This is a genomic window from Pseudomonas muyukensis, assembly GCF_019139535.1.
In the GTDB taxonomy this organism is placed as follows: Bacteria; Pseudomonadota; Gammaproteobacteria; order Pseudomonadales; family Pseudomonadaceae; genus Aquipseudomonas; species Aquipseudomonas muyukensis.
Window position 1 is genome coordinate 1,375,001 of record NZ_CP077073.1, and the last position, 56,336, is coordinate 1,431,336.

Consider the following 56,336-nt stretch of genomic DNA (forward strand, 5'->3'; position numbering starts at 1 on the left):
TAGGGGAGGCGTAGCGAAAGCGAGTCTTAATAGGGCGCTTTAGTCGCTGGGTATAGACCCGAAACCGGGCGATCTATCCATGGGCAGGTTGAAGGTTAGGTAACACTGACTGGAGGACCGAACCGACTACCGTTGAAAAGTTAGCGGATGACCTGTGGATCGGAGTGAAAGGCTAATCAAGCTCGGAGATAGCTGGTTCTCCTCGAAAGCTATTTAGGTAGCGCCTCATGTATCACTGTAGGGGGTAGAGCACTGTTTCGGCTAGGGGGTCATCCCGACTTACCAAACCGATGCAAACTCCGAATACCTACAAGTGCCGAGCATGGGAGACACACGGCGGGTGCTAACGTCCGTCGTGAAAAGGGAAACAACCCAGACCGTCAGCTAAGGTCCCAAAGTCATGGTTAAGTGGGAAACGATGTGGGAAGGCTTAGACAGCTAGGAGGTTGGCTTAGAAGCAGCCATCCTTTAAAGAAAGCGTAATAGCTCACTAGTCGAGTCGGCCTGCGCGGAAGATGTAACGGGGCTCAAACCATGCACCGAAGCTACGGGTGTCATCTTTGATGACGCGGTAGAGGAGCGTTCTGTAAGCCTGTGAAGGTGAGTTGAGAAGCTTGCTGGAGGTATCAGAAGTGCGAATGCTGACATGAGTAACGACAATGCGAGTGAAAAACTCGCACGCCGAAAGACCAAGGTTTCCTGCGCAACGTTAATCGACGCAGGGTTAGTCGGTCCCTAAGGCGAGGCTGAAAAGCGTAGTCGATGGAAAACAGGTTAATATTCCTGTACTTCCAGTTATTGCGATGGAGGGACGGAGAAGGCTAGGCCAGCTTGGCGTTGGTTGTCCAAGTTTAAGGTGGTAGGCTGAGATCTTAGGCAAATCCGGGATCTTAAGGCCGAGAGCTGATGACGAGTGCTCATTAGAGCGCGAAGTGGTTGATGCCATGCTTCCAAGAAAAGCTCCTAAGCTTCAGATAACTGGGAACCGTACCCCAAACCGACACAGGTGGTTAGGTAGAGAATACCAAGGCGCTTGAGAGAACTCGGGTGAAGGAACTAGGCAAAATGGCACCGTAACTTCGGGAGAAGGTGCGCCGGTGAGGGTGAAGCACTTGCTGCGTAAGCCCACGCCGGTCGAAGATACCAGGCCGCTGCGACTGTTTATTAAAAACACAGCACTCTGCAAACACGAAAGTGGACGTATAGGGTGTGACGCCTGCCCGGTGCCGGAAGGTTAATTGATGGGGTTAGCGCAAGCGAAGCTCTTGATCGAAGCCCCGGTAAACGGCGGCCGTAACTATAACGGTCCTAAGGTAGCGAAATTCCTTGTCGGGTAAGTTCCGACCTGCACGAATGGCGTAACGATGGCGGCGCTGTCTCCACCCGAGACTCAGTGAAATTGAAATCGCTGTGAAGATGCAGTGTATCCGCGGCTAGACGGAAAGACCCCGTGAACCTTTACTATAGCTTTGCACTGGACTTTGAGCTTGCTTGTGTAGGATAGGTGGGAGGCTTTGAAGTGGGGACGCCAGTTCTCATGGAGCCATCCTTGAAATACCACCCTGGCAACCTTGAGGTTCTAACTCAGGTCCGTTATCCGGATCGAGGACAGTGTATGGTGGGTAGTTTGACTGGGGCGGTCTCCTCCCAAAGAGTAACGGAGGAGTACGAAGGTGCGCTCAGACCGGTCGGAAATCGGTCGTAGAGTATAAAGGCAAAAGCGCGCTTGACTGCGAGACAAACACGTCGAGCAGGTACGAAAGTAGGTCTTAGTGATCCGGTGGTTCTGTATGGAAGGGCCATCGCTCAACGGATAAAAGGTACTCCGGGGATAACAGGCTGATACCGCCCAAGAGTTCATATCGACGGCGGTGTTTGGCACCTCGATGTCGGCTCATCACATCCTGGGGCTGAAGCCGGTCCCAAGGGTATGGCTGTTCGCCATTTAAAGTGGTACGCGAGCTGGGTTTAGAACGTCGTGAGACAGTTCGGTCCCTATCTGCCGTGGACGTTTGAGATTTGAGAGGGGCTGCTCCTAGTACGAGAGGACCGGAGTGGACGAACCTCTGGTGTTCCGGTTGTCACGCCAGTGGCATTGCCGGGTAGCTATGTTCGGAAGAGATAACCGCTGAAAGCATCTAAGCGGGAAACTTGCCTCAAGATGAGATCTCACTGGGATCTTGAATCCCCTAAAGGGCCGTCGAAGACTACGACGTTGATAGGTTGGGTGTGTAAGCGCTGTGAGGCGTTGAGCTAACCAATACTAATTGCCCGTGAGGCTTGACCATATAACACCCAAGCAATTTGCTTACGCAGATTGTGGTGGTGAAGACGAAAGACCCGAAGATTCGTAGGGCCACAAATTCACATATCCGAATTGGCTGAGAGTGCTGCAAGGCATTCACGGCAACCGAATTTCTTGACGACCATAGAGCATTGGAACCACCTGATCCCATCCCGAACTCAGTAGTGAAACGATGCATCGCCGATGGTAGTGTGGGGCTTCCCCATGTGAGAGTAGGTCATCGTCAAGATTCATTTCGCAAAACCCCTATCTGCGCGAGCAGGTAGGGGTTTTGTCTTTGTGGTGCAGAAAACCCCGGCAGGTGCGGCCCTTGTAGGAGCGGCCTTGTGTCGCGATCGGGCGCGCAGCGGCCGCAAAACCTGCAGCCTCGGTCCTCCAGGACAATCGCGTCGCCTGGATTACGGCCGCTGCGCGCCCGATCGCGACACAAGGCCGCTCCTACAGGGGCCATTGCAGGCAGACCGCGTCGCTTGGTTCGCCAGCAAGGCTGGCTCCTACAGGCCGCAGGCGGGCGGCGATCGCTGTAGGAGCCGGCCTTGCCGGCGAACACCGGCGCAGCCGGTGCCATCCTGCAGCCTCGGTCCTCCAGGACAATCGCGTCGCCTGAATTACGGCCGCTGCGCAGCCCTTTCGCGACACAAGGCCGCGCCTACAGGGGCCATTGCAGGGCCGGGGCCAGGCGCCGCAGGCAAGCTACGCTCCCGCCATCTGCGCCATGTTAAGGTTCCCCCTTGGAATCGACTGCCACCCGAGAACAACCAATGCCCCAGACCACCTCACTGCACCCAGGCTTCATGATCGTCCAGGGCAACCGCCTGGATGATTTGCGCAACTTGGTGGTGAGCGTGATGCGTCGCTATCCCTTGGCGCCGCTGGAAAACGAAATCGCCCTGGTACAGAGCAACGGTATCGCCCAGTGGCTGAAGCTGGCCTTGGCCGAGGATCCCCAGGAGGGCGACCAGGGTGGTTGTGGCATTGCCGCGGCGATCGAGGTGCAATTGCCGGGCAGTTTCATGTGGCAGCTGTATCGCCGGGTTCTGGGCCGTGACGAAATTCCCGAGGTGTCGCTGCTCGACAAGGCCCCGCTGACCTGGCGCCTGATGCGCCTGCTGCCGGAGGTGATCGAGCTACCGCACTTCGAGCCGCTGCGCCGCTTCCTCACCGATGACAGCGACTTGCGCAAGCGCTACCAGTTGGCCGAGCGCCTGGCCGATCTGTTCGACCAGTACCAGGTCTACCGGGCCGACTGGCTCAAGGACTGGGCCAACGGCGCCCATGTACTCAACACCGCGCGCGGTGAGCGCAAGCCCCTCGCCCCAGCTAATCGCTGGCAGGCCGAGTTGTGGCGGATCCTGCTCGAGGACGTGGGGGAAGCCGGCATGGCACAAAGCCGGGCGGGTGTGCATCAACGCTTCATCGAGCGGATCAACAGCCTGGAGCAAGCCCCCGCCGGCCTGCCTGCGCGGCTGATCGTCTTCGGTATCTCGTCGCTGCCGGCGCAGATTCTCGAGGCGCTGGCCGGGCTTGCCCGTTTCAGTCAGGTACTGTTGTGCGTGCACAACCCCTGCCGCCACCACTGGGGCGACATCGTCGCCGACAAGGACCTGCTGCGTCACCAGTACAAACGCCAGCAGCGCAAGCAGGGCATGCCGCTGCAACTAGACGACGAACTGCTGCACCAGCACGCCCACCCGCTGCTGGCCGCCTGGGGCAAGCAGGGCCGCGACTACATCAACCTGCTCGACAGTTACGACGACCCCGGCAGCTACCAGAGCGTGTTCAGCGACGGACGCATCGACCTGTTCAGTGACGGCGAGCCGAAGACCCTGCTCAACCAGTTGCAGGACGATATCCTCGAGCTGCGCCCGTTGGCGGAAACCCGCGAGCAATGGCCTGCGGTGGAGCCTGCCAAGGACCGCTCGGTACGCTTTCATGTCGCCCACAGCCCGCAACGTGAGGTGGAGATCCTCCACGACCAGTTGCTCGCCCGGTTCAGCGCCGACCCAAGCCTGCGCCCGCGGGACATCATCGTCATGCTCCCGGCGATCGATACCTACGCGCCGCACATCCGCGCGGTATTCGGCCAGCTGGAGCGCAACGACCCGCGCTACATCCCCTTCACCCTGACCGACCAGGGCCAGCGCGGCCGCGACCCGTTGCTGATCGCGCTTGAGCACCTGCTCAAGTTGCCCGACAGCCGCTTCGCCGTGAGCGAAGTGCTCGACCTGCTGGATGTCCCGGCGGTGCGTGCCCGCTTTGCCATCCAGCAGAGCGACCTGGCCACCTTGCACCGCTGGATCGAAGGCGCCGGCATTCGCTGGGGGCTCAGTGCCCAGCAGCGAGCCACCCTGGGCCTGCCCGAAGGGTTGGAGCAGAACAGCTGGCGATTCGGCCTGCGGCGCATGCTGCTCGGCTATGCGGTGGGGGTGGGCGAGGGCTGCGACGGTATCGAGCCCTACGACGAGATCGGTGGCCTTGACGCTGCGTTGATCGGCCCGTTGGTGGCGCTGCTCGATGCCCTGGACGTGGCCTGCCAGGCCCTGTCGCAGCCTGCCACCGCCACTGAGTGGGGCGAGCGGCTGCATGCCCTGTTGCAGGTGTTCTTCCTGGCCGAGGACGAACATGACGAACTGCTGCTGGTGCAGCTCCAGGACCTGCGCGACACCTGGCTGGAAACCTGCGAAGCGGTCGGCCTGCAGGACCTGCTGCCGCTCACGGTGGTCCGCGAGGCCTGGTTGTCGGGCTTGGATCAGGGCAAGCTGTCCCAGCGTTTCCTCGCCGGTTCGGTGAATTTCTGCACGTTGATGCCGATGCGGGCCATCCCGTTCCGCGTGGTTTGCCTGCTGGGCATGAACGACGGCGACTACCCGCGGGCGCAGCCGCCACTGGATTTCGACCTGATGGCCAGCGACTACCGCCCCGGCGACCGTTCGCGCCGCGAAGATGACCGCTACCTGTTGCTCGAGGCCCTGCTTTCGGCGCGCGACCAGTTGTATGTCAGCTGGGTGGGCCGCAGCATCCGCGACAACAGCGAACGCCCGGCATCGGTGCTGGTCGGCCAGTTGCGCGACCATCTGGCCGCCGGTTGGCAGTTGGCCGGCGCCAAGGCCGGGCAACGGGACGACCCGGGGCAACAGTTGCTCCACGCGCTGACCCAGGAGCACCCGTTGCAGCCTTTCAGCCAGCGCTACTTCCAGAAAGGCAGCCCGCTGTTCAGCTTTGCCAATGAGTGGCTGGTGCTGCATCAGGCCGAGGCCGAGGGGCAGGCCGAGCATGTCGGGCTGCCGCCGTACAGCAGCGATGAACCGCTGAGCCTGACGCAGTTGCAGGACTTTTTGCGCCACCCGGTACGCCACTTCTTCAGCCAGCGCCTGAAAGTGTTCTTCGAAGCCCTGGAAGCACCGACCCCGGACGAAGAACCCTTCAGCCTCGATGCGCTGCAACGCTATGGCCTGAGTGAAAGCCTGTTGGGCGCGGCGCTGGCCGACCCGGACAACGCCGAGCAAGCGCTGCACACCCAGGCGCGCCGCCTCCAGGCCTGCGGCCTGCTGCCCCTGGCCGGTTTCGGCGAGGCCCTGCAGGTGGAGCTGATCCAGCCGCTGCCGGACCTGTTGCAACGCCACCGGCAGTTGTTGCAGCGTTGGCCGAGCGTGGTCGAAGGCGCCTTGCCGATTCACTTCGAGCACGGACCGCACCGCCTGGAAGGCTGGCTCGGTCGGGTCTACCAGGCCGAGGACCAGAGCCTGCTGAGCATTGCCACGGTGCCCAACGCCATCAGCGCCGGGCGCAACAGCCTGAAGTGGCATCGCCTGGTACCGACCTGGGTCATGCACCTGGCCGCCTGCGCCTGCGGTTATCCACAGCACAGCGCCCTGGTGGCCAGCGACATCACCCTGTTGCTGGGCCCGCTGCCCCAGCATGAGGCCGCCGAGCGCCTGGGCGACTTGCTGGTGGCGCGCCAGGCCGGCATGAACACGCCGTTGCCGGTGGCGACCAAGACCGCCTTCGCCTGGCTCGCCCAGGAAGACCCGGACAAGGCCCTGGCTGGCGCGACGCGCGCCTACGAAGGCGATGGCCAGAACAGCTTTGGCGAGCGCAGCGAGAGCCTGGCCCTGGCCCGGCAATTCCGTGACTTTGCCGCGCTGGCCCTGGACGAGACGTTCGAAGGTTGGTGCGAAACCCTGTATCGCCCGCTGTTCGCCGCGCCCTGGCAGACCCTGGGTAACCCGGAGAGCGACCAATGAGCCAAGCCCGCCCCCTGGCGTTGAGTTTTCCCCTGCACGGCAGCCAACTGATCGAGGCCAGCGCCGGTACCGGCAAGACCTTCACCATTTCCGCGCTGTACCTGCGCCTGATCCTCGGGCATGGCGGCGCCCAGGCGTTCAGCCGCGAACTGCTGCCGCCACAGATCCTCGTGGTGACCTTCACCGATGCCGCCACCAAGGAGCTGCGCGAGCGTATCCGCGCGCGCCTGGCCGAGGCGGCGCGGTTCTTCCGTGGCGAGCTGCAAGACGCCGACCCGCTGTTGCATCAACTGCGCGACGATTATCCACAGGCGCACTGGGCACGTTGCGCCAGCCGCCTGGAGATCGCCGTGCAGTGGATGGACGAAGCGGCGGTTTCGACCATCCACGGCTGGTGCCAGCGCATGTTGCGCGAACACGCCTTCGACAGCGGCAGCCTGTTCACTCAGAGCCTCGAAACCGACCACAGCGAACTGCTTGGGCAGGTCATGCGCGATTACTGGCGGCGCTTCTGCTACGGCATGCGTGGCGAATCGCTGGCCTGGGTGCGTGGCAACTGGGGCAGCCCGGATGCCTTGCTGCCGCGCATCAGGCCGTTGTTCGGGCGGGTGCGTGGCCAGGCCGACGAAGGCGACCCGCAGGCGCTGATCGAAGCGACCCTGCGCCAGCGCACCGAGCAGTTGGGCCAGCTCAAGGCGCCATGGGGCGCCTGGGCCGACGAGCTGCAGCAGATCTGCCGCGATGCCGTGGCCGCCAAGCAGGCGGACGGACGCAAGTTGCAAGCGCGCTACTTCGAGCCCTGGTTCGACAAGCTGCGCGCCTGGGCTGGTGACGAGCAGGCCATGGAGCTGGACCTGGGCACCGGTTTCACCCGCCTGACCCCGGCCGGCATGGCTGAAGCCTGGAAGGTCGGCGAGCCCCCCGAACACCCGGCGCTGCGTGCCATGGAAACCCTGCGCGAGCAATTGCAGGGGCTCGCCAGCCCCGATGCACGCCTGCTGGAGCATGCCGCGGCCTGGGTTTCGGCGCGCTTCGAGGTGGAAAAGCGCCGACGTGCCGAAATGGGCTTCGACGACATGCTCCTGCGCTTGCAGCATGCACTGGGCAGCGACGCTGGCGAGCGCCTGGCGGGGTTGATCCGCGAGCAGTTCCCGGTGGCCTTGATCGACGAATTCCAGGACACCGACCCGGTGCAGTACGGCATCTTCGAGCGCATCTACCGGATCGACGAAAACAACCCGGACACCGGCCTGTTCATGATCGGCGACCCCAAGCAGGCGATCTACGCCTTTCGTGGCGCCGACATCTTCACCTACCTGGCCGCCCGGCGTGCCAGCGCCGGGCGCTTGCACAGCCTGGACACCAACTACCGCTCCAGCCAGGCCATGGTCGCGGCGGTCAACCGGGTGTTCCTCGAGGCCGAGGCGCGGCGCGAAGGGCGCGGCGCGTTCCTGTTCCGCGCCCAGGGCGACAACCCGCTGCCCTTCGTCGAAGTCCATGCCAAGGGCCGCAGCGAGCAGCTGCTGATCGACGGCCAGGCCACTGCCGCGCTGCAATGCTGGCAGCTGGAGAGTGACGAGCCGGTATCCAGCACGCTGTATCGCCAACGCCTGGCGGCCAGTTGCGCCAGCCATATCGTCGCCTTGCTCGATGGCGGCCAGCAGGGTGTCACCGGTTTTGCCGATGCGGCCGGCAAGTTGCGGCCCTGCCTGCCTGCGGATATCGCCATCCTGGTGCGCGATGGCCGCGAGGCGCAGATGGTCCGCGCCGAGCTGGCTGCCCGCGACGTGCGCAGCGTGTACCTGTCGGACAAGGACTCGGTGTTCGCCGCCCAGGAGGCCCACGACCTGCTGGCCTGGCTCAAGGCCTGCGCCGAGCCGGATGCCGAGCGCCTGCTCAAGGCCGCGCTGGCCAGCCTGACCCTCGACCTGCCGTTGATCGAGCTGGAGCGGCTGAACCAGGACGAGCGCGTCTGGGAAGACTGGGTGATGCGTTTTCGGCGCTACCGCGACACCTGGCAACGCCAGGGCGTGCTGCCGATGCTGCGCCGCCTGCTGCATGACTTCCAACTGCCGCGCACGCTCATGGGCCGCAGCGACGGCGAACGGGTGCTGACCAACCTGCTGCACCTGGCCGAGCTGCTGCAACAGGCAGCGGGCGAACTGGATGGCGAGCAGGCGCTGATTCGCCACCTCACCGAGCACCTGGCCACCGCCGGGCAGGTCGGCGAAGAGCAGATCCTGCGCCTGGAGAGCGACGAACAGCTGGTCAAGGTGGTGACCATCCACAAGTCCAAGGGCCTGGAGTACCCCTTGGTCTACCTGCCGTTCATCTGCACCAGCAAGCCGGTGGACGGCCAGCGCCTGCCGCTGGGCTGGCATGACGACGAAGGGGTCGCGCACCTCACGCTGACACCCGATGCACGGCAGATCGAGCGCGCCGACGATGAACGCCTGGCCGAGGACCTGCGCCTGCTCTACGTGGCCCTGACCCGGGCCCAGCATGCCTGCTGGCTGGGGGTGGCCGACCTCAAGCGCGGCACCCAGCGCAGTTCGCAGTTGCACCGTTCGGCCCTGGGCTACCTGCTCGGCGGTGGCGTGCCGCTGGCAGCGAGCAATCAATTGGCCGGGTGGCTCGACACTCTGGCGGCCAGTAGCCCGAGCATCGCCAGGCTGCCGTTGCCGCCGGCCGACGAACAGCGCTACCGCATACCGGACAACCAGCGCGAGCTGCTGCCACCGCGCAAGCCACGGCGCGCCGCCGCCGAGCATTGGTGGATCGCCTCGTACAGCGCCTTGCGCCTGGGCGACCAGACCCTGGTCGCCGACAGTTCCCAGGCCCAGCAACTGCTGGACGATGAAACCCTGGACAGCCAGTTGCTGCGCCAGGTGCCGGCCGAGGCCGGCGACATTCATCGTTTCCCCCGCGGGCCGAACCCCGGCACCTTCCTCCACGGCCTGCTCGAGTGGGCCGGGCGCGAAGGGTTTGCCGAGGTCAGTGCCCTGCCCGCCGAGATCGAGCGCACCGTTGGCCGGCGTTGCAACCGGCGTGACTGGAAGGGCTGGATCCCGACGCTCACGCAATGGCTGCAACAGCTGCTGGTGCAGCCCTTGCCGCTGCAGGGCACCACCGTGAGCCTGGCGGGGTTGCGCCAGTACCAGATCGAAATGGAGTTCTGGTTCGCCAGCCACCGGGTCGATGCGCAGCAGCTCGATCAACAGGTGGTGCGCCATACCCATGCCGGCGCCGCGCGCCCGGCGGCCTTGCCGACCGTGCTCAACGGCATGTTCAAGGGCTTCATCGACCTGGCCTTCGAACTCGATGGGCGCTACTACGTGGCCGACTACAAGTCCAACTGGCTCGGCCCCGATGCCGGCGCCTACGAGGCCCAGGCCATGGAGCAGGCGATCCTCGAGCACCGCTACGACCTGCAGTACGTGCTCTACCTGCTGGCCCTGCATCGCCAGCTGCGCGCGCGCCTGCCCGACTACGACTACGACCGCCATGTCGGCGGTGCCTTGTTCATCTTCCTGCGTGGCGTCACCACGGCGGGCCATGGGCTGTACCACGCCCGGCCGCCACGGGCGCTGATCGAGCAGCTCGACGCGCTGTTTCGCGGCGAGCACGCACCCGAACAACAGGACCTGTTTGCCGGAGCCGCGCCATGAGCCGACGCCTCGACGACCTGCTGCCCACCCCGTTGCAGGCCGAACACCTCAACGCCCTGGCGCCACTGGGCGACAGCCATGACTTGCTGGCCCTGCTCGATCGCTGGGTCGAGCGCGGCTGGTTGCGCGCCCTCGACCGGGCGTTCGTCGGCTTCCTCGAGGAGCGCGCGCCCGGCAGCGATCCGCTGGTGCTGCTGGCGGCGGCGTTGGCCAGCCACCAGCTGGGCCATGGCCATGTCTGCCTCGACCTGCGCCAGACCCTTGCCGAGCCGGATTTTGCCCTGTCGTTGCCGCCGGAAGGGGATGCCCTGACCGGCCCCCTGCTGCTGCCCTCGCAGTTGCTGGGCAGCCTCGACCTGGGGCTGTGGTTGCAGCGCATCGGCCAGAGCACCCTGGTGGCCGATGGCGACGCCCTTGCGCAACGCCCGCGGCCCTTGGTGCTTAGTGGTGAACGCCTGTACCTGCGCCGCTACTGGACCTACGAGCGGCGCATCGACGCCACGCTGCACCAGCGCCTGGCCCGGCAGCTGCCGTTGCAGGCCGACTTGCCGCAGCGCCTGGCGCAGTTGTTCGACGGCGGCGCCCCCGCAGGCGAGGTGGACTGGCAAAAGCTTGCCTGTGCCCTGGCGACCCGCGCCGGTTTCAGCGTGATCACCGGTGGCCCGGGTACTGGCAAGACCACCACGGTGGTGCGCCTGCTGGCGCTGTTGCAGGCGCCGGCGGTCGAGCAGGGGCGGCCGCTGCGTATCCGCCTGGCAGCGCCGACCGGCAAGGCCGCGGCACGCCTGACCGAATCCATTGGCCAACAGGTGGCGCGCCTGCAAGTGGCGGCCGAGGTGCGCGAGCAGATCCCCACCGAGGTCAGCACCGTGCACCGCCTGCTGGGCAGCCGCCCAGGGTCGCGGCACTTCCGCCATCACGCGGGCAATCCCTTGCCGCTGGACGTGCTGGTGGTCGACGAGGCGTCGATGATCGACCTGGAAATGATGGCCAACCTGCTCGATGCCCTGCCGGCCAGCGCGCGCCTGGTGCTGCTGGGCGACAAGGACCAGTTGGCCTCGGTGGAAGCCGGCGCGGTGCTGGGGGACCTGTGCCGGGATGCCGAGGATGGCTGCTACTGGCCGCAGACCCTGGCCTGGCTGGAGCAGGTGGGGGGGCAGTCGCTGGCCGGCATCGGCTTGCAGGCGGGCGATGAGCCGCGCAAGCCACTGGCCCAGCAGATTGTCATGCTGCGCCATTCCCGACGCTTTGGTGAGGGCAGCGGCATCGGCCAGCTGGCGCGGCTGGTCAACCGCCAGCAGGCGCAGGAGGCGCGGGCGCTGCTGGCCACCCGGCTCGACGATGTGTTCTGCCTGACGCTCGGTGGCGAGCACGACAAGCGCTTCGATCGCCTGCTGCTCGATGGCCTCAACCAGGGCGCAGAGGGCCCGCAAGGCTACCGCAGCTACCTGCGCACGATTGGCCGCTTGCGCCCGGCGCCGGGCACGCCCGTCGACGATCCGCGCTGGGAGCAATGGGCCGGCGAGGTGCTGCGCAGTTTCGAGGCGTTCCAGTTGCTGTGCGCGGTGCGCAAGGGCGCCTGGGGCGTCGAAGGGCTGAACGAACGGGTCGCCCGGGTGCTGCACAATGCCGGGCTGATCGACAACCAGCAACCCTGGTACGAGGGCCGCCCGGTGCTGGTGACGCGCAACGACTACGGCCTTGGCCTGATGAACGGTGATATCGGCATTGCCCTGCGCCTGCCGGACGAGCAGGGCCAGGCGCTGCTGCGGGTGGCCTTCCCGCGCAACGACGGCAGTGGTGGCGTGCGTTTCGTCCTGCCCAGCCGCCTCAGCGAAGTGGAAACCGTGTTCGCCATGACCGTGCACAAGTCCCAGGGCTCGGAGTTCAGCCATACCGCGCTGGTGCTGCCCGACGCACTGAACCCGGTGCTGACCAAGGAGCTGGTGTACACCGGCATCACCCGCGCCAAGCACTGCTTCAGCCTGATCGAGCCGCGCGCCGGGGTGTTCGAGGAGGCTGTGGAGCGCAAGGTCAGGCGGGTGTCGGGGCTGATGCTGGAGCAAGTCTGACTCTGGAGTTCGCCGCCGATATGCTATCGTTGCGGCATTATCTGCAAATACTTTTGTGAGATTTCCCTCCATGACAGTGGCTGTCTCGGCCTTGAGACGAGTGACGGGCTGTGCGTTCTCGCTGCTGATGGCCCTGCTGTTGTCGAACGGCGCGTCCGCCTGGGCGGCCGGTAGCGTGCCGGACGCGCACGTGCAGCAGCGCGCCCGGGCCGTGACCCAGGTGGTGCTGGGCATCCTCAGCTACGCACGCTGGCCGGCCGAGCCCAACCCCTTGCGCCTGTGCCTGGTCGGCCCCACCGAGTACGCCGATGACCTGATCAAGGGCAATGTGCAGAATTCCGGGCAGCCGCTGCAGGTGCGGCGCCTGCTGGCCAACGACCCGAGCGTGGCCAGTGCCTGCGATGCGGTGTACATCGGCAAGCTCGACCAGGCCCATCGCGAGCGGCTGTTCCAGGCGCTCAACGGCCACCCGGTACTGAGCATCAGCGAGGCCGGCGACCCATGCACGGTCGGCAGCCTGTTCTGCCTGCGCATTGGCGATCCGCAGGTGGCCTTCGACGTCAACCTCGACTCGGTGGCGCGCAGTGGCGTGCGCATCCACCCCAGCGTGCTGCAACTGTCGCGACGCCGGGCAGGGCAGCCATGAAACGTCCAGCCAAGCGCGTCAGCCGGCCAACCTTGCGTGCGGTACTGGGCCGCGGCCACCTGGGCGTGGCCTTGCTCGCCGCCGGCCTTGCCGGGGTGCTGGTGACCCTGCTCGGGGTCGCGGCGCTGCGGGTGTACGCCAACCACAACCTGCACTTGATCGCCCGTTCCATCAACTACACCGTCGAGGCCGCCGTGGTATTCGACGACAGCGCCGCGGCCAACGAGGCGCTGGCGCTGATCGCCGCCACCGAGGAGGTGGCCGACGCCAAGGTGTACGACAACGACGGCGACCTGCTGGCCCATTGGCAACGCGATGAGCAGGGGGTGATGGCGCAGTTGCAGACCCAGGTGGCGCGCAGCCTGCTGGAAGAGCCGATCAACATGCCGGTGCAGCACATGGGCCAGCGGGTCGGCCATATCGAGCTGACCGGGCAGGGCGGCAGCCTGGTGCGCTTCCTGCTCAGCGGCCTGGTTGGCATCCTGGTGTGTACCGTGCTCAGCGCGGTGCTGGCGCTGTACCTGTCGCGCCGGGTGTTCGGCGATATCATCCGGCCGCTGCGCCACCTGGCCAGCGTCGCCCACGCCGCGCGCCGCGAGCGCAGTTTCGACCGGCGCGTGCCCGAGACCCAGATCGCCGAACTCAATGAGCTGGGCAACGACTTCAATGCCCTGCTCGATGAGCTGGAGGCCTGGCACAGCCACTTGCAGAGCGAGAACGAGAGCCTTGCCCATCAGGCCAGCCACGACAGCCTCACTGGCCTGCCCAACCGCGCGTTCTTCGAGGGCCGCCTGAGCCGCAGCCTGCGCAGCGCTGCGCGCAACGAGGAGCACCTGGCGCTGCTGTTCCTCGACAGCGACCATTTCAAGCAGATCAACGACAGCCTCGGCCACGCGGTGGGCGACGAGGTGCTGGTGAGCGTCGCCAGCCGGGTGCGCGCGCAACTGCGCGAGCATGACCTGGTGGCGCGGCTGGGCGGCGACGAGTTCGCCATTCTGCTGACGCCGCTGCACTCGCGCGAGGACGCCCAGCGCATCGCCGAGAAGATCATCGCCAGCATGAAGGTGCCGGTGCCGCTGGAGGATGGCAACAGCATCACCACCTCGCTGAGTGTCGGCATCGCCTATTACCCCGACGACGGCCGCGACCCGGCCAGTCTGCTCAATGCCGCCGATGCGGCGATGTACCAGGCCAAGCGCAAGCGCCGTGGCCATTGGCAAGTGGCCCAGCCGGAGCGCCGTGCCACTGACGTAAAGAACAGGAGCTGAACCGTGACCAACCGTTTTCCCATGCTGCGTTTCCCGATTTTTGCCCTGCTGCTGGCTCTGCTGGCGCTTGCCGGCTGCCAGAGCGTGCCGCCCAAGGGCCTGACCCCCGAGCAGGTGGCGGTGCTCAAGCGCGAGGGCTTCGCCCCGACCGACGAAGGCTGGGCGTTCGACCTGTCGGGCAAGGTGCTGTTCGGCAGCGACCTGGACAGCCTCAACAGCCAGAGCGAATCGATCGTCGAGCGCATCGGCAAGGCCTTGCTGTCGGTGAACATCCAGCGGGTGCGCATCGACGGCCATGCCGATGCCTCGGGCAAGGCCGCCTACAACCAGCAGTTGTCCGAGCGTCGCGCGCAGAGCGTGGCCAAGGCGCTGATCGGCATCGGCATGCAGCCGCAGAACATCCAGACCCGCGGCATGGGCAGCAGCCAGCCGGTGGCCGACAACCGCACCGCGGCAGGGCGCATGGAGAACCGCCGGGTGTCGATCGTGGTGGGCTCCGACTGAGGCTAGTGGGGCCGCTGCGCGTTCCGTTTGCCAGCAAGCCGGCTGCTACAGCAATCACGTATTGTTTGCTAGGAGCCGGCTTGCCGGCGAATGGGCCACATGGCGGTCCTCGTCAGTGTCGGGCGAACTTCATGTCCCGCGTCTGGCCCATCAGCAACGGCGCATTGGCCTCGGTCACCTCGCGGATGTAGTCCCACAGCAGGGTGATCCGCTTCAACTTGCGCAGATCTTCCCGGCAGTACATCCAGAACTGCCGCGTCACCTCGACCTGCTCCGGCAGCACCGTCACCAGCCGTGGGTCCTGCGCCGCCAGGAAACACGGCAGGATCGCCAGCCCGCGCCCCTGCAACGCCGCCGTGTACTGGGCGATCACGCTGGTGCTGCGCAGGTGCGCCTGGGCATTGGGGATCAGGTTGGCCAGGTACAGCAACTCCGAGCTGAATGCCAGGTCGTCGACATAGCTGATGAACGGATGCTGCGCCAGGTCGGCAATCTGCTGGATCGGCGGGTGGCGCGCCAGGTAGTCCTGGGTGGCGTACAGGCGCAGGCGGTAGTCGCACAGCTTGCAGCACACGTAAGGACCATGTTCCGGGCGTTCCAGCGCGATAACGATGTCGGCCTCGCGCTTGGACAGGCTGATGAAGTGCGGCAGCGGCAGGATATCCACCGATATCGCCGGCCAGGCGTCGACGAAATGGCTCAGCTGCGGGGTGACGAAAAAGCTGCCGAAGCCTTCTGTGCAGCCCATGCGCACATGCCCCGACAACGCCACGCCGGAGCCTGAGACCTGCTCGCAGGCCATGTGCAGGGTGCTTTCGATCGATTCGGCATAGCCCAGCAGGCGTTGGCCCTCGGCGGTGAGGACGAAGCCGTTGGTGCGCGACTTCTCGAACAGCAATGTGCCCAGCGCCCCTTCCAGTGAGCCGATGCGCCGCGAGACCGTGGTGTAGTCCACGCTCAGGCGCTTGGCCGCACTGCTGGCCTTGCGGGTGCGCGCTACCTCAAGAAAGAACTTGAGGTCGTCCCAGTTGAGCGCGCTCAGGGAGGTGAGGTCTTTTTGCATGATGATCCGGTTTTTTTGTGCATTCTTGTTGGATGTTTGCACATCTATACTCGATCTCAGCCCCTAGACGCCACCCCGTGTTCACCCCGGCGTAGGCGATCTCGTTCCGACAATAATTCCAAGGAGAGCGCAGATGAACGCACCGCAAACCCCCGACCAGGCCAAGGTCGAGCAGGTCAAGCTGCTGATCGACGGCCAATGGGTCGAGTCGAAGACCACCGAGTGGCGCGATATCGTCAACCCGGCCACCCAGCAAGTGCTGGCGCGGGTGCCATTCGCCACCGAGGAGGAGGTGAACGCCGCCGTGGCCGCCGCCGAGCGCGCGTTCAAGACCTGGCGTGACACCCCGATCGGCGCACGCATGCGCATCATGCTCAAGTTGCAGGCGTTGATCCGTGAGCACAGCAAACGCATCGCCGTGACCCTCAGCGCCGAGCAGGGCAAGACCATTGCCGATGCCGAAGGCGATATCTTCCGCGGCCTGGAAGTGGTCGAGCACGCAGCGTCCATCGGCACCCTGCAGATGGGCGAGTTCGCCGAGAACGTCGCCGGTGGTGTCGACACCTACACCCTGCGCCAGCCGATCGGCGTGTGCGCCGGTATCACCCCGTTCAACTTCCCGGCGATGATCCCGCTGTGGATGTTCCCGATGGCCATCGTCTGCGGCAACACTTTCGTGCTCAAGCCGTCCGAACAGGACCCGCTGTCGACCATGATGCTGGTCGAGCTGGCGCTGCAGGCGGGCATCCCGGCTGGCGTGCTCAACGTGGTGCACGGCGGCAAGCAGGTGGTCGATGGCATTTGCACCCATCCGGACATCAAGGCGATCTCCTTCGTCGGTTCGACCGAAGTCGGCACCCACGTCTACAACCTCGGCAGCCAGCACGGCAAGCGCGTGCAATCGATGATGGGCGCCAAGAACCATGCGGTGATCCTGCCCGACGCCAACCGCACCCAGACCATCAACGCCCTGGTCGGCGCCGCCTTTGGCGCGGCCGGCCAGCGCTGCATGGCCACCTCGGTGGCGGTGCTGGTGGGCAAGGCCCGCGAGTGGCTGCCGGACATCAAGGATGCCGCCAGCAAGCTCAAGGTCAACGCCGGCAGCGAGCCGGGCACCGATGTCGGCCCGGTGGTCTCCAAGCGCGCCAAGGAGCGTGTGCTGGGCCTGATCGAAAGCGGTATCAAGGAGGGCGCCAAGCTCGAGCTCGATGGCCGCGGCGTCAAGGTGCCGGGCTACGAGCAAGGCAACTTCGTCGGCCCGACCCTGTTCTCCGGGGTGACCACCGACATGCAGGTCTACACCCAGGAAATCTTCGGCCCGGTGCTGGTGACCCTGGAGGTCGACACCCTCGACGAGGCCATCGCCCTGGTCAACGCCAACCCGTTCGGCAACGGCACTGGCCTGTTTACCCAGAGCGGCGCGGCGGCGCGCAAGTTCCAGAGCGAGATCGACATCGGCCAGGTGGGTATCAACATCCCGATCCCGGTGCCGGTGCCGTTCTTCAGCTTCACAGGCTCGCGCGGCTCCAAGCTTGGCGACCTTGGCCCGTACGGCAAGCAGGTGGTGCAGTTCTACACTCAGACCAAGACCGTCACTGCCCGTTGGTTCGATGACGACAGCGTCAATGACGGTGTGAACACCACCATCAGCCTGCGCTAAGGAGCTCGTCATGCGTATCGCATTCATTGGCCTGGGCAACATGGGCGCGCCCATGGCCCGTAACCTGATCAAGGCCGGGCACCAGCTGAACCTGTTCGACCTGAACAAGACCGTGCTGGCCGAGCTCGCCGAACTGGGCGGGCAGGTCAGCAGCTCGCCGAAGGACGCCGCCGCCAACAGCGAGCTGGTGATCACCATGCTGCCGGCCGCGGCCCATGTGCGCGGCGTGTACTTGAACGAGGACGGCGTGCTGGCCGGCATCCGCCCCGGCACCCCGACCGTGGACTGCAGCACCATCGACCCGCAGACCGCCCGCGACGTCTCCAAGGCCGCGGCGGCCAAGGGCATCGACATGGGCGATGCGCCGGTTTCCGGCGGTACCGGTGGCGCGGCGGCCGGCACCCTGACCTTCATGGTCGGCGCCAGCGCCGAGCTGTTCGCCAGCCTCAAGCCGGTGCTCGAGCAGATGGGCCGCAATATTGTGCACTGCGGTGAAGTGGGCACCGGGCAGATCGCCAAGATCTGCAACAACCTGCTGCTGGGGATCTCGATGATCGGCGTGTCCGAGGCCATGGCCCTGGGCAATGCGCTGGGCATCGACACCAAGGTGCTGGCCGGCATCATCAACAGTTCGACCGGGCGTTGCTGGAGTTCCGACACCTACAACCCATGGCCGGGCATCATCGAGACTGCCCCGGCGTCCCGTGGCTATACCGGCGGCTTCGGCGCCGAGCTGATGCTCAAGGACCTGGGGCTGGCCACCGAGGCCGCGCGCCAGGCGCACCAGCCGGTGATCCTCGGCGCCGTGGCCCAGCAGCTGTACCAGGCCATGAGCCTGCGCGGCGAAGGCGGCAAGGATTTCTCGGCGATCGTCGAGGGGTATCGCAAGAAGGATTGACGAGCGAGTGGACTTGATCGCGGGCCGGGTGGCCCTTGCCTCTGTAACTGCGCACCAGAGGGGAGGGTGCCCGATCCGCGATTTTTTTTGAGCTGTCTTTTTTGATCTGCCTTGGGCTGCGGCTGCGCCCTCGATCGCGACACAAGGCCGCTCCCACGGGGGGCGCAGGGCGGCCCAGCGCTATCAGGCGAAGACGAAGTACTTGCGCACGGTCTCGACCACTTCCCAGGTTCCCTTCATCCCCGGTTCGATCACGAACACATCCCCAGCCTTCAGATGCTTCGGCTCTTCACCCTCAGGGGTGACGATGCAATAGCCCTCGAGGAAATGGCAGTACTCCCACTTTTCATAGTTGACCTCGAACTTGCCCGGCGTGCAGATCCAGGTGCCCATGATCTTGCTGCCGTCGGCGGACAGGTAGGCATTGAGGTTGACGGTGTGCGGGTCGCCGCCGATGCGCTTCCACTTGGTGGCGTCGACCACCGGGGTCGGGCAGGTTTCGCGCAGGACGGTGATGAAATCGGACATGGCGTGGCTCCAGGTGAGTGGCGAAATGATCCATCACCTTAGGGCCATCGCCTTGGGCACGGTTGCCTGGGGTCGACGCTCAGCTGTCTGCGCGCGCTATGCCGACAGGCGGCTTTCAGGTGCTTGCCGAATGCCTTGCAGCGCCTATGAGATCGAGCGCCGCGCGGGCGGCGCTCGATCTCATAGGCACTGCAAGGCTTTCGCCAAACCCCAGTACCTCATGCCCACCAATACCTTACGAAGTGGAAGAACACCGGCGCGGCGAAGCACACCGAGTCCATGCGGTCGAGCATGCCGCCGTGGCCTTCGATCATGTGGCCCCAGTCCTTCACCCCGCGGTCGCGCTTGATCGCCGACATCACCAGCCCGCCAAAGAAGCCCATGGCGTTGACCGTCAACGCCATCAGCGCCGCCTGCCAGAAGGTGAACGGGGTGATCCAGCACAGCAGCGCGCCGATCAGGGTGGCCAGGGCCACGCCGCCCAGCAGGCCTTCGAGGGTCTTGGACGGCGACAGGTTGGGTGCCACCTTGCGCTTGCCGAACAGCTTGCCGCACACGTACTGCAACACGTCGCTGATCTGCACCACGAGGATCAGCCAGGCGATCAGCAGCAGGTTGCGGCCTTCGTAGCCGGGGATGTCCAGGGTCATCAGCGCCGGCACCGAGGACACGCAGTACACCGCGATCATCAAGCCCCACTGCACCTTCGAGGCGCGCTCGAGAAAGCGTGTGGTATCGCCGCCGAAGCTGGCCAGGATCGGCAGCAGCAGGAACAGGTACACCGGGATGAAGATGCTGAACAGCCCGTACCAGTCCATGGCGATCAGCAGGTACTGCACCGGTAGCGCGACATAGAACGCCGCCGCCAGCGCCGGGTAGTCGCTGCGCCGGGTCGGGGTGAGGGTCATGAATTCGCGCAGGGCGTAGAACGACACGCCGTAGAACAGCACGATCACGCCGTACTTGCCGAACAGGAAGGCGATGCCGATCACCAGCACCATCACCCACCAGGCATTGATGCGCGCGTTGAGGTTGTCGATTACCGCGTGCGGCGCCGGGCCGGCGCGCCACTTGAGCAGGCGGCCGACCAGGCTGGCGAGCAGCAGCAGGGCGCCGATGCCGGCGAACAGGGACAGGGTGTTGTGATCCATTTCAGGCTTCCTTCGGGGCCAGGTTCAGCAAGGCCTGGCGGGCCCGCTCGAGAAAGGCGTGCTTGCTTTCGTCCGGCTCCAGGTGCAGCGGCTCGCCGAAGCTCAGGGTGCACAGCAGCGGCAGCGGCAGGGCGCGGCCCTTGGGCATGACCCGGTTGAGGTTGGCGATCCATACCGGTACCAGTTCGACCTGCGGGTTGGCCGTGGCCAGGTGGAACAGGCCGCTCTTGAATGGCAGCAGCGGGTCGTCGGTCAGGTTGCGCGTGCCCTCGGGGAAGAAGATCAGCGAATCGCCCTGGGCGAAGGCATCGAGCACCGGTTGCAGCGGGTTGCCCTCGCTTGGGCCGTGCTGACGGTCGATCAGCACGGCGTTGAACACCTGGCGGATCAGGAAATTGCGCATGCCTGGCTGGCACCAGTAGTCGGCACCCGCCACGGGGCGTGTGCGCCGCCGCAACGGTTCGGGCAGCGCGGCCCACAGCAGCACGAAGTCGCCATGGCTGCTGTGGTTGGCGAAGTACAGGCGTTGCACCGGTTGCGGCGTGCAGCCCAGCCACAAGGCACGGGCGCCGGTGATCAGGCGGGCGGCGGAGGTGATCACGAAGGCGGTCAGGCTGGCGAGCATCGGGTTTATCCGGTGAAGGGAAGGGTGGCGATCAGCAGCACCTGCACGGCCAGGCACAAGGCCTGGCGGCGTAGCAGGGCCAGCGCGGCCTGGCTGCGGCTCGGCCAGTCGCGTGGATCGTGGCAGTTCGGTTTCAGGCGCAGTTCGAACAGTGCGCGGTCCAGTGCCTCGGTGTCGGCGGGCAGGTCAGTGCTGGCGCCGAGCCGGGCGAACAGCTCGGCATCCAGGGCGACGCGGATGGCCCAGTATTTGTGCGCCAGGCCGATCACCAGCAACGCTGCGCAGAGCAAGCGGGCGAGCGGATGCAGGGCAATGCCCAGCAGCGGTGCGAGGCTATAAGCCAGGGCCAGCAGGGTGATGCCATCTGACAGGCGCTCCAGTTGGCGCCCGCGGGCGAGCAGGCTGGCGACCACAGGCAGGTTCATGGATGGGCTTCCAGTTGTTGCAGGGCGAGCTGGTGGGCCGGCTGCAGGACCACGCCGGAGCGCGCCTGGCGAATCAGCGCTTGGGCCTGTTCGGCAGTGGCGCAGCGGCCGCTGAGCAGCAGCCAGGCGGCGACGGCGCTGGCACTGCGCGAGTAGCCCAGGGCGCAGCAGACCAGCACCGGGCCTTGTCGCTGGCAGTGTTCGATGGCCTTGGCGGCCTGTTGCAGGGTTTCCCGGCCTGGGGCGATCAGGTCCAGGGTTGGCAGGCTCTGGTAGTGCTGTGGTGTTGTCATCGCGGGGCGACTGACGGCAAGACAGGGCAGCTCCGCGCTCAGGTCGACAATCGCGGCGAACAGCGATGCTTGCCTGCGCCCTGGCACCCTGCCCAGGTACACGCCGTCAGCCACCTCGTCCGCCTGCGGATGGCGCCGGGTCCATAGCCGCGAATTGATCCAGGCGCCCAGCAGGTAAGGCGCCAACAGCCAGCTGGCGGCCACCGACAGCCGCCCGTCGGTGCCTTTCTGGAACCCTGCGGCGCCGAACAGGGCATAGTTCAGCGCCACCAGCAGTAACGACAGCGCCGGCCACAGCAACCACAATCCGCCACCGCCGAGCGTCATCGCCAGCAGCGCCAGCACCGCCGCGCCCAGGCCATAGCGCAGCGCCAGGCGCCAACGTTGCCGATCCTGCGCCCAACCTGCCTGCTGCCAGGGCAACGGGCTGCTGCGCGGCCACAGCCACAGGCAGACGAAACCCGCCAGCGCCCCGGTCGGCACATCGACGAAGTGGTGCTGCCAGGTAGTCAGCACCGACACACCGATCAGCCCCATCCAGCCATGCACCACCCAGCGCCAGGCCGGACGGCGCGTATGCCGGGCGAACATCGTCCAGATGATCACCAGCAAGGCAATGTGCAACGACGGCGCCTGGTTGTAGGGCTTGTCGAAGCCCATCAGCACATCGAACAGCCAGCCGAACAGGCCCGCCAGTTCGGGGCGCTCAAAGGTGAAACGCAGCGGCCAGAGCAGGAAGCAGGCCACGCAGATCAGTTGCGCGCTCAGCAGTGCCAGGGCATGGCGGTCCATCTCCGCACGCGAGCGCGGCAGCAGGAACGACAAGCCATACAGCAGGTCGATCGACCAGTACGGGATGATCGTCCAGGGCCACAGCGGTATCTGCCGCTCCCAATCGAACACCAGGCTGGCGATATCCGCGCGCCCGGCGGTATAGGCGTTGGCCAGCCCGTAGCTGAGGAAAAACAACGGCCCCAGCAGCAACAGCCACAGTACGCCGCGGCGAATCAGCCCGGTTTCACGGGCCATCAACGCACCCGCTGCGCCAGGCTGACGCTGAAGATGCCCCATTCGTCAATGCGCTGGGTCAGCTTGCGAAAACCTGCAGCCGCCACCAGTTGGTCCATCTCCACCTGGCTGCGTCGCCGCATGACCCAGGCCTGCCCGCCACGGTGGCTGGTCAGGGCGCGGGCGATCATCTCCAGTTGCGGGTGCCAGGGCTGGCCGGTGTAGACCAGGTAGCCACCGTCCTCGATCGCGTCGGCCAGCCCGGCCAGGGAGTTGCTCACCTGCTCGTTACTGGCGAACAGTTCGTACAAGCCGGACACCACGGCCAGGCTGGGGTGCGGTGCGAGGCTGGCCAGGCTCTGGCGGTCGAAGGCGTCGCCCTGGACGAAACGGGCGACCTGGCCCAGACCCTTGGCTTCGATCAGCGCGCTGCCTTGCTGGACGTTCAGCTCGCTGTAGTCGCGCAGCAGGATCGAGTCTGGCAACTGCTCCAGCCCTTGCAGGGCCTCGAGGATGTAGCGGCCGTGACCGGCGGCGATATCGACGATATGCACTGGGCGTTGTTGCGCGCGCAGTTGGGTGATGGCCAGGCGCAGCAGTTCCTCGACATGCAGCTTGCGCTGGCGAATGCCGCGCCAGCCGATGGCGTTGAGGTAGTTCTGGTCGATCAGCGCGCCCAGGCGGCCCTTGCCCGTGGCCGTATTGCGGTAGACGTAGTCGAGGGTCGAGCCGGAGTCGAAGCCGGTGTCGAAGCCCAGCTTGATCCCCGCGGACAGCCCCTGGCCCAGGCGCAGGCTGGCGCGGGTGGCGCGCCAGTAGAGGTCGCGCGGCGAGTTGCGCGGCAACGGTGCGGCCAGGCTTTCGGCCTCGGCGCAGCTGGCGCCGGCCTTGTCGGCAGCGAGCAGCGACGGCACCGGTGCGGGTGCGTCGAAACAATGGGCGACGAAGCGCTCGATCCGCGCCAGGGCATGGGCCCGGTCACGTTCGCCCAAGGTGTCGTGGAAGAAACCGGGCAGCAGATGCAATTCCTTGCGGGCGCTGCCCAGGCGTTCGAAGAAGCGCAGTTGCGGGCCGCGCTCGACGACGAAGTCGGCGCCGGAGACCAGTAGTTGGGTCGGCACCTGAATCGCCTGGGCATCGGCGACCACGCGTTCGGCGGCCTCGTACAAGCCCAGCAGCATGGTCACCGAGATCGGCCGGCTGATCAGCGGGTCGGCGACATAGGACATGACCCGTTCCGGGTCGTGGGTGAGCAGGCCTGGCTTGACGTAGCTGTTGACGAAGAAGTTGCCGCGCAGGGCCTTGAGCAGCTTCAGCCCGGGGCGGGCGAACGGCACGTAGAGCTTGACCTTGAACGCCGGCGAGGCAAGCACCAGGCAGCGCACCTTGGGTGCGTAGTCGTGGGCCCAGGTGGCCACCAGCACCGCGCCGACGCTTTGCGCCAGCACCACCATGTCGGCCTCGGCGATACCGTGCCGGCCCTGGATATGCTCGATGAAGGTCTGCACATCGCGCACGCTGGTGGCGAAGCTCGGGCTGTCGCCGCGGGCGCCGGGTGACTGGCCATGGCCACGGGCGTCCCAGGCGAACAGGTCGTAGCCGGGCATGTCCAGCTCGTCGGCCAGGTGCGCCAGGCGCCCGCCGTGCTCGTGGCCGCGGTGGAACATCACCAGCGCGCGGCGCGGCTGGTGCTCGTTGCGCGTGGCGGGCCAGTGACGGTAGTGCAGCTCGACCCCGTCATGGGTTGAGAAATGCAGCGATTGCGCTTGGCGCATGGCGAATATCCTTGTCCGGCAGCGAGAGGCTCAGCGGGTTTCGGCCAGGCCGTGGCGAACCCGGTTGTACAGGGTATAGAGCGAGAGCAGCAGGATGACCAGCAGCAGGCCGTTGATCCAGCTCGCGGCCAGCAGGCCCAGCGCCACCCCGGTGCCCAGCACACCGAAGGCGAAGGCCCGGTCGCTTTTGCCCATGGGCCCGTCATAGCGGCGCGAGGCACCGGCCAGCGGCCCCATGACGCCGGCGTATTCACTGATCACCGCGGCCAGCACCACCAGCACCACCAGCGTCGGCGAAACGCCGGGCAACAGGGCGAAGGGCAGGTACAGCGCCGCGTCGGCGACCAGGTCGCACAGTTCGTTGAGGTAGGCGCCGAGCTTCGATTGCTGGCCGAACTCGCGGGCGAGCATGCCGTCCACGGCGTTGAGGGCCATGCGCAGCAGCATCCACACCGGGATCAGGATGAACAGCCAGGTGACCTGGGGCAACCAGGCCAGTAGCAGGCCCAGCAGCAGGGAGACCACGGCAGCGGCCACGGTGACCTGGTTGGCGCTGATGCCGCGCTCATAGAGGCGTTGCACGGTGGGGCGCAGCAGCGCCTGGAAGCGGGGTTTGAGCTGGTAGATCGATGGCACGGCGAATTCCCTGTCTTGGCGCGGCATGGGCCGGATTGTGGGGAATCGGGTGGCTACCGGGCAAGGGGCATTTGCCCTACTTGTGAAGTAGACGAAACTCGCACGCGGCGGGCGGTGTGCCGCTTGTCGGGCCTGGTGTGCAGGGTGTGTATGTGGCTTTGTTTTCGTCAAAGTCGATGTGTAGCATACACATCGCTTGCCAAAGGATTGAGGCATGCGCAGCAGGGACGTAATTCGGCTTATCGAGGCAGACGGCTGGTATGAGGTGGAAGTCAAAGGCAGCCATCATCAGTTCAGGCACCCGCTCAAGCGAGGCCGGGTCACGGTTGCCCATCCAATGAGTGATCTACCCAAGGGCACCCTGTACAGCATCCTGAAGCAGGCGGGCTTGAAATGAGTCAGGTGATGTATGCCGGGATTGCAATCCAATGGAGACAATCGATGAAATTTGCAGTTGTGCTGCACAAGGACGACGATTCGGACTACGGCGTGACGGTGCCCGATGTGCCGGGTTGCTTTTCTGCCGGGCGTAGCGTGTCGCATGCGCTCGACAATGTACTGGAGGCATTGGCGCTGCATTTCGAAGGGCTGGTGGCGGACGGCGAGCCACTGCCGCAAGCCCTTGAGGTGGACGTGCACGTCGACAACCCGGATTACGCCGGTGGTATCTGGGCGGTGGTGGAGTTCGATGTGACGCCCTACCTGGGCAAGGCTGTACGCTTCAACGCGACATTGCCCGAGAACCTGTTGCAGCGTATCGACGAGAAAGTGAAGCGCGATCACCGTTATGCCTCGCGCTCCGGTTTTCTGGCCTCGGCGGCGTTGCGCGAACTGGCCGTTGCCCAGTGAGCAACGGCAAGCGCAGCTGACGCCTCTGCTCAGTGAAAGGCGTCGTAGGTCATGATGTTCTGGCGCAATGCCGAAAGGAACGAAAAGGCGTTTTCCACCCGCGCCCCTTCGAAGCCCCTGTAGTAGTTGTTGGCATCCAGCACGGTTCCCGCGCCACGCTTGTTGTCCGGGTGCAGGCAGTAGGGGATCGACAACAGCCCGCTGTCGAACGCGGCGAGGATGGCTTCGCAGATGTCGCTGTCCAGGGCCAGGGTCCCGTTGATCAGCGCACCCGCCTTGTCGAGGATGCGCCGGTACTCCTGCTGGTCGAAGGGAATCGGCTTGAGGGTATGCTTGGCGCGCAGGCAGTAGTCGGCATACTCCAACGCCGCGATGTTCTCCTCCACCCGCGGGATGCGCCGGGACTCCACCGGGGTCTTGACGATCACCCGCTGCACGCCGGCGGCGCGCACCACCGACAGCGCGTCCTGGGTGATGCGGCAGAAACCGCCGAGGGTGCGTGGGAAGAAGCCCATGAAGACGTAGGCGACGAAGTGGTAGCTGCCAGGGGCAAAACGCTCGCCCACCAGGGTCTTCAAGGCGCTCAATGCAGCCAGGTCCTGCAGCGGCGAAGTGCCTTGGGCGTAGGAGAACGCCAGGGTGGCGATGCCGTGCTGGCGCAGGAACAAGCCCTCGAGCACATTCAGCGCCACCAGGATCGCCGGGTCGCACATCTGGCCCATCATGCAGCCGGCGAAGCTTTCGATATGGCTATTGGGCACGCCCGCGGCGAGTATCCGGCAGGCTTTCTGCCAATGGCCGAAGGCCGCACGCAACGGGGTGCGACTGTAGGGCAGGCAATAGGACACCGGACCGCCTTCGGTGGCCGACAGGCCGACTTCGGTCATGCGCTGGAAGATATGCACAGGGTCGGGCGAACCATGGCGCACCTGCACCGGGGTCGCATAGCGCGTCTCGATCGTTTCCAGCATCGCCCTGGTGGCGGCGACCGGGTGATTGACGATGGGATAGCCGTTGAGCATCGCGCCGCTGTCGATGGCCTTTTGCGCCGACTTGAGGTCGTTGACCCGGGTGAAGGCGTCGAGGGTGATGGTGCAGACAGTGTGGGCACGGCTCGCGGCGGTGGCCTCAAGGCCGCGTTGCATGCGCTCCAGCGAGCTGAAGCCCAGGCGTGGTTGCAGCACCGGGCCGCGGGCTTCGAAGTGCCCGAGCACATAGGCATTGAAATCCTGCATGAATGGGTTCTCTGGGTGCGAGGCAGGCCGGCGTGTCGGACGCCGGCCTGGCGAGGGTCACGAGCCGCTGCGAGCCAGGTCCTGGCTGGGCGCGGTGCTGTCGAGCAGTGCCTGGAAACGATCGAAGTTGTTCTTGTCGCTGTCGTCGAAGACCGCGTCGAAGCCCGCCTGCACCAGGGTGTGGCTGTAGCGTTCGAGGGTGGCCGCGTCGTTCTCGGTGCAGATCTTGCCGCCAATGCACAAGGCGCCGGCGTAGCGGCTTTCGTCGCGGATGCGCTGGGCCAGCTCGACGCCTTCCAGGTAGCCGTGGCCGTTGACGGTGCTGACCACGACCAGATCGCAGGGGTGCTGTGTGAGCCAGTCGACGACATCGCTCATCGGCGTGTTCGGCCCCATGTTGTTGACCTGATAGTTACCTTCGCTCAGGAGGAACTCCATGAATACCATGTTCCAACTATGGGAGTCGGAGGGGATCGTTACCAGCAGTGCGGGCTGTTGCGCGTTCATCGGTCACCCGTTAATTCGTTGAATGTTGCACCTTGGTAGTAAGGAAGGGCCTTCTGGAAGTTGCGGAAATTATCCGTGACTGTCGAGACATAGCCCCATTTGTCGATATAGTTTCTGGGGAAAGGCTTGGCGCCCTGCAACTTGTCGCGTTCCCGGGCGGTGACATAATTTGGCCAGTCGCTGGAGCGCGGACGGCGATGATGAAAGTCATGGCACGGGGTATCGCCGACCATGATGAACAGGCGCACAAACAGATGATAAGTGAAGGTCTTCAACAACCAGCTGGAGATACAAACGATGCGCTTGAGTGGCTGGGCGTTGTCGGGCATGTTCAGCGGCTCGCCGATGAACACCGAGGTGGTGCTGTCGCAGATGAAGTCGACACCGCGTTTCTCCAGCACTTCGACGCTCGGCCAGGTGTGTTCGGCGGCCAGGCGGAACGTGGTGCTGATGTGATAGCCCATGAACACCGGCAGCACCCAGGCCGCGATGAACCCCGGCAGTTGGCCAAGCGCCCAGGCACCCAGGGTGAGGCCGGCCCACAGCGCCATGGTCAGCGCGGCCACGCCACGGTCGGTGGCGCTGGCGTAGGCCTTGATGCGGTTGAACGAGGTGCGCAGGATGGCCAGTGGCGAGAAGGCGGCGAACAGCAGCTTGGCCCACATCATGGCGATGCTGTCGGTGGGCTTGAGGCCGACCACGCCCTGCAGGTAGGTGAGGGTGTCGTCCTGGTCGGTCAACAGGGTCCTGGAGCTGTGGTGCAGCATGTGCTCGTGCTTGTAGAGGCTATAAGGCTTGAGCATGAACAGGGCGGAAATCACATGGCCGACAACGGTATTGGTACGACGGCTGGCAAACGCCATGTCATGGGCGCAGTTGTGGCAGATCATGACTTGCATTTGTTTGATACCGCCGGCGGCCAGGACAAAACCCGGCAACCACCACAGCAGGCTATGCTGGTAATAACCGAGGCTGGTCAATAACACGCCAAGGGTTATAAAACTTGCCGCGACGCCGACATGGAACAGCGGGGTTCTTTTACCTGGCGTTTCAAGTTCCTCGGGCAATGGCTTGGCGCTCAACCAACTCAGGAAGGGTTGGAGAAAACCGGGTAGCGGCCTCATTGTTTCCCGGGGTGTTATTTCATTTTGCTTGTGCACACTTTCCACTCCGCAAACTTGTATTGGGGGTGGACCTTAACCGCCTGTAATGGCTATTTGAATTCCAAATTATGGAGATCGATATTGCATTTTTAGGTATTGCATCGAGCGGACTCGGGCGCGTCGCAAGCTGCCTGCGGCGCGTCATCCATGGTCACGCCAGGCCGCTGTGTTACGCTGCCCCGCGCGTGTCAGCCGATGGAACCAAACAAGCCGATGAACTGGGATGACCTGAAGACTTTCATATCGGTCGCCAAGACCTGCAACGTCACCGATGCGGGTGCCGCCCTGCGGGTTTCGGCCTCTACCGTGTCGCGCAAGATTACCGCGCTTGAAGAGGCGCTGGGCTCGGCACTTTTTCTGAAACGAACCAATGGCTACTTCCTCACCGAGGCCGGCAAGGCATTGCTGCCGCTGGCGCTGGAAGCCGAAGAGCGCTTCAAGCTGATCGAGCGGCAGATCGCCCACCCCCGTGAGCACGCCGGTGGCTGCGTGCGCATCGATTGCCCCGAAGTCATGGGCACGCACCTGATCATCCCGGCGCTCGAGCAACTGCATGAGCAGTACCCTGACATTCAGTTCGACCTGGTCAATTCGGCGTTGTCCTCGAAGCTGACCCACAGCCACAGCGATATCATCATTCGCCTGCATCGCCCGGAGAATGGCAATTTCACCATGCGCTGCCTGGGGCGGCTGACCCAGGGGCTGTTCTGCTCCGACACCTACGCCGCGCGGCACGGCTTGCCACGGCAGCCGGCGGACCTGCAGCGCCACCAGTTGATCGGCTGGACCGAAGAGATGGCGCACATGCCGCTCGCCCGCTGGTTGCACGAACTGGGTAATGGCCATAAACCCTGGTTGCGCCTGCAGAACCTCAACGCCCAGATCAACGCCGTGGCCACCGGCCTGGGCATTGCCGCGTTGCCGATCTATGTGGGCATGCGCAACGGCTTCACCCGCGTGCTCCCCGCAGGGCCCGCCCACGGCGCGGACATCTGGCTGCTGCGCAACCTGGCCAGCCAGGACCTCAAGCGGGTCAGCGTGGTCACCGAGCACCTGATCGGCTATTTCGCCCGGACCCGCACCGACCTGCCTTGAGGGGGGCGCGGGTCAGGGCCGCAGGATCAACGTGCCCAAGGTCTGGCGGTCCTGGAGCAGTTGGTGCACCTGGCCGGCATCCGCCAGGTCGTGGGCGGTGATGCGCGGCAGCTTGATCTGCTCGGCCTTCACCGCGTCCATCACCCGGCGAGCGGCCATGCGCAGCTCGTCGCGCTCTGCCACATAGTGCTTGAGCGTGGGCCGGGTCACATGCAGCGAGCCCAGCGCGCCCAGGCGCGACAGGTTGAAGCCGGTCACGTCTCCCGACGCATTGCCGAACAGCACCAGCTGGCCGCGTCGGCGCAGGCTGGCCAGGGAGAACTCGACCGTGTCCTTGCCGACGGAGTCGAAGACCACGTCGACCCCGCGCTCCTCGGTCAGCTCGCGGATGGCCTGGGGCGTGGCGGCGTCGCTACTGTCCAGGGCGGCGATGCAGCCGGCGTTGAGCGCTGCCTGGCGCTTTTGCGCGGTCGAGGCCAGGCCGATGACCTTCATGCCGCGCGCGGCCAGCCAACTGGTGGCCAGGCTGCCGACGCCACCGGCGGCGGCGTGCCACAGCACCCAGTCGCCGGTCATCAGCGGCACGCAACGGTGGGTCAGGTATTCGGCGGTGATGCCTTTGAACATCACGGCTGCCGCAGTTTCGAAACTGATCTCCGGGTCCAGGCGGATCACCCGTGCGGCCGCCACGATGGCATGGCTGGCGTAGCTGCCGGACGAGCCGTCGATGAAGGCGACGCGGTCGCCGACTTTCAGTTCGCTGACATCCGCCGCACATTCGATGACCCGCCCGGCGCCCTCGGTGCCGAGGCCGCGTGGATACGCCGAGCCATCGTCCAGCGCCCCCGAGCGGCGATAGGTGTCGATGAAGTTGACCCCGGCGGCCTCGATGGCGACCAGTACCTGCCCGCTGCTGAGCAGGGGCAGTTCATGTTGGCGCAGGTACAGGACATCCGGGCTGCCGGGCTCATTGAAGACTACTGCTTTGGCGCGGGTCATCTGTCTGTCCTCAGAGGTTGCTGGTGCGTACGAAGATCCAGGCCGCCACGGCGATCAGCATCAGGCCGAACACCACGTTCTGCGCCTTGAGCAGGCCGGGGCGGACCGCCAGCAGGCGCTGGATGGTGGCGCCCATGGACACCCAGATGATATGCGCGGTGAAGTTCACCAGGATCAGCGCCAGGCTCAGGGCCAGTACCGCGCTGCTGTTGCTGGTGCCGGCGGGGATGAAGGTGGAGAACATCACCAGCAGCATCACCAGCCCCTGGACATTGCCCAGCTGGACGATGATGCCGTCGCGAAACTGCAGGTCCAGCTGGCGGTCGCCGGCCTTGCGCATCGGCCGGATGATCAGCTTGATCCCCAGCCAGAGGATGTACAGGCTGCCGGCCACGCGCAGCACCCACATCAGGTTGGGGCTGGCCATGATCGTGTGGTACAGCCCCAGGCCCACCAGCACGGCGATCAGGAAGTAGGTGGCATCGAGGCCGACGATGAACTTGACCGAGCGGCGCACGCCGCTTTGCGCGCCGGAGGTGGCGACCATGAGGTTGCCGGGACCGGCGCTCAGGGCCAGCGGCACCATGGTGGTCAGCCATAGCGCCCAGTTGATTTCTAAAGACACAGGGACTTTACCTTATCGCAAGATAATCAGGACGTTGCGCGCCAGTCTAAGTCCGCGGTGGTGGATTGGTTATCGCCAAAAATGCAAAGCCACCAGCCATAAATGGGGGTATTGCCGGTGTGTGTACTGGCCCTGGGGCAGGGCGCCGGTTCGTTCAGGTGCCGTGCAAATGCGCCACCAGTTCGCGGGTGAAACCGGGCAGGGCAGCAAAGTTGCGCGCGCACAGTTGCAGGCGGCGGTTGGCCCAGCGATCCCGCAGGGCGACCCAGTGCAGCGCAACCCGGCCGTGCCAGCGCAACACCGCCGCCCGTGGCACGATGCCCACCCCGGCACCGCCGGCAACCATGCGGATCACCCCGTCGAAGCCATCGGCGCGAACCCGGACTTGCAACCGCCGGCCCAGGTGCAGGGCTTGTTCTTCCAGGTGCAGGGCCAAGGCGCTGTGGGCGCCAAGGCAGACGTGCCCGTGCTCGAGACAGTCGGCGAACCTTGGCGCCGGTTGCCCGGCCAGGGGATGCCCGGGCGGCGTCAGCAGCACCAGCGGGTCGTCGCGAAAGGCCAGGGTCTCCAGGTGTTCGCAGGGCGCGGCGTCGGACACGATGCCCAGGTCGGCCAGGCCCTGGGTGATCGACTGGACGATGCGCAGGCTGGGCAGCTCCTGGACATCGATGCTCACCCCCGGGTAACGGGCCAGGTGGCTGGCCAGCAGTTCCGGCAGGTACTCGGTCAAGGCAGCAGTGTTGCACAGCAGGCGTATCTGGCCCTGCTGGCCCTGGGCATATTGCCCGAGGTCGTATTGCAGGCGTTCGACCTGCTGGGCGATCAGCCGCGCATGTTGCAGCAGGGCCTGTCCTGCGGCGGTTGCCTGCACGCCACGGCGGTTGCGCTCGAGCAAGGGGATGCCGAGTGACGCTTCCAGGGCGCGGATGCGCGCGCTGGCCGCCGGCAGGGACAAGTGGCTGCGGCGGGCGCCGGCGGTGATGTTGCCGCACTCCAGGGTGTGCTGGAACAGCTTGAGGTCGATCAGGTCGAAATGCATCTGCCTCTGTCCTGGCAATAGTCTGGGTACAGGTATGACAGATTTTCAGGCGGCCGTCGCCAGGCGACGATGACGCCATGAATATCTCCTTGGCGTTTTACCAGCACCTTGGCCCAGCCCTGACCGCGCTGGTGATTTTCACATTCCTGCTGGCCGGTGCGGTCAAGGGCGTGATCGGCTTGGGCCTGCCGACCATCGCCATGGGGCTGCTTGGCCTGGCTATGCCTCCGGCGCAGGCTGCGGCGTTGTTGATCGTGCCCTCGACCTTGACCAACCTGTGGCAACTGGCGAGCGGAGGCCAGCTGTCGGCCTTGCTGCGGCGGTTGGGCGGGATGCTGCTGGCGATCTTCGTCGGCACTTTGCTGGGCAGCGTCTGGCTGGGTATCGACAGCGGCCCGTGGGCTGCCCATGCCTTGGGGGGCGCGCTGTTGCTCTATGCCTTGTATGGGCTGGGTGGCCGCGGCTGGCGGGTCGCCGCTGCGCATGAGCACTGGCTGGGGCCGTTGTGTGGGCTGCTGACGGGGGTGGTGACGGCGGCCACCGGCGTGTTCGTGATGCCGGCGGTGCCTTACTTGCAGGGCCTGGGGCTGGGGCGTGAGGGGTTGGTTCAGGCCCTGGGCCTGTCGTTCAGTGTTTCGACCCTGGCGCTGGCCATCGGCCTGGCCGGTCAGGATGTGCTGGGCGGCCAGGCGCTGGGGGCCTCACTGCTGATGCTGGCCCCGGCCTTGCTCGGCATGTTCGCCGGGCAGTGGCTGCGCGGCCGGATCAGCGCCGTGCTGTTCAAGCGCTGCTTTTTCATCGGCCTGGCGCTGTTGGGTGGTCATTTGCTGATCAACGGCTAGCCGAGGAGACGCTGAGCATGTCGAGGCTCTGGATCTCGAAATCACGCTCCAGGTAGTCCATGCGTTTTTCAAAGAATGCCCGCATGTGCGGCAGGGCCGAGTGCACGTCCAGGTCGGCCTTGCTTGCCCATACCTCGAAGAACACGAACAGGCTCGGGTCTTGCTGGTCGCGCAGCATGTGGTACTCGAGGCAACCCGGCTCCTGGCGGCTCGGTTCGACATAGGGGCGGAACAATTGCTCGAAGGCTTCGGCCTGTTCCGGACGGGTCTTGGCTTTGAGGATGAAGGCGTGCTGCTGGGTCATGGGCGGTGTGCTCGGTGGTGGGGTATCGGATTCTAAATCAATAATATATTCATGATTCGTGATTCGCAGGAACATGTATTTTGTCCGGTGATAGCTGTATCCCACGTCTGCGAGTGCCTAACCTGCCGGCAAATCCATACCGGGCCCATGAGTCTCCATGAAAAAGATCCTCCTGCTCAACGGCGGCAAGCGCTTCGCCCATTCCGACGGCCGCCTCAACCAGACCCTGCACGAGGCTGCACTGGCCCATCTGGACCGTGCTGGCTTCGAGGTGCGGGAGACCTTCATCGACGGTGGCTACGATGCCCAGGCCGAGGTGCAGAAGTACCTGTGGGCCGATGTGGTGATCTACCAGATGCCCGGCTGGTGGATGGGCGCGCCATGGACCGTGAAGCAATACATCGACGAGGTGTTCACCGCCGGTCACGGCAGCCTCTACGCCAACGATGGCCGCACCCGCTCGGACAACTCGCAGAAATACGGCAGCGGTGGCCTGGTGCATGGCAAGCAGTACATGCTGTCGCTGACCTGGAACGCGCCGCAGCAGGCGTTCGACGACCCCAGCGACTTTTTCGAGGGCAAGGGGGTGGACGCGGTGTACTTCCCGTTTCACAAGGCCAACCAGTTTCTCGGCATGAGCGCCTTGCCGACCTACCTGGCGGTGGATGTGATGAAGTGTCCGGATGTGCCGGCGGCGTTGGCGGCGTATGAGCAACATTTGACCGAGGTGTTCGGCAAGGGCCGCTAGGCTGTGCGCTGCAGGAGGTGATCTGGAGGGCACCGGCTGCGCCGGTGTTCGCCGGCAAGGCCGGCTCCTACCGCGACCGCGCCCTCCTGCGGCGAACGGTACCCTTGCACGGGTTCCGATCAACCGCTATCAATCACGGCATTCTCTTGCCAAGGCCAACCGTGTGAAAACCCGATCCGAAGAGCTCCAGGTATTCGTCGCCGTCATCGACTGCGGCTCGATCTCCGCCGCCGCCGAGCAGATGGGCCAGACCCCGTCGGCGGTCAGCCGCACCTTGTCGCGCCTGGAAGGCAAGCTCGGCACTACCCTGGTCAACCGCACCACCCGGCGCATGGACCTGACCGAGGAGGGGCGCTTCTTCCTCGAGCGCGCCCGGCTGATCCTCGAGCAGATGAACGACATGGAAGAGCGCCTGTCGATGAACCGCCAGACCCCGTCCGGGCGTCTGCGCATCAACGCTGCCGCGCCGTTCATGCTGCATGCGATCCTGCCGTGGATCGGCGAGTTCCGCCAGCAATACCCAGGCATCGAACTGGAGCTGAACACCGACGATTTGATCATCGACCTGCTGGAGCAGAGCACCGACGTGGCCATCCGCATCGGCGAACTGGCCGACTCCAGCCTGCACGCGCGCTCGCTGGGCTGCAGCCCGGTACAGGTCCTGGCCAGCCCCGAGTACCTTGCCCGCCATGGCACGCCGGAAAAGGTCGAGGACCTCAATGGCCATAGCCTGCTGGGCTTCAGCTCGCCCGAGTCGCTCAACCAGTGGCCGTTGCGCCATGCCCAGGGCGATCGCTGGCCGATCCGCCCGCAATTGATCGCCTCCAGCGGCGAAACCCTGCGCCAGCTGGCCATCGCCGGCGAGGGCATCGTCAGCCTGTCGCACTTCATGACCCACGAGGACATCCGCGCCGGCCGCCTGCAGGTGGTGCTCGGCGAGCACAGCAACGGCTACCGCCAGCCGATCCACGCGGTGTACTACCGCAACACCCAGCTGGCCCTGCGCATCCAGTGCTTCCTCGACTTCATCCAGGAAAAACTGGCGATCTACGCCAGCTGAGTTGCCTGAACGCGACAGCGGCTGCCTGTTGGCGGCGCGCCCTGGCTGCGGTGTTTGCTTAGTCCAATGGCTTCGGCCTTAATGACTGATCAACAAAAACAACACCAAGGAAGTGCGCATGCGTATCGTCATGTTCCCGTCGCTGGCCCTCGGCGCCGCGATCCTGAGCTGTTCCTCCGCCTTTGCCGTGACCCTCGAAGGCGGCGCGGTGGCCGCGCCCGATCAATATGGCGCACAGGTAGCCGCCGATATTCTCAAGCAAGGCGGCAACGCGGTGGACGCCGCGGTCGCCACGGCCTTCACCTTGGCGGTGACCTACCCCGAAGCGGGCAACATCGGTGGTGGCGGCTTCATGACCCTGTTCGTCGACGGCAAACCGTACTTTCTCGACTACCGCGAAGTGGCGCCCAAGGCCGCGACCAAGACCATGTACCTCAACGACAAGGGCGAGGTGATCGAGAACCTCAGCCTGGTCGGCGCACGCGCCGCCGGGGTGCCGGGCACGGTGATGGGGCTGTGGGAGGCACACCAGAAGTTCGGCAAGCTCAAGTGGAGCGAACTGCTGACCCCGGCCATCGGCTATGCCCGCAACGGCTTCAAGATCGCCCAGAAGCAATACCAGTACCGCGACGATGCCCAGGGCCTGTTCAAGACCGCCACCAACTTCAACGACTACTTTGGCAACATGAAAGTCGGCGAGCTGTTCAAGCAGCCGGAGCTGGCGCAGACCCTGGAGCGCATCGCCGACAAGGGCGTCAGCGAGTTCTACCAGGGCAAGACCGCCGACCTGCTGGTGGCGCAGATGCAGGCCGACAAGGGCCTGATCAGCAAGGACGACCTCAAGGACTACAAGGCCGTGTGGCGCGACCCGATCGCCATCGACTGGCGCGGCAACGTGGTCTACACCGCGCCACCGCCAAGCTCCGGCGGCGTCGCCCTGGCCCAGCTGCTGGGCATCAAGGAAGACCGCGCGGCGGACTTCAAGGGCGTCGAACACAACTCGGCGAAATACATCCACCTGCTGGCCGAGATCGAGAAGCGCGTGTTCGCCGACCGCGCCGACTATCTCGGCGATCCGGCTTTCACCCAGGTCCCGGTCGACCAGCTGGTGGCCAAGGATTACCTGGCCAAGCGTGCCGGCCAGGTCAACCCGAACGCGATTTCCGCCACCGACCAGGTCAAGCCGGGGCTGGAGCCGCACCAGACCACGCACTTCTCCATCGTCGACAAGCAGGGTAACGCGGTGAGCAACACCTACACCCTCAACCTCGACTATGGCAGCGGCGTGGTGGTCAAGGGCGCGGGCTTCCTGCTCAACGACGAGATGGACGACTTCAGCGCCAAGCCGGGCGCGGCCAACGTGTTTGGCGTGGTCGGCGGCGACGCCAATGCCATCGCGCCGGGCAAGCGCATGCTGTCGTCGATGAGCCCGAGCCTGGTGGCCCGCGACGGCAAGGTGGTGCTGGTGCTGGGCACCCCGGGCGGCTCGCGGATCTTCACCTCGATCTTCCAGGTGATGAACAACCTGTACGACTTCGGCATGCCACTGGAGAAGGCCGTGGCGGCGCAGCGCGTGCATCACCAGTTGCTGCCCAAGGACACGATCTACTTCGACAGCTATGCGCCGCTCAAGGGGCAGGTGGCTGACGACCTGAAGCAGATGGGCTACGTGCTGGAGGACCAGGGCTGGGAGATGGGCGACATTCAGGCGATCCGGGTGACCGGGGAGAAGCTGGAGACAGCGTCGGACCCGCGTGGGCGTGGGGTGGGGATGATCGTCAAGTGAAATGAGGCGTTCGCCGGCAAGCCGGCTCCTACAGGGTTGCCCGTAGGAGGCGGCTTGCCGGCGAAGCTTTCGCAGGTCAGACGCGGAACTGGCTGACCAGCGTCTGCAGGTGGCCGCCCAGGCGCGCCAGCTCGACGCTGGAGGCGGCGGTCTCGTCGCTGGCTGCGGCGGTCTGTTCCGACACGTCGCGCACGTTGAGGATGCTGCGGCTGATCTCTTCGGCGACCGCGCTCTGCTGCTCGGCGGCGGCGGCGATCTGCTGGTTCATCGACTGGATGTTCGACACCGTGCGGGTGATGCTGTCCAGCGAATCGCCGGCCTTGCGCGCCAGTTCGACACTGCTGTCGGTCAGGCTGCGGCTGCCGTTCATCACTTCGGCCACCTGCTGGGTGCCGTTCTGCAGGCTGGCGATCAGCCCTTCGATCTCTTCGGTGGACTGCTGGGTACGCTGGGCCAGGCCACGCACCTCGTCGGCGACCACGGCGAAGCCACGACCGGCCTCGCCGGCACGGGCCGCCTCGATGGCGGCGTTGAGCGCCAGCAGGTTGGTCTGCTCGGCCACCGACTTGATCACGTCCATGACGCTGCCGATCTTCTGGCTTTCCTGCTGCAGCAGGGTCATGGCTTCGGTGGAACGGTGCACTTCGTGGGCCAGGCGCTCGATCTGGCCGATCGCCTCGGTGACCACCTTGTCGCCGCTGCGGGCTTCGTCGTCGGCATTGGTCGCGGCGTGGGAGGCCTGTTCGGCGTTGCGCGCGACTTCCTGCACGGTGGCGGCCATCTCGTGCATGGCGGTGGCAACCTGGTCGGTCTCGACCTTCTGGCTGTTGGCGCCGGCGCTGGTCTGCTCGGTCACCGCCGACAGCTCCTCGGCCGCGCTGGCGATCTGGGTGACGCCGTCGCGGATGCCGGTGATCAGGTCACGCAAGGTGTTGCCCATGCGCGCGATGCCCTGTTGCAGCGCGCCCAGCTCGTCGCGGCGGGTGACGCGCAGGGTCTGGGTCAGGTCGCCGCTGGCAATCTTCTCCACCGCGTCCATGGTTTCGCGCAGCGGGCGGGTGATCTGGCGGGTGATGATGAGCGCGGCGAGCACGCCGACCAGCAGCGCCAGCAGGGTGGCGGTGGTTTGCAGGCTGCGGGCCTGGATGCTTTCGGCATCGCGACGTTCGATCTGGATCTGGTACAGCGCGTCGCTGCGCTTGACGATGTCGGCGCCTTGCACGGTCATCTCGGCACGGGCCACACCGATGGCGGCGGTGGCTTCACGGAACTGACGCACCGCCTCGCGGTAGGCCAGCACGGCGCTTTCGAACTGCTGGATGCGCGAGGCTTCGGCCGGCAGTTGGCGCTTGAGGCTGTCGATTTCGCTCAGGGCGCTTTCCAGCTGGCGCAGGGCGGCCTGTTCGGCTTCTGGGGTGAGGTCGGCGATGTAGCTGCGCACGTCCAGGCGCACTTGCACCAGCTGCTGCTTGGCCTTGCTGATCAGCAGGTACTGGGCCAGGTGGGTGGCGTCGCTGTCCGGGCTGGACAGCACGGCGTTGCTGATCGCCTCGATGGCGTCGTTGGCGCGGGCGGCGGCCTGGTTCATCGCGTCACGGGCGACCAGGGTGGTCTTGTAGCCCTGGCGCATCTTTTCCAGCGAGACCCGGTATTCACTGATGCTCTGGCCCTGCTCGCGCAGCAGCTTGAGGTTCTCGGGGCTGGTGAAGCTGTTGACCAGGTGCTGTTGCTGGCTGCCGAAGGCGTCGAGCTTGGCCTGGACATTGGCCGCCGAGGCATCGTCGCCGTTGGTCAGCATCCATTGCAGCCGCGCCACGCGCAGGTTGGTCAGGTCACTGTTGAGCTGGGTGATGTCGCTCATCCAGTTGCTGCGGTCGATCAGGCTGCCCAGGCTGTTCCAGCCAGTCAGGGCCAGCAGGCCGGTCAGGACCAGGACCAGGCCGAAGCCCAGGCCGAGTTTAAGGTTGACGCTGATATTGGCGAACCAGCTGTTCATGCACGCTCTCCCAGAAAATGATTTCGCTCACTTGATCTCAATAGCTGGGCGTTGTTGTTGTCAGATAGCCCACAGATTTGTGTAGGACTTATCGGCAGGCCAGGGCGAAGCTGAAACGCTTTTTCAGCAAATTTGTAACTGGCTGAAATGCTTGGAATTTTAGCTGTAGGAGCCGGCTTGCCGGCGAACACCGGCAAGGAGCCAGCGCGTCGCCTGGGTTCGCCAGCAAGGCAGGCTCCTACGGGTTGCAGGCCGTTAGAGGTTGCGCGCGGCGAAGGTGTCGCAGCTGTTCACATCACCGCTGCTCAAGCCTGCCTTGAACCAGCGTATCCGCTGCTGCGAGGTGCCATGGGTGAACGAGTCGGGCACTACCCGGCCCTGGCCCTGCTGTTGCAGGCGGTCATCGCCAATGGCGTTGGCGGCGTTCAGCGCCTCTTCCACATCGCCTGGTTCCAGCCAGTTCAGGCGCTTTTGCGCCTGGTAGGCCCAGACCCCGGCCAGGCAGTCGGCCTGCAATTCCTGGCGCACCAGCAAGCCATTGTCGCCCTCCATGCGCTGGCCGCCGCGCCGCGCGGCATCGACCTTGGCCGAGACACCCAGCAAGGTCTGCACGTGGTGGCCGATCTCGTGGGCGATCACGTAGGCCTGGGCGAAATCGCCAGCCGCCTTGAAGCGGGTTTCCATCTCGCGGAAGAAGGTCATGTCCAGGTACACGCGCTGGTCGCCCGGGCAATAGAACGGCCCGACCGCCGAGGAGGCGAAGCCGCAGGCGGAGTTGACCTGGCCGCTGAACAGCACCAGCTTGGGATCGCGGTACTGTTTGCCGGCCTGGGCGAACAGGGCCTTCCAGGTGTCTTCGGTATCGCCGAGGATCGAGGCGACGAACTCGGCCTGCTCGTCGTTGGCCGGCGGCGTCTTGCCGCCCACCTGGGCCGGCGCTGTCTGTTGCTGCTCCATCTGCCCGGCGAGCTGGCCGAGAATCTGCAAAGGATCCTGTCCGGTCAGCCAGCCAATACCGACGATCAACAGGATGGCACCCAGGCCCAGGCCCTTGCCGCCACCGAAGCGCATGCCGCCGCCACCGCCGCCCTCGCCGCGGGCATCGACCACATTGTCGCTGCGTCGGCCTTTTCGCCATTCCATCGGGTGTTCTCCACTGTGTGAAACATGAGGTCAAAGATTAGTTCAGGGCCGACCTCAGTGTCAGCCCAGCGTGATTACATAACCAAATGGTTATGCCTGTGACCGTGGAATTCAATATTCATCCCGCTGCGGCTGCCAGAAACTGCATGTCCGCCTGCCACGCCCAGGCGTTTTCATAATTCCAAAAAGAGGAAACCGGCATGCCCGCCCAGGACACCCGCCGCTTCGTGATCCGTGATCGCAACTGGCACCCCAAGGCCCTGACCCCCGACTACAAGACCTCGGTGGCGCGCTCGCCGCGCCAGGCGCTGGTCAGCATCCCGCAGTCGATCAGCGAAACCACCGGCCCCGACTTTTCTCACCTGCGCTTCGGTGAGCACGACCCTGACCTGCTGCTGAACTTCGCCCGCGGTGGCTTGCCGATCGGCGAGCGCATCATCGTCGCCGGGCGGGTGCTCGACCAGTACGGCAACCCAGTGCCGCACACCCTGGTGGAAATCTGGCAGGCCAACGCCGGTGGCCGCTACCGACACAAGAACGACCGCTACCTGGCGCCGCTGGACCCGAACTTCGGTGGCGTTGGCCGTTGCCTGACCGACCGCGACGGCTACTACAGTTTCCGCACCATCAAGCCGGGCCCGTACCCATGGCGCAACGGCCCCAACGACTGGCGCCCGGCGCACATCCACTTCGGCATCAGCGGCCCGTCGATCGCCACCAAGCTGATCACCCAGCTGTATTTTGAAGGTGACCCGCTGATCCCGATGTGCCCGATCGTCAAGTCGATCGCCAATCCCGAAGCCGTACAGCAGTTGATCGCCAAGCTCGACATGAGCCACGCCAACCCGATGGATTGCCTGGCGTACCGCTTCGACATCGTGCTGCGCGGCCAGCGCCAGACCCACTTCGAAAACCGCTGAGGAGTACCGCCATGCCTATCGAACTGCTGCCGGAAACCCCTTCGCAGACCGCCGGCCCCTACGTGCACATCGGCCTGGCCCTGGCGGCTGCCGGCAACCCGACCCGAGACCAGGAGATCTGGAATCGCCTGGCCAGGCCAGACGCCCCGGGCGAGCACATCCTGCTTATCGGCCAGGTGTATGACGGTAACGGTCACCTGGTGCGTGATTCGTTCCTGGAACTGTGGCAGGCCGACGCTAACGGTGATTACCAGGATGCCTACAACCTGGAAAACGCCTTCAACAGCTTCGGCCGCACCGCCACCACCTTCGATGCCGGTGAGTGGACCGTGCACACGGTCAAGCCGGGTGTGGTGAACAATGCTGCGGGTGTGCAGATGGCGCCGCACATCAACATCAGCCTGTTTGCCCGGGGGATCAACATCCACCTGCACACGCGCCTGTATTTCGATGACGAGGCCGAGGCCAATGCCAAGTGCCCGGTGCTCAACCTGATCGAGCAGCCGCAGCGGCGTGAGACCTTGATCGCCAGGCGCTGCGAGGTGGAGGGGAAGACGGCGTATCGGTTCGATATCCGTATTCAGGGGGAAGGGGAGACGGTGTTCTTCGACTTCTGAGCCCAGGCCCGCTCCGGGCGGAGCGGGTTGGGTTGCGCACGGCTGTTCAGCCTTTGACGGGTACCAGGTCGAACTTGTCGGCCTGGTACTGGAACAGCAGACAATCCTCGGCGCTGGTGCAGCCGCTCTCGTGCACCTGCTTGGCCGGCAGTTTGTAGTAGGCGCCAGCTGGGAATTCGGTACGGGTGCCGTCGATCACGGCATAGAACGTTCCTTTGACCACCAAGGTCGGTAGCGTTTGGCTGTGCTGGTGCAGCCCGTTGTCGGTGCCTTTCTTGAACTTCACGTAGGCCGAGTAGGGACCCTGGCCGAAAATATCGCCCTCGACATTGGCGTAGCTGACCTTGCCCTGGGTACCCGCGACGTCCTGCCAGTGCAGTGCGGCGCTGTTGGGTACCGAGATCAACGATTCGGCTTGAGCGTGAGCGGCCAGGGCAAGGGTACCCAGGGCAATGACGATTTGCAGTGCTTTCATGGAAATGGCTCCTTCGCCAAACAATTCGAGTGGGCGAAGGTTAGGCAATCGTTCGGCGCACAGAAATACCATTTGCCACTCAAGATTTGTGCATTAATTGCACAAGTCAATGGCCCCAGCGTGGTGCCGCGTAGTAGCGCTGCACATAATCGAGGAAGGCCCGCACCTTTGGTGCCAGGTAGCGGCTTTGCGGGTAGACGGCGTGGAGCTTGCGCGCAGGCAGTTGCCAATCGACCAGCACCCGGACCAGCCTGCCATCGCCCAGTGCGTCCTGCACGATGAAGCGGTCGAAACTGGCGATACCCAGCCCGCCGATGGCCGCCGCGCGCAGGGCCATCGGTGAGTTGGCGCTGAGGCGCCGGGGCATCTGTATCTCTTGGCTCGCGGCGGCGCTGCTCAGGCGCAGCCGCTGTGGATGTTGCAGGTGGCTGTAGCCCAGCAGCGGATGACGGACCAGCGCCTCGGGGGTATCGGGTGCGCCGTGCCGCTCGAGGTAGGCGGGCGCGGCCACCAGCACCACTTCACTGGCGGCCAGATGGCGAGCGATCAGGCTGGAGTCGGGCAAATGATCGGTTACCCGCAAACAGACGTCGACGTCTTCCTCGAGTAGGTCGATGAAGCGGTCGGTGCAGTTGAGTTCGATGTGCAGGCCTGGGTGCTGCTCGACAAAGTCCGGTAACCAGCGGCCTAACTCCAGTTCGCCGAACGCGGTGGACACGCCCAGGCGCAAGGTGCCGGTGGGTTGCTGCTGGTGTTCCGACAACTCCAGCCTCATCGCCTGCATCTGTTCGAGGATTTGCACGCAGTGACGGTAGAACAGCAGCCCGGCTTCGGTCGGTTGCAGGCGACGGGTCGTGCGGTTGAGCAATTGCGTGCCCAGGTGGCGCTCGAGATTCTTGACCTGGCGTGACAGCACGGTGTGGGACACGCCCGCCTGGTTGGCTGCGGCGCTGAAGCTGCCGAGGTCGACAACTCGGCGGAAGGTCTGCATGGCGCTCAGCTGATCCATCGGGCATCGTTCCTTGCTGTGCACGGCAGGGGCCGGGTGGCCCCTGCGGATCATGGTCAGCGCCGAACCAGCAACACGCCGCTTTCCATGTGATGGGTATAGGGGAACTGGTCGAACAGTGCGCAACGTTCGACACGGTGGCTGTCCTGCAACTGGGCGATATTCTGCGCCAGGGTCTCGGGGTTGCACGAGATGTACAGGATGCGTTCGAAGCGCCGGGTCAGCTCGCAGGTGTCCGGGTCCATGCCGGCGCGCGGCGGGTCGACGAACACGGTGCCGAAGTCATAGGCCTTGAGGTCGATGCCTTCCAGGCGGCGGAACGGGCGTACCTCGTTCAGTGCCTGGGTCAGCTCCTCGGCCGACAGGCGCACCAGGCGCACGTTGTCGATAGCGTTTTCGTCCAGGTTGTGCAGCGCGGCATTGACCGAGGTCTTGCTGATCTCGGTCGCCAGTACCTGGCGCGCCCGAGTGGCCAGAGGCAAGGTGAAGTTGCCGTTGCCGCAGTACAGCTCCAGCAGGTCGTCGGCCCGCTCGCCCATGGCTTCGACGGCCCAGCCGAGCATCTTCTGGTTCACCGCGCCGTTGGGCTGGGTGAAGGCGCCCTCGGGTTGGCGGTAGCTGAAGGTGCGCCCGGCGATAGTCAGTTTTTCCACCGCGTAGTCACGCCCGATCACCACGCGCTTGCCCTTGGAGCGGCCGATCACGCTGACGCTCAGGTCGGCGGCCAGTTGCCGCGCGGCGGCTTCCCAGGCGTCGTCCAGCGGGCGGTGGTAGCACAGGGTGATCATCGCGTCGCCCGCCAGGGTGGTGAGGAACTCCACCTGGAACAGGCGGTTGCTCAGGTCCTCGTTACCCTGCCAGGCGGCCTTCAGGCGCGGCATCAGCTCGTTGATGCGCTCGCTGGCGATGGGGAAATCATCGATCAGGATCGCCTTGTGCTTTTCGCCCGGGGCGAACATCGCGTAGTGGCGTTGGCCGTCCTCGCGCCACAGGCGGAATTCGGCGCGCAGGCGGTAATGCGCGCGCGGCGAGTCGAACACCGCCGGCTCCGGGGCGCCGAACGGCGCCAGCAGCTCGCGCAAGCGGGCGACCTTGGCCGCCAGCTGGGCGTCATATTGCGTGGGGTCGAAGACGGCACTCATGCGGGGAACCAGCCCAACTTGATGACGAACAGGATGGACAGGATCACCAGCGCCGGGTTCAGGTCGTGGCGACGGCCGGAAATCAGCTTGATGGCGGTCCAGGCGATGAAGCCGAAGGCGATGCCGTTGGCGATCGAGTAGGTCAGCGGCATGGCCAGGGCGGTCACCACCACTGGCGCGGCTTCGGTGACGTCGTCCCAGTTGATTTCGGCCAGGCCCGAGGCCATCAGCACGGCGACGAACAGCAGCGCCGGGGCGGTGGCGAAGGCCGGCACGCTACCGGCCAGCGGGGCGAAGAACAGCGCCAGCAGGAACAGCGCGGCGACCACGATGGCGGTCAGGCCGGTGCGGCCACCGGCGCTGACGCCGGCTGCCGATTCGATGTAGCTGGTGGTGGTCGAGGTGCCCAGCAGGGAGCCGGCCATGGCGGCGGTGCTGTCGGCGATCAGGGCGCGGCCCATCTTCGGCATGTGGCCGTCCTTGCCCATCAGGCCGGCGCGCTTGGCCACGCCGATCAGGGTGCCGGAGTTGTCGAACAGGTCGACGAACAGGAAGGCGAAGATCACGCTGATCAGGCCCACGTCCAGGGCGCCGGCGATGTCCAGCTGGAGGAAGGTCGGGGCCAGCGAAGGCGGCATCGAGACCACGCCGCCGAACGGGGTGACGCCCATCGCGATCGAGGCCACGGTGACTGCCAGGATGCCGATCAGCACGGCGCCGCGGACCTTCAGCGACTCGAGGGCGACGATCAGGAAGAAGCCCAGGGTGGCGAGGATCGGCGCAGGCTGGCTGAGGTCGCCCAGGCCCACCAGGGTGGCCGGGTTATCGACGACGATGCCCGCGTTGTGCAGGGCGATCAGTGCCAGGAACAGGCCGATACCGGCAGCGATGGCCGAACGCAGCGGCAACGGGATACTGTTCACGATCCATTCGCGGATACGGAAGATCGACAGCAGGAAGAACAGCACCGCGGAGAGGAACACCGCGCCCAGCGCCACTTGCCAGGTGTGGCCCATGTGCAGGACCACGGTGTAGGTGAAGAACGCGTTCAGGCCCATGCCCGGTGCCAGGGCGATCGGGTAGTTGGCGATGATGCCCATGGTCACCGAGCCGATGGCCGCGGCCAGGCAGGTGGCGACGAAGATCGCGCCCTTGTCCATGCCGGTCTCGCCGAGGATGCTCGGGTTGACGAACAGGATGTAGGCCATGGCCAGGAAGGTGGTGACGCCCGCGAGTATCTCGGTGCGCACGTTGGTGTTGTGTGCTTTTAGTTGAAACAGCCTTTCCAGCATGCCTGCTCCCAGGGCGCCCTCGCGCCGTGAATGTATCGACCCCATCAGCAAAGCACAGACCGTACCGGGGGCCGTGGTTTTGTGTGGGGCGGAAAAAAGCCGCGCATCATACCAGCATGCATGGCAGGGGCCTATGGCCATTGGGGCGGTCGGTCGAGTCAGGTGGGATGGCCGGGTTCGCCGGCAGGCCGGCGCCTACGTGACTTGCAGGAGCCGACTTGCCGGCGCACGGGCTGTCAGCCGTTGTGCATACGGTCCCGGTGAGTCAGGGTCGGGAACAGTTTCATCCACACCCCGGTGACCACCAGCGTGCCGACCCCGCCGAGCACCACCGCCGGCACGGTGCCAAACCAGTGCGCGGTGACCCCCGACTCGAATTCGCCGAGCTGGTTCGAGGCGCCGATGAACAGCCCGTTCACCGCGCTGACCCGGCCGCGCATTTCGTCGGGGGTCTCCAACTGCACGAAGGCACCCCGGATGACCATGCTGATCATGTCCGCCGCGCCCAGCACTACCAGCACCGCCAGGGAGAACCAGAACGAGGTCGACAGGCCGAAGGCGATGGTCGCCACGCCGAACACCCCCACCGACGTGAACATGATCAGCCCGACCTTGCGCTCCACCGGGAAGCGCGCCAGCCACAGCGACATCAGCAAGGCGCCGACGGCTGGTGCCGAGCGCAGCAGGCCCAGGCCCCAGGCGCCGGTGAGCAGGATGTCCTTGGCGAACACTGGCAGCAGCGCGGTGGCGCCGCCCAGCAGCACGGCGAACAGGTCCAGGGAGATGGCGCCGAAGATGTCCGGGCGGCTGCGGATGAAGCGGATGCCGGCCAGCAGCGACTCGAGATTGGCGCGGCCGCGTTGCGCCAGTTGCTGGCGGGCGTCGAGGCTCAGGGTCAGCAGGCAGGCGATGCCGTACAGCGCCACGGTCGGTCCGTACACCCAGGTGCTGCCGAAGGCGTAGAGAAAGCCGCCGATGGCCGGGGCGACGATGGTCGCCGCCTGCGATGCCGAAGCGGAAGCCGCCACGGCCCGTGGGAACAGGCCTGCGGGTACCACGTTGGGCAACAGTGCCTGGGTGGCCGGCATCTCGAACGAACGGGCGCTGCCGAGCAGGAAGGCCAGCACGAAGATCAGTTCGCGGGTGACATGGCCGCTGACGCTGCCCAGGGCCAGCGCCAGGGCAATCAACGCCTGCAGGGTCTGGCACAGGGCGGCGACCTTGCGCCGGTCGTAGCGGTCGGCGACATGCCCGGTGTGCAGCATGAACAACACCCGGGGGGTAAATTCGACCAGGCCCACCAGGCCCAGGTCGAGCACGTTGCCGGTCAACTGGTAGAGGTGCCAGCCGATGGCCACGGTGAGCATCTGGAAGCCGCTGGCGGTGAACACCCGGGCCATCCAGAACGCGACGAACGGGCGGTGGTGACGCAGTAATTGCGGGGCTGAATCGGACATCGGTGGCCTGCAACCTCGGGAATAGAGGGGGCAGCAGCTTAACATCTGTTTGTAACATTTGGTTGCTGAAAGCGCGGTGGGACAGCGTTCCGGCCCCGGGTAAAGAGGGTGAGGCAACAGGTCACGCGGCAATCAACCACACATCCGAATGGGTCATTCGGGACTATGCTTCCAAACAGTCGTTGATCTGGGTCAATCCTTCCAGATGCAACGATTGGCCTTCGGGCCGGAATCCCTGCGATCGAACAGAACAATTCCAACGCGGCGCACTCGATACCCGTGGGGGCAGTGGGCGGCAAGGCCATGAGCCCGGTCGCCGGATTACCTGAAGAGGAAGCATCATGTTCGGATTGGAAGCCCTAGAGCTCGCCCGAATCCAGTTTGCCTTTACCGTGTCCTTTCATATCCTGTTCCCGGCCATCACCATTGGCCTGGCGAGCTACCTGGCGGTCCTCGAAGGCCTTTGGCTGAAGACCGGCGACAACACCTACCGTGACCTCTACCACTTCTGGTCGAAGATCTTCGCCGTCAACTTTGGCATGGGCGTGGTCTCCGGCCTGGTGATGGCCTACCAGTTCGGCACCAACTGGAGCCAGTTCTCCGACTTTGCCGGTTCGATCACCGGCCCACTGCTGACCTACGAGGTGCTGACGGCGTTCTTCCTCGAGGCCGGCTTCCTCGGCGTGATGCTGTTCGGCTGGCACCGGGTCGGGCGTGGCCTGCACTTCTTCGCCACCTGCATGGTGGCGCTGGGCACACTGGTGTCGACCTTCTGGATCCTCGCTTCCAACAGCTGGATGCAGACCCCCCAGGGCTACGAGATCGTCAACGGCCAGGTCATCCCGGTGGATTGGCTGGCCGTGATCTTCAACCCGTCGTTCCCCTACCGCCTGATGCACATGGCCACCGCGGCGTTCGTCGCCACCGCGTTCTTCGTCGGCGCCTCGGCGGCCTGGCACCTGCTGCGCGGGCGGGACAACCCGGCAGTGCGCAAGATGCTGTCGATGGCCATGTGGATGGCCCTGGTAGTAGCGCCGATCCAGGCCGTGATCGGTGACTTCCATGGCCTCAATACCCTGAAGCACCAGCCGGTGAAGATCGCCGCCATCGAGGGGCACTGGGAGAACAAGCCCGGCGAGCCGACCCCGTTGATCCTGTTCGGCATCCCCGACATGCAGGCCGAGACCACCCGCTTCAAGGTCGAGATCCCGGCCCTGGGCAGCCTGATCCTCACCCACAGCCTGGATAAACAGGTTCCGGCCATGAAGGAGTTCCCGCCTGAAGACCGACCCAACTCGACCATCGTGTTCTGGTCGTTCCGGATCATGGTCGGGCTGGGCATGCTGATGATCTTCATCGGCCTGTGGAGCCTGTGGCTGCGCAAGCGCGGCACCTTGTACAGCTCGCGGCCGTTCCTCTACCTGACCCTGTGGATGGGCCCCTCGGGGCTGATCGCCATCCTCGCCGGCTGGTTCACCACCGAAGTCGGGCGCCAGCCGTGGGTGGTCTACGGGCTGATGCGCACCGCCGATGGCGTGTCCAACCACAGCTATGCGCAACTCGGCTTCACCCTGGTGATGTTCGTGGTGGTCTATTTTGCGCTGTTCGGTACCGGCATCGGCTACATGATGCGCCTGGTGCGCAAAGGGCCGAAAACCGGCGAGGGCGATGAACACAACCCCGGTGGCCCAGGCCAGCAACGCACGCCGGCGCGGCCATTGTCCGCCGCCGATGACGGCCACGAGGCCGACTCCGCCAGCCTGAACAAGGGGAACTGAGATGGGTATCGATCTTCCGCTGATCTGGGCCGTGATCATCATCTTCGGCGTCATGATGTACGTGGTGATGGACGGCTTCGACCTGGGTATCGGCATGCTCTTCCCCTTCGTCAAGGACGAGCGTGACCGCGATGTGATGATGAACACCGTCGCCCCGGTATGGGACGGCAACGAAACCTGGCTGGTGCTGGGCGGCGCGGCGTTGTTCGGTGCCTTCCCGCTGGCCTACTCGGTGGTGCTCGAGGCGCTCTACCTGCCGTTGATCCTGATGCTGGTGGGGCTGATCTTCCGCGGCGTGGCCTTCGAGTTCCGCTTCAAGGCGCGGGCGCACAAGCGCCACATCTGGGACAAGGCATTCATCTGGGGCTCGCTGGTGGCGACGTTCTTCCAGGGCGTGGCGCTGGGGGCGTTCATCGAGGGCTTCAAGGTGGTGGACCGCAAGTACGCCGGCGGCACCCTGGACTGGCTGACGCCCTTTACCCTGTTCGCCGGCTTGGGCCTGATCGTCGCCTACACCTTGCTGGGCTGCACCTGGCTGATCATGAAAACCGAGGGGCCGCTGCAGCAGAAGATGCATGACGTGGCGCGACCCTTGGCGCTGGTGCTGCTGGCGGTGATCGGCATCGTCAGCCTGTGGACGCCGATCGCCTACCCACAGATCGCCGAGCGCTGGTTCAGCATGCCCAACCTGGTGTGGTTCATGCCGGTGCCGATCCTGGTGCTGGTGACTTTCTACGGCCTGCTCCGGGCGGTGCAACGCAATGCCCACTACACGCCGTTCCTGCTGACTCTGGTGCTGATCTTCCTTGGCTACAGCGGGTTGGGCATCAGCCTGTGGCCGAACATCATCCCGCCGTCGATCAGCATCTGGGATGCAGCGGCGCCGCCGCAGAGCCAAGGCTTCATGCTGGTCGGCACGCTGTTCATCCTGCCGTTCATCCTCGGCTACACCTTCTGGAGCTACTACGTGTTCCGCGGCAAGGTGACCCACGAAGACGGCTATCACTAGGAGCGCCGAGCGATGACTGTGGAACAGAAGAAACCGTTGTGGCAGCGCCTGGGCTGGTTGGTGCTGATCTGGGGGCTGAGCGTGGTGGCACTGGGCATCGTCGCCTATGGCATGCGCATGTTCATGAGTGCTGCCGGGTTGAGCACCCACTAAGTTGTCAGGGCCGCAAAGCGGCCCCATTCATTTGCGCGCTTTCAACACCACGAACTTCGGCGTCGCCGCCACCTGCTCGACGCCCCTGAACAGCCGCGCCAGCTTGCTGTGGTAGCCCAGGTGACGGTTGCCGACGATATACAGCGCGCCACCCACCTCCAGCGCCTCCCTGGCTTGCTGGAACATGCGCCAGGCGAGGAAGTCGCCGACCACTTGCTGCTGGTGGAACGGCGGATTGCACAGCACCACGTCCAGCGATTGCCTGGCTTGCCCGGCCAGGCCATCTGCCGCGTGGATCTCGACTGCCCGCCCGCCCAGCGCCGCCTGCCAGTTCTCCCGCGCCGACTGCGCCGCCATGTACGACTCGTCCACCAGGGTGTAGTGGGCATCCGGGTTGGCCAGGGCGCTGGCGATCGCCAGCACGCCGTTGCCGCAACCCAGGTCGGCCACCCGGGCCTGACCGAGGTCGCGCGGCAGGTGCGGGAGGAAGGCGCGGGTGCCGATGTCCAGGCCTTCGCGGCAGAACACGTTGGCGTGGTTGACCAGCTCCAGGGCCGGGGCGTCCAGGCGGTAGCGCGTCGGGTACGGCGAGCGGGCGAGCGGGCGAGCGTCGAGGGTGGCGGTGAGCAGCCGGGCTTTTTTCTGCGCCAGCGAGGCCTGCACCGGGCCGATGTACTTTTCCAGCAGGTCGCCTGCGGCGCGGGGCAGGTGCTTGATCATGGCCCCGGCGATCACCTGGGCCCCGGGCGCCAGGTGGCCTTGCAGGCGGATCAGTTGCTCTTCGAGCAAGGCCAGGGTCTTGGGCACGCGCACCAGCACGCGGTCGAACGGGCCGTGCCAGGCATCGCTGGCCGGCACGAACGGCACTGCATCGTAGGCTTGGCCGTTGCCTGCCAGGTTCTTTTCCAGGGCCATGCGCGCCAAGTGCGAATCACCGCTGCTGGTCACCTTCATCCGCCCGGCCAGGCTGGCGGCCAGGGCGCCGAAACTGTCGTTGAGCACCAGCACCCGGCAGTTGGCGTCAGGCTGCTGGGCCGCGAGGTGTTCCAGCAGGTACTGGTCGGCGGCATCGAACGCCAGCAGGGGGTCGTGGGCCTGCTCCGGTTGGCGGATCAGGTCGAGGTCGGCGAAGGGGCTGTTGAACAAGGGCATGACGTGGGGCTCTGTTGCGAATCTCCCCGGCACGGTGCGCGACGGGTTCGAGGGGGAGGATTCTACAGGCCTTTGTCGGGGGGAGGGGAATGCTCCAGCAGATCGTGGTCGCGCAGGCGATTGGCCGCGGCCATGCTGGTCTTGGCGCCGGTCTTCTTGCGCACATTGCCCATGTGGAAGTTCACCGTGCTGACCGACATCGACAGGGCCTTGGCCACTCGCTTGGCGCTCGACAGCTCGTCATAGGTCCTGATCACCTCAAGCTCACGTGGGCTCAGGCTCGGTGCTGGCGCGGGAGAGCAGATATCGGGCAGGTGGTGTTTGTAAAGCGCGCCATGGAGCCTGTTGCCAAGCAATAGCACCCAAGCCTCGTGCTCATAGAGCTCTTTGGCGCTGATAGGGCCATGGCTGCGGAATACGTTCACAACGGTCGAGTTCTGTCGGGCATCAAATATCGATTGGCTCCAGCCATGGCAGAAGGAGATACCAAACTCGGCCGCTGTTTCGCACAGCGGCATGGCCTCATCGAACAGGCGGCTGTGCCACACAAGTGGAAGCTCGCCATGACAATGACTATCAGGGTGATGGCTTTTTGATATTGATGGGTCGATATCAAAGAGCTTGTCAGCGATGTAACGTTGGTCCCAGGCAGGTGCAAAACTGCTGTAGTGATAAAAGTGCACTTTGTGCCCCGCCGCGCGCACGCGCAGTGTGACGCTCAGGCAATCCAGGCCTGCTATCAGTGATTGGGCATGTTTAATCAGCGCGCGAGGGCCGCCCTGCTTCAGCACTAGATCGAACTGCTCAGGTGTCCATTCTGGCATCGACATGGGTAACGCTCCATTTGGATCCATCGTTCCACAACACGGGACGAGTGTCGGAAAACTTCCCGTCCTGTGCTGGTTTTTTTTGTTATAGGTGTCGCGTTTTCATCGTGTTTTCATGTCAGCTTTTACGGATGCCCTACATTCCGGCGGTGTTTATCCTGGACGCTTTGCGCGACACTGGGCGCATCTGATTTCTGGAGCCCGTCATGACCGCCAGCGCCGACAAGTTCACCCGCCAGACCCTGCTCGACGTGCAGCCGTTGACCCCCAACCTGTTTTCCCTGCGAGTGACGCGCGACCCGGGCTTTCGCTTTCGTGCAGGGCAGTTCGCCCGGTTGGGCGTGACCAAGGCCGATGGCAGCGTGGTCTGGCGGGCTTACTCCATGGTTAGCGCCCCCCATGACGAATTCCTCGATTTTTTCTCCATCGTCGTGCCGGGCGGGGAGTTCACCAGTGAGTTGAGCCGGCTAGGCAAGGGTGACACCCTGCTGATCGACCGGCAGGCCTTCGGTTACCTGACCCTGGATCGCTTCGTCGGCGGCCGCGACCTGTGGTTGCTGGCCACCGGCACTGGCATCGCGCCCTTCATGTCGATCCTCCAGGACTTCGAGGCCTGGGAACGGTTCGACAACATCAAGCTGGTGTACTCGGTGCGCGAGGCGCAGGAACTGGCGTATGTCGACGAAATCGCCGGGCTGGAGCGGCGCGACTACCTGGCCGAGTTCGCCGGCAAGCTGCAGTTCATTCCGGTGGTCACTCGCGAGGGGCATCCGGGGGCGTTGAATGCGCGCATCACCACGCTGATCGAGAACGGCGAACTGGAACAGGCGGCGGGGTTGGCGCTGTCGCCGGAGCATTCGCGAATCATGCTCTGTGGTAACCCCGAGATGATCGACCAGACACGCAAGGTGCTCAAGGCACGCGACCTGCAGTTGAGCCTGAGCAAACGGCCGGGGCAAGTGGCGGTGGAGAACTACTGGTAACCCACCGGCCTGCACAAGCTTCACGCCTTGCTGCTGACCACCATCTTGCGCGCATGGGCCAGGGACTCCTTGGTCAGGTCGATTCCGCCGAGCATCCGCGCGACTTCCTCCACGCGCTCGCGCTTGCCCAGGCTGGCGACAGCGGTGTGGGTGGTATCGCTGTTGCGCACCTTGTGCACGAACAGGTGGTGATGCCCTTGAGCCGCCACTTGTGGCAGGTGGGTCACGGTCAGTACCTGGCCGCGCTCGCCGAGGCGGCGCAGCAGCTGGCCGACGATCTCTGCAGTCGGGCCGCCAATGCCCACGTCCACTTCGTCGAATACCAGGGTGGGAATGCGCGAGGTCTGCGCGGTGATCACTTGGATCGCCAGGCTGATACGCGACAGTTCGCCGCCCGAGGCGACCTTGGCCAAACCCTTGAGCGGCTGGCCGGGGTTGGCGCTGACCAGCAGTTCGACCTGCTCCAGGCCGTGGGGTGAAAGGTCGCCATTGTCGAAGGGCGTGAGTTCGATGCAGAAGCGCCCGCCGGGCATGCCCAGGCGCTGGATCTCCTGTTCCACCGCGGTGGCTAGCTGTTTGGCGGCCTGCTGGCGCAGGGCGCTGAGTTCGCAGGCCTTGTCTTTATAGTGCAGGGCGAATGCCGCCAGCTCCTCGCCCAGTCGCTCGAGCGACTCGTCGCTGGCGTTCAGGCTTTCCAGCTCCTCCATCAGGCGTTGCTGCAGGTGCGGCAGTTCGGTGGGGTGCACACGGTGCTTGCGGGCGAGGGTGTAGAGGGTGTCGAGGCGTTCCTCGAGGTCCTGCAGGCGCATGGGGTCGGCATCGAAGTGGTCGAGGAAGCGGTTGAGCTCGCCCACGGCTTCTTCTACCTGGATCTGTGCGCTGGCGATCAGGTTGACCGCTTCGCCGAGGGCCTTGGGGGCATTGGTTACGGCGGTCAGGCGGTTGAGGCTGACGGTCAGGGCGCTGAGCACATTGCCCGAGTCGCTTTCGCTGCATTGGTCGATCACCTGGCGGCAGATGCCGAACAGGGCTTCGGCATTGGTCAGGTTCTTGTGCTCTTGCTCCAGTTGCTCCAGTTCGTGCTCGCCCAGGCCGAGGTTGTCCAGCTCTTCCAGCTGGTAGCTGAGCAGCTGGTGGCGTGCGCGCTGCTCGTCTCCGGAGTTGCGCAGGTGCTCCAGCTCCTGGCGTGTCTGGTTCCAGCGCTTGGCGGCCAGTTGCACCTGGCGGGCCAGGTCGATGGCGCCGGCGTATTCGTCCACCAGGCGGCGGTGGGTGTCGGTTTTCAGCAGCGACTGGTGTTCATGCTGGCTGTGAATGTCGATCAGCAGCTCGCCCAGCGCCTTGAGATCGCCAAGCGGGCAGGGCGTGCCGTTGATGTAGCCGCGGCTGCGGCCTTCGGCGGTGATCACCCTGCGCAGAATGCACAGGCCGTCGCTTTCCAGGTCGCGCTCGGCGAGCCAGGCATGGGCCTCGGGGATGTCGACCAGGTCGAAGGTGGCGAGGATATCGGCCTTGTCGGTGCCTGGGCGCACCACGCCGCTGTCGGCGCGGTCGCCCAGGGCCAGGCCCAGGGCGTCGAGCATGATCGACTTGCCGGCCCCGGTCTCGCCGGTGATGACGGACATGCCGCGGGCGATCTCGAGGTCGAGGTGTTCGACGATGGCGTAGTTGTGAATGGACAGGTGCACCAGCATGGGGCGGCTCCCGAAGGGTCGTGTCTGGATATTTATACAGTGCTTTTTGCTGGTCTGCCAATAGCCGCCTGGCGAATGTGGAAAAGCACATTGCCCCTTGAAGCCGGTTTTTCCGACCCCATATAGCTGGCAAGACAAGGCGAGCCTGGCTCGCACAACAGAAATTGCGAAGGAGAAACCCGATGGCTGACGAACAGCTGGATGAGAAGAACCTGAATTCCGAAGAAGCAGGCGCCGTGAATGCCGAGGCCCGCGTCCAGGAGCTCGAGGAGCAGCTGGCCGCCGCCAAGGACCAATCCCTGCGCGTGGCCGCCGACCTGCAGAACGTGCGCCGCCGTGCCGAGCAGGACGTCGAGAAGGCGCACAAGTTCGCCTTGGAGAAATTCTCGTCCGACCTGCTGCCGGTGATCGACAGCCTGGAGCTGGCCCTGGCGCACTCCAGCGCCGAAGACGAGAACGTCAAGAAGATCCGTGAAGGTGTCGAGCTGACCCTGAAGATGTTCCAGGACACCCTCAAGCGCTACAACCTCGAAGCCGTCGATCCCCTCGGCCAGCCGTTCAACGCCGAGCACCACCAGGCAATGGCCATGCAGGAAAGCGACACCGCCGAGCCAAACAGCGTGCTCAACGTGTTCCAGAAAGGCTACCTGCTCAATGGCCGCCTGCTGCGCCCCGCCATGGTGGTGGTCAGCAAGGCCCCAAGCGCGCCGCAGCCGTCGATCAACGAACAGGCTTGAAATCCGTCGGGGCACCCCCATCTAGGTGTCAAGCCTTCAAGTATTACCGCAGTTGGCCAATGTAGTCGCTGCCACCAAATTCAAGTTTCGGGAGAATCAACATGGGTAAAATCATCGGTATCGACCTGGGGACCACCAACTCCTGCGTCTGCGTGCTGGAAAACGGCACCGCCAAGGTCATCGAGAACGCCGAAGGCGCGCGTACCACGCCTTCGATCATCGCCTACGCCAACGACGGCGAGATCCTGGTTGGCCAGTCGGCCAAGCGCCAGGCGGTCACCAACCCGCACAACACCCTGTTCGCGGTGAAGCGCCTGATCGGCCGCCGCTTCGAAGAAGACGTCGTGCAGAAAGACATCAAGCTGGTGCCTTACAAGATCGTCAAGGCCGGCAACGGTGACGCCTGGGTCGAGGCCTCCGGCAAGGAAATGGCCCCGCCGCAGATCAGCGCCGAAGTCCTGAAGAAAATGAAGAAGACCGCCGAAGACTACCTCGGCGAGCCAGTCACCGAAGCGGTCATCACCGTGCCGGCCTACTTCAACGACAGCCAGCGCCAGGCGACCAAGGACGCCGGCCGCATCGCCGGCCTGGACGTAAAACGCATCATCAACGAACCGACCGCCGCTGCGCTGGCGTACGGTATGGACAAGGCCAAGGGCGACCACACCGTCATCGTTTATGACCTCGGTGGTGGTACCTTCGACGTTTCGGTCATCGAAATCGCCGAAGTCGACGGTGAGCACCAGTTCGAAGTACTGGCCACCAACGGCGACACCTTCCTGGGCGGCGAAGACTTCGACATGCGCCTGATCGACTACCTCGTCGACGAGTTCAAGAAAGAGTCCGGCATGGACCTGAAGAACGATCCGCTGGCCCTGCAGCGCCTGAAGGAAGCTGCTGAAAAGGCCAAGATCGAGCTGTCCTCGGCCCA

48 protein-coding genes, 2 rRNA genes and 1 pseudogene (2 of these 51 running past the window's edge) are annotated in these 56,336 nt (G+C 65.0%); 25 read left to right on the top strand and 26 right to left on the bottom strand.

Going from position 1 to position 56,336, the window contains the following annotated elements:
- The 8 genes from KSS95_RS06190 to yfiB form a co-directional block, all read left to right on the top strand.
- Positions 1 to 2,288 (top strand): 23S ribosomal RNA (locus KSS95_RS06190); it begins 605 nt to the left of the window's first position.
- 130 nt (positions 2,289 to 2,418) lie between these two features.
- Positions 2,419 to 2,534 (top strand): 5S ribosomal RNA (rrf, locus tag KSS95_RS06195).
- Positions 2,535 to 3,066: 532 nt separating this feature from the next.
- A complete protein-coding gene (gene recC, locus KSS95_RS06200) occupies positions 3,067 to 6,549 on the top strand; it encodes an exodeoxyribonuclease V subunit gamma (RefSeq protein WP_217852557.1) in 3,483 nt (1,160 codons plus the stop codon).
- Entirely contained in the window at positions 6,546 to 10,217 is a 3,672-nt protein-coding gene (gene recB / locus KSS95_RS06205) for an exodeoxyribonuclease V subunit beta (RefSeq protein WP_217852559.1), read from the top strand. Before recC ends, recB begins: the two co-directional genes overlap by 4 nt.
- Positions 10,214 to 12,289, top strand: a complete 2,076-nt coding sequence (gene recD, locus KSS95_RS06210) for an exodeoxyribonuclease V subunit alpha (RefSeq protein WP_217852561.1) — start codon at positions 10,214 to 10,216, stop codon at positions 12,287 to 12,289. The genes recB and recD overlap by 4 nt, the downstream gene beginning before the upstream one ends.
- A 70-nt stretch (positions 12,290 to 12,359) precedes the next feature.
- A complete protein-coding gene (gene yfiR, locus KSS95_RS06215) occupies positions 12,360 to 12,935 on the top strand; it encodes a regulatory sequestration protein YfiR (RefSeq protein WP_217852563.1) in 576 nt (191 codons plus the stop codon).
- Positions 12,932 to 14,203 carry a diguanylate cyclase DgcN/YfiN gene (dgcN, locus tag KSS95_RS06220; protein ID WP_217852564.1) on the top strand — a complete coding sequence of 424 codons (1,272 nt, stop codon included), beginning with the start codon at positions 12,932 to 12,934 and terminating at the stop codon, positions 14,201 to 14,203. The genes yfiR and dgcN overlap by 4 nt, the downstream gene beginning before the upstream one ends.
- Positions 14,204 to 14,224: 21 nt before the next feature.
- The gene (gene yfiB / locus KSS95_RS06225) at positions 14,225 to 14,707 is read left to right on the top strand and encodes an outer membrane lipoprotein YfiB (protein WP_217853939.1); all 483 of its coding nucleotides are present in this window, start codon (positions 14,225 to 14,227) and stop codon (positions 14,705 to 14,707) included.
- A gap of 112 nt (positions 14,708 to 14,819) precedes the next feature.
- Here yfiB and KSS95_RS06230 read toward each other — a convergent pair whose 3' ends face one another.
- Entirely contained in the window at positions 14,820 to 15,770 is a 951-nt protein-coding gene (locus KSS95_RS06230; RefSeq protein WP_217852566.1) for a LysR family transcriptional regulator, read from the bottom strand.
- A gap of 133 nt (positions 15,771 to 15,903) precedes the next feature.
- Here KSS95_RS06230 and KSS95_RS06235 point away from each other — a divergent pair, with 133 nt between their 5' ends.
- Together KSS95_RS06235 and mmsB are read left to right on the top strand one after the other, a co-directional pair.
- Positions 15,904 to 17,430, top strand: coding sequence for a CoA-acylating methylmalonate-semialdehyde dehydrogenase (locus KSS95_RS06235; RefSeq protein ID WP_217852567.1), 1,527 nt, complete (start codon positions 15,904 to 15,906; stop codon positions 17,428 to 17,430).
- Between the two features lie 10 nt (positions 17,431 to 17,440).
- On the top strand, positions 17,441 to 18,328 hold the full coding sequence (gene mmsB / locus KSS95_RS06240; RefSeq protein ID WP_217852569.1) for a 3-hydroxyisobutyrate dehydrogenase: 888 nt from the start codon (positions 17,441 to 17,443) through the stop codon (positions 18,326 to 18,328).
- Between the two features lie 183 nt (positions 18,329 to 18,511).
- On the opposite strand, the gene KSS95_RS06245 is transcribed toward mmsB, so the two are convergent.
- From KSS95_RS06245 to KSS95_RS06275, 7 genes are all read right to left on the bottom strand, one after another.
- Entirely contained in the window at positions 18,512 to 18,856 is a 345-nt protein-coding gene (locus tag KSS95_RS06245; RefSeq protein WP_217852570.1) for a cupin domain-containing protein, read from the bottom strand.
- Positions 18,857 to 19,074: 218 nt separating this feature from the next.
- Positions 19,075 to 20,007: a phosphatidate cytidylyltransferase gene (locus tag KSS95_RS06250; protein WP_217852572.1), complete on the bottom strand. Its 933-nt coding sequence runs from the start codon at positions 20,005 to 20,007 to the stop codon at positions 19,075 to 19,077.
- 1 nt (position 20,008) lies between these two features.
- Complete coding sequence (locus tag KSS95_RS06255; RefSeq protein ID WP_217852574.1) at positions 20,009 to 20,632, bottom strand: lysophospholipid acyltransferase family protein; 624 nt, start codon at positions 20,630 to 20,632, stop codon at positions 20,009 to 20,011.
- Positions 20,633 to 20,637: 5 nt separating this feature from the next.
- Positions 20,638 to 21,057, bottom strand: a complete 420-nt coding sequence (locus KSS95_RS06260; protein WP_217852576.1) for a hypothetical protein — start codon at positions 21,055 to 21,057, stop codon at positions 20,638 to 20,640.
- A complete protein-coding gene (locus tag KSS95_RS06265) occupies positions 21,054 to 22,379 on the bottom strand; it encodes a phosphatase PAP2/dual specificity phosphatase family protein (protein WP_217852578.1) in 1,326 nt (441 codons plus the stop codon). Before KSS95_RS06265 ends, KSS95_RS06260 begins: the two co-directional genes overlap by 4 nt.
- Positions 22,379 to 24,133 (bottom strand): bifunctional alpha/beta hydrolase/class I SAM-dependent methyltransferase, encoded by a 1,755-nt coding sequence (locus KSS95_RS06270; RefSeq protein ID WP_217852580.1) that lies wholly within the window; start codon positions 24,131 to 24,133, stop codon positions 22,379 to 22,381. The genes KSS95_RS06265 and KSS95_RS06270 overlap by 1 nt, the downstream gene beginning before the upstream one ends.
- A gap of 30 nt (positions 24,134 to 24,163) precedes the next feature.
- On the bottom strand, positions 24,164 to 24,769 hold the full coding sequence (locus KSS95_RS06275; RefSeq protein WP_217852582.1) for a CDP-alcohol phosphatidyltransferase family protein: 606 nt from the start codon (positions 24,767 to 24,769) through the stop codon (positions 24,164 to 24,166).
- Positions 24,770 to 24,983: 214 nt separating this feature from the next.
- Between KSS95_RS06275 and KSS95_RS06280 the strand changes: the two genes are divergently transcribed.
- Both KSS95_RS06280 and KSS95_RS06285 read left to right on the top strand, forming a co-directional pair.
- Entirely contained in the window at positions 24,984 to 25,166 is a 183-nt protein-coding gene (locus tag KSS95_RS06280; protein WP_217852584.1) for a type II toxin-antitoxin system HicA family toxin, read from the top strand.
- A gap of 44 nt (positions 25,167 to 25,210) precedes the next feature.
- Entirely contained in the window at positions 25,211 to 25,618 is a 408-nt protein-coding gene (locus tag KSS95_RS06285; protein WP_217852586.1) for a type II toxin-antitoxin system HicB family antitoxin, read from the top strand.
- Positions 25,619 to 25,647: 29 nt separating this feature from the next.
- Here KSS95_RS06285 and KSS95_RS06290 read toward each other — a convergent pair whose 3' ends face one another.
- The 3 genes from KSS95_RS06290 to KSS95_RS06300 are packed head-to-tail and all read right to left on the bottom strand — an operon-like array spanning position 25,648 to position 28,484.
- Positions 25,648 to 26,853: a methylaspartate mutase gene (locus KSS95_RS06290; RefSeq protein WP_217852587.1), complete on the bottom strand. Its 1,206-nt coding sequence runs from the start codon at positions 26,851 to 26,853 to the stop codon at positions 25,648 to 25,650.
- 57 nt (positions 26,854 to 26,910) lie between these two features.
- On the bottom strand, positions 26,911 to 27,360 hold the full coding sequence (locus tag KSS95_RS06295) for a cobalamin B12-binding domain-containing protein (RefSeq protein ID WP_217852589.1): 450 nt from the start codon (positions 27,358 to 27,360) through the stop codon (positions 26,911 to 26,913).
- The gene (locus KSS95_RS06300; protein ID WP_225935583.1) at positions 27,357 to 28,484 is read right to left on the bottom strand and encodes a fatty acid desaturase family protein; all 1,128 of its coding nucleotides are present in this window, start codon (positions 28,482 to 28,484) and stop codon (positions 27,357 to 27,359) included. Before KSS95_RS06300 ends, KSS95_RS06295 begins: the two co-directional genes overlap by 4 nt.
- A gap of 252 nt (positions 28,485 to 28,736) precedes the next feature.
- Here KSS95_RS06300 and KSS95_RS06305 point away from each other — a divergent pair, with 252 nt between their 5' ends.
- Positions 28,737 to 29,618, top strand: coding sequence for a LysR family transcriptional regulator (locus KSS95_RS06305; protein ID WP_217852593.1), 882 nt, complete (start codon positions 28,737 to 28,739; stop codon positions 29,616 to 29,618).
- Between the two features lie 12 nt (positions 29,619 to 29,630).
- Here the strand turns inward: KSS95_RS06305 and KSS95_RS06310 are convergent, their stop codons facing one another.
- The 3 genes from KSS95_RS06310 to KSS95_RS06320 form a co-directional block, all read right to left on the bottom strand.
- Positions 29,631 to 30,617, bottom strand: a complete 987-nt coding sequence (locus tag KSS95_RS06310) for a quinone oxidoreductase family protein (protein ID WP_217852594.1) — start codon at positions 30,615 to 30,617, stop codon at positions 29,631 to 29,633.
- Between the two features lie 10 nt (positions 30,618 to 30,627).
- Positions 30,628 to 31,203, bottom strand: coding sequence for a LysE family translocator (locus KSS95_RS06315; RefSeq protein ID WP_217853940.1), 576 nt, complete (start codon positions 31,201 to 31,203; stop codon positions 30,628 to 30,630).
- Between the two features lie 193 nt (positions 31,204 to 31,396).
- A complete protein-coding gene (locus KSS95_RS06320; RefSeq protein ID WP_217852596.1) occupies positions 31,397 to 32,281 on the bottom strand; it encodes a LysR family transcriptional regulator in 885 nt (294 codons plus the stop codon).
- Between the two features lie 77 nt (positions 32,282 to 32,358).
- Here KSS95_RS06320 and KSS95_RS06325 point away from each other — a divergent pair, with 77 nt between their 5' ends.
- On the top strand, positions 32,359 to 33,123 hold the full coding sequence (locus KSS95_RS06325) for a sulfite exporter TauE/SafE family protein (protein WP_217852598.1): 765 nt from the start codon (positions 32,359 to 32,361) through the stop codon (positions 33,121 to 33,123).
- Here the strand turns inward: KSS95_RS06325 and KSS95_RS06330 are convergent.
- Positions 33,113 to 33,427 (bottom strand): putative quinol monooxygenase, encoded by a 315-nt coding sequence (locus tag KSS95_RS06330; protein ID WP_217852600.1) that lies wholly within the window; start codon positions 33,425 to 33,427, stop codon positions 33,113 to 33,115. The two genes, KSS95_RS06325 and KSS95_RS06330, sit on opposite strands and share 11 nt — an antisense overlap.
- 157 nt (positions 33,428 to 33,584) lie before the next feature.
- On the opposite strand from KSS95_RS06330, the gene mdaB reads away from it, so the two are divergent.
- The 3 genes from mdaB (at position 33,585) to ggt (ending at position 37,021) form a co-directional block, all read left to right on the top strand.
- Positions 33,585 to 34,175, top strand: a complete 591-nt coding sequence (mdaB, locus tag KSS95_RS06335) for an NADPH:quinone oxidoreductase MdaB (RefSeq protein ID WP_217852602.1) — start codon at positions 33,585 to 33,587, stop codon at positions 34,173 to 34,175.
- Positions 34,176 to 34,338: 163 nt separating this feature from the next.
- Complete coding sequence (locus tag KSS95_RS06340; RefSeq protein WP_217852604.1) at positions 34,339 to 35,235, top strand: LysR family transcriptional regulator; 897 nt, start codon at positions 34,339 to 34,341, stop codon at positions 35,233 to 35,235.
- 118 nt (positions 35,236 to 35,353) lie between these two features.
- A complete protein-coding gene (gene ggt, locus KSS95_RS06345; protein WP_217852606.1) occupies positions 35,354 to 37,021 on the top strand; it encodes a gamma-glutamyltransferase in 1,668 nt (555 codons plus the stop codon).
- Between the two features lie 76 nt (positions 37,022 to 37,097).
- Here ggt and KSS95_RS24775 read toward each other — a convergent pair whose 3' ends face one another.
- From KSS95_RS24775 to ypfJ, 3 genes and pseudogenes are all read right to left on the bottom strand, one after another.
- The gene (locus KSS95_RS24775) at positions 37,098 to 37,961 is read right to left on the bottom strand and encodes a methyl-accepting chemotaxis protein (protein WP_437179603.1); all 864 of its coding nucleotides are present in this window, start codon (positions 37,959 to 37,961) and stop codon (positions 37,098 to 37,100) included.
- 39 nt (positions 37,962 to 38,000) lie between these two features.
- Positions 38,001 to 38,882 (bottom strand): annotated as a pseudogene (locus KSS95_RS24780) (methyl-accepting chemotaxis protein); the annotation flags it as partial.
- A gap of 390 nt (positions 38,883 to 39,272) precedes the next feature.
- A complete protein-coding gene (gene ypfJ / locus KSS95_RS06355; RefSeq protein WP_217852609.1) occupies positions 39,273 to 40,160 on the bottom strand; it encodes a KPN_02809 family neutral zinc metallopeptidase in 888 nt (295 codons plus the stop codon).
- A gap of 200 nt (positions 40,161 to 40,360) precedes the next feature.
- Here ypfJ and pcaH point away from each other — a divergent pair, with 200 nt between their 5' ends.
- Both pcaH and pcaG read left to right on the top strand, forming a co-directional pair.
- Positions 40,361 to 41,080 carry a protocatechuate 3,4-dioxygenase subunit beta gene (gene pcaH / locus KSS95_RS06360; RefSeq protein WP_217852611.1) on the top strand — a complete coding sequence of 240 codons (720 nt, stop codon included), beginning with the start codon at positions 40,361 to 40,363 and terminating at the stop codon, positions 41,078 to 41,080.
- Between the two features lie 11 nt (positions 41,081 to 41,091).
- On the top strand, positions 41,092 to 41,697 hold the full coding sequence (gene pcaG / locus KSS95_RS06365) for a protocatechuate 3,4-dioxygenase subunit alpha (protein WP_217852613.1): 606 nt from the start codon (positions 41,092 to 41,094) through the stop codon (positions 41,695 to 41,697).
- 46 nt (positions 41,698 to 41,743) lie between these two features.
- On the opposite strand, the gene KSS95_RS06370 is transcribed toward pcaG, so the two are convergent.
- The 5 genes from KSS95_RS06370 to KSS95_RS06390 all read right to left on the bottom strand — a co-directional run bounded on the left by KSS95_RS06370 (position 41,744) and on the right by KSS95_RS06390 (position 47,072).
- A complete protein-coding gene (locus tag KSS95_RS06370) occupies positions 41,744 to 42,172 on the bottom strand; it encodes a cupin domain-containing protein (RefSeq protein ID WP_217852615.1) in 429 nt (142 codons plus the stop codon).
- 106 nt (positions 42,173 to 42,278) lie between these two features.
- Positions 42,279 to 43,181: a LysR family transcriptional regulator gene (locus KSS95_RS06375; RefSeq protein ID WP_217852617.1), complete on the bottom strand. Its 903-nt coding sequence runs from the start codon at positions 43,179 to 43,181 to the stop codon at positions 42,279 to 42,281.
- A gap of 56 nt (positions 43,182 to 43,237) precedes the next feature.
- On the bottom strand, positions 43,238 to 44,323 hold the full coding sequence (gene trmA, locus KSS95_RS06380; RefSeq protein ID WP_217852618.1) for a tRNA (uridine(54)-C5)-methyltransferase TrmA: 1,086 nt from the start codon (positions 44,321 to 44,323) through the stop codon (positions 43,238 to 43,240).
- Complete coding sequence (locus tag KSS95_RS06385) at positions 44,320 to 45,615, bottom strand: NCS2 family permease (RefSeq protein WP_217852620.1); 1,296 nt, start codon at positions 45,613 to 45,615, stop codon at positions 44,320 to 44,322. Before KSS95_RS06385 ends, trmA begins: the two co-directional genes overlap by 4 nt.
- Positions 45,616 to 45,851: 236 nt before the next feature.
- Positions 45,852 to 47,072 (bottom strand): MFS transporter, encoded by a 1,221-nt coding sequence (locus KSS95_RS06390; RefSeq protein WP_217852622.1) that lies wholly within the window; start codon positions 47,070 to 47,072, stop codon positions 45,852 to 45,854.
- Between the two features lie 341 nt (positions 47,073 to 47,413).
- Between KSS95_RS06390 and KSS95_RS06395 the strand changes: the two genes are divergently transcribed.
- The 3 genes from KSS95_RS06395 to KSS95_RS06405 are packed head-to-tail and all read left to right on the top strand — an operon-like array spanning position 47,414 to position 50,012.
- A complete protein-coding gene (locus KSS95_RS06395) occupies positions 47,414 to 48,850 on the top strand; it encodes a cytochrome ubiquinol oxidase subunit I (protein ID WP_217852624.1) in 1,437 nt (478 codons plus the stop codon).
- Between the two features lies 1 nt (position 48,851).
- Positions 48,852 to 49,859 carry a cytochrome d ubiquinol oxidase subunit II gene (gene cydB, locus KSS95_RS06400; RefSeq protein WP_217852626.1) on the top strand — a complete coding sequence of 336 codons (1,008 nt, stop codon included), beginning with the start codon at positions 48,852 to 48,854 and terminating at the stop codon, positions 49,857 to 49,859.
- 12 nt (positions 49,860 to 49,871) lie between these two features.
- Positions 49,872 to 50,012, top strand: a complete 141-nt coding sequence (locus KSS95_RS06405; protein WP_134691593.1) for a DUF2474 domain-containing protein — start codon at positions 49,872 to 49,874, stop codon at positions 50,010 to 50,012.
- 27 nt (positions 50,013 to 50,039) lie between these two features.
- On the opposite strand, the gene KSS95_RS06410 is transcribed toward KSS95_RS06405, so the two are convergent.
- Both KSS95_RS06410 and KSS95_RS06415 read right to left on the bottom strand, forming a co-directional pair.
- Positions 50,040 to 51,164 carry a methyltransferase gene (locus KSS95_RS06410; RefSeq protein WP_217852628.1) on the bottom strand — a complete coding sequence of 375 codons (1,125 nt, stop codon included), beginning with the start codon at positions 51,162 to 51,164 and terminating at the stop codon, positions 50,040 to 50,042.
- Positions 51,165 to 51,226: 62 nt separating this feature from the next.
- Complete coding sequence (locus tag KSS95_RS06415) at positions 51,227 to 51,994, bottom strand: autoinducer binding domain-containing protein (protein ID WP_217852630.1); 768 nt, start codon at positions 51,992 to 51,994, stop codon at positions 51,227 to 51,229.
- A 203-nt stretch (positions 51,995 to 52,197) separates the two neighbouring features.
- Here KSS95_RS06415 and KSS95_RS06420 point away from each other — a divergent pair, with 203 nt between their 5' ends.
- On the top strand, positions 52,198 to 52,974 hold the full coding sequence (locus tag KSS95_RS06420) for a ferredoxin--NADP reductase (RefSeq protein WP_217852632.1): 777 nt from the start codon (positions 52,198 to 52,200) through the stop codon (positions 52,972 to 52,974).
- Between the two features lie 20 nt (positions 52,975 to 52,994).
- Here the strand turns inward: KSS95_RS06420 and recN are convergent, their stop codons facing one another.
- Complete coding sequence (gene recN / locus KSS95_RS06425; RefSeq protein WP_217852634.1) at positions 52,995 to 54,668, bottom strand: DNA repair protein RecN; 1,674 nt, start codon at positions 54,666 to 54,668, stop codon at positions 52,995 to 52,997.
- Between the two features lie 182 nt (positions 54,669 to 54,850).
- On the opposite strand from recN, the gene grpE reads away from it, so the two are divergent.
- Together grpE and dnaK are read left to right on the top strand one after the other, a co-directional pair.
- Complete coding sequence (gene grpE / locus KSS95_RS06430) at positions 54,851 to 55,405, top strand: nucleotide exchange factor GrpE (protein ID WP_217852636.1); 555 nt, start codon at positions 54,851 to 54,853, stop codon at positions 55,403 to 55,405.
- 101 nt (positions 55,406 to 55,506) lie between these two features.
- Positions 55,507 to 56,336 carry the 5' end (the start) of a molecular chaperone DnaK gene (gene dnaK / locus KSS95_RS06435; protein WP_217852638.1) on the top strand. The gene runs 1,099 nt beyond the window's last position, so the window shows 830 of its 1,929 coding nt (coding positions 1–830); its start codon is at positions 55,507 to 55,509; its stop codon lies off the right edge, out of view.

Bases quoted from the DNA above. Each gene is read 5' to 3' on its own strand.
- recC (WP_217852557.1), top strand. From the start codon at position 3,067: ATGCCCCAGACCACCTCACTGCACCCAGGCTTCATGATCGTCCAGGGC.
- recB (WP_217852559.1), top strand. From the start codon at position 6,546: ATGAGCCAAGCCCGCCCCCTGGCGTTGAGTTTTCCCCTGCACGGCAGC.
- recD (WP_217852561.1), top strand. From the start codon at position 10,214: ATGAGCCGACGCCTCGACGACCTGCTGCCCACCCCGTTGCAGGCCGAA.
- yfiR (WP_217852563.1), top strand. From the start codon at position 12,360: ATGACAGTGGCTGTCTCGGCCTTGAGACGAGTGACGGGCTGTGCGTTC.
- dgcN (WP_217852564.1), top strand. From the start codon at position 12,932: ATGAAACGTCCAGCCAAGCGCGTCAGCCGGCCAACCTTGCGTGCGGTA.
- yfiB (WP_217853939.1), top strand. From the start codon at position 14,225: ATGCTGCGTTTCCCGATTTTTGCCCTGCTGCTGGCTCTGCTGGCGCTT.
- KSS95_RS06230 (WP_217852566.1), bottom strand. From the start codon at position 15,770: ATGCAAAAAGACCTCACCTCCCTGAGCGCGCTCAACTGGGACGACCTC.
- KSS95_RS06235 (WP_217852567.1), top strand. From the start codon at position 15,904: ATGAACGCACCGCAAACCCCCGACCAGGCCAAGGTCGAGCAGGTCAAG.
- mmsB (WP_217852569.1), top strand. From the start codon at position 17,441: ATGCGTATCGCATTCATTGGCCTGGGCAACATGGGCGCGCCCATGGCC.
- KSS95_RS06245 (WP_217852570.1), bottom strand. From the start codon at position 18,856: ATGTCCGATTTCATCACCGTCCTGCGCGAAACCTGCCCGACCCCGGTG.
- KSS95_RS06250 (WP_217852572.1), bottom strand. From the start codon at position 20,007: ATGGATCACAACACCCTGTCCCTGTTCGCCGGCATCGGCGCCCTGCTG.
- KSS95_RS06255 (WP_217852574.1), bottom strand. From the start codon at position 20,632: ATGCTCGCCAGCCTGACCGCCTTCGTGATCACCTCCGCCGCCCGCCTG.
- KSS95_RS06260 (WP_217852576.1), bottom strand. From the start codon at position 21,057: ATGAACCTGCCTGTGGTCGCCAGCCTGCTCGCCCGCGGGCGCCAACTG.
- KSS95_RS06265 (WP_217852578.1), bottom strand. From the start codon at position 22,379: ATGGCCCGTGAAACCGGGCTGATTCGCCGCGGCGTACTGTGGCTGTTG.
- KSS95_RS06270 (WP_217852580.1), bottom strand. From the start codon at position 24,133: ATGCGCCAAGCGCAATCGCTGCATTTCTCAACCCATGACGGGGTCGAG.
- KSS95_RS06280 (WP_217852584.1), top strand. From the start codon at position 24,984: ATGCGCAGCAGGGACGTAATTCGGCTTATCGAGGCAGACGGCTGGTAT.
- KSS95_RS06285 (WP_217852586.1), top strand. From the start codon at position 25,211: ATGAAATTTGCAGTTGTGCTGCACAAGGACGACGATTCGGACTACGGC.
- KSS95_RS06290 (WP_217852587.1), bottom strand. From the start codon at position 26,853: ATGCAGGATTTCAATGCCTATGTGCTCGGGCACTTCGAAGCCCGCGGC.
- KSS95_RS06295 (WP_217852589.1), bottom strand. From the start codon at position 27,360: ATGAACGCGCAACAGCCCGCACTGCTGGTAACGATCCCCTCCGACTCC.
- KSS95_RS06300 (WP_225935583.1), bottom strand. From the start codon at position 28,484: ATGAGGCCGCTACCCGGTTTTCTCCAACCCTTCCTGAGTTGGTTGAGC.
- KSS95_RS06305 (WP_217852593.1), top strand. From the start codon at position 28,737: ATGAACTGGGATGACCTGAAGACTTTCATATCGGTCGCCAAGACCTGC.
- KSS95_RS06310 (WP_217852594.1), bottom strand. From the start codon at position 30,617: ATGACCCGCGCCAAAGCAGTAGTCTTCAATGAGCCCGGCAGCCCGGAT.
- KSS95_RS06315 (WP_217853940.1), bottom strand. From the start codon at position 31,203: ATGGTGCCGCTGGCCCTGAGCGCCGGTCCCGGCAACCTCATGGTCGCC.
- KSS95_RS06320 (WP_217852596.1), bottom strand. From the start codon at position 32,281: ATGCATTTCGACCTGATCGACCTCAAGCTGTTCCAGCACACCCTGGAG.
- KSS95_RS06325 (WP_217852598.1), top strand. From the start codon at position 32,359: ATGAATATCTCCTTGGCGTTTTACCAGCACCTTGGCCCAGCCCTGACC.
- KSS95_RS06330 (WP_217852600.1), bottom strand. From the start codon at position 33,427: ATGACCCAGCAGCACGCCTTCATCCTCAAAGCCAAGACCCGTCCGGAA.
- mdaB (WP_217852602.1), top strand. From the start codon at position 33,585: ATGAAAAAGATCCTCCTGCTCAACGGCGGCAAGCGCTTCGCCCATTCC.
- ggt (WP_217852606.1), top strand. From the start codon at position 35,354: ATGCGTATCGTCATGTTCCCGTCGCTGGCCCTCGGCGCCGCGATCCTG.
- KSS95_RS24775 (WP_437179603.1), bottom strand. From the start codon at position 37,961: ATGGGCAACACCTTGCGTGACCTGATCACCGGCATCCGCGACGGCGTC.
- ypfJ (WP_217852609.1), bottom strand. From the start codon at position 40,160: ATGGAATGGCGAAAAGGCCGACGCAGCGACAATGTGGTCGATGCCCGC.
- pcaH (WP_217852611.1), top strand. From the start codon at position 40,361: ATGCCCGCCCAGGACACCCGCCGCTTCGTGATCCGTGATCGCAACTGG.
- pcaG (WP_217852613.1), top strand. From the start codon at position 41,092: ATGCCTATCGAACTGCTGCCGGAAACCCCTTCGCAGACCGCCGGCCCC.
- KSS95_RS06370 (WP_217852615.1), bottom strand. From the start codon at position 42,172: ATGAAAGCACTGCAAATCGTCATTGCCCTGGGTACCCTTGCCCTGGCC.
- KSS95_RS06375 (WP_217852617.1), bottom strand. From the start codon at position 43,181: ATGGATCAGCTGAGCGCCATGCAGACCTTCCGCCGAGTTGTCGACCTC.
- trmA (WP_217852618.1), bottom strand. From the start codon at position 44,323: ATGAGTGCCGTCTTCGACCCCACGCAATATGACGCCCAGCTGGCGGCC.
- KSS95_RS06385 (WP_217852620.1), bottom strand. From the start codon at position 45,615: ATGCTGGAAAGGCTGTTTCAACTAAAAGCACACAACACCAACGTGCGC.
- KSS95_RS06390 (WP_217852622.1), bottom strand. From the start codon at position 47,072: ATGTCCGATTCAGCCCCGCAATTACTGCGTCACCACCGCCCGTTCGTC.
- KSS95_RS06395 (WP_217852624.1), top strand. From the start codon at position 47,414: ATGTTCGGATTGGAAGCCCTAGAGCTCGCCCGAATCCAGTTTGCCTTT.
- cydB (WP_217852626.1), top strand. From the start codon at position 48,852: ATGGGTATCGATCTTCCGCTGATCTGGGCCGTGATCATCATCTTCGGC.
- KSS95_RS06405 (WP_134691593.1), top strand. From the start codon at position 49,872: ATGACTGTGGAACAGAAGAAACCGTTGTGGCAGCGCCTGGGCTGGTTG.
- KSS95_RS06410 (WP_217852628.1), bottom strand. From the start codon at position 51,164: ATGCCCTTGTTCAACAGCCCCTTCGCCGACCTCGACCTGATCCGCCAA.
- KSS95_RS06415 (WP_217852630.1), bottom strand. From the start codon at position 51,994: ATGTCGATGCCAGAATGGACACCTGAGCAGTTCGATCTAGTGCTGAAG.
- KSS95_RS06420 (WP_217852632.1), top strand. From the start codon at position 52,198: ATGACCGCCAGCGCCGACAAGTTCACCCGCCAGACCCTGCTCGACGTG.
- recN (WP_217852634.1), bottom strand. From the start codon at position 54,668: ATGCTGGTGCACCTGTCCATTCACAACTACGCCATCGTCGAACACCTC.
- grpE (WP_217852636.1), top strand. From the start codon at position 54,851: ATGGCTGACGAACAGCTGGATGAGAAGAACCTGAATTCCGAAGAAGCA.